We start from the raw sequence: 51,206 nt of genomic DNA on the forward strand, positions 1-51,206 counted from the left end.
CCCCGACGTGGACTGCACCGACCCCGAGGTCAAGTGCGTGGCCCTGACCTTCGACGACGGCCCGGTGGAGGCGACCGCGCACGTGCTGGACATCCTCGCCGAGCAGGAGGTGACGGCGTCGTTCTTCCTCAACGGCAACCCCCTGCTGACCCGGCCGTGGCTGGCGCGGCGGATCTACGCCGAGGGGCACGAGCTGGGCAACCACAACGACCTGCACGAGAGCATGTCGGAGGACTTCACGCCCGAGGAGCTGCCCGCGCAGGTGGCGATGGTGAGCGCGGGGATCCGCCGCCAGACCGGGTACACCGTGGAGCTGTTCCGCCCGCCGTTCGGGGCCACCGACGACGACGTCAAGGCGGAGCTGGCCCGGCAGGAGCTCGCCGAGGTGATGTGGACGGTCGACAGCGAGGACTGGACCGGGTCCGACCGGGACACGATCGCGGACCGGGTGGTGGAACTGGTGGAGCCCAACGGGGTGGTCCTGCTGCACGACCCGCAGCCCCCGACGGTCGCGGCCGTGCCGGAGATCATCGAGCGGCTGCGCAAGAAGGACTATGTCTTCGTGACCGTGACACAGGCCTTCGCCCCCGAGGTCGGCGGGACCTACCCGCCGGACTGGGACGGCAGCTGGTAGCACGCCGGACGGCCCGCACCCCCGGAGGTGCGGGCCGCGGTCCGTCGGAGTTGCACCACACGAGCACACCGGGCCCGTCCGGGGTGCGTACCGCTATCCACGCCTCGTCGAGTTCGCCGAGGGAGTCCTCGTCCACCGCCAGGGGGCAGGGGCGTTCATCGGTGCCGTCGCAGGCCCAGTAGACGACCTCCGCGAGGGCGGCGTCCACCCGGTCGCGGTGCGCCCGCCGCAGGGGACGGCCCCGCGTGCCCGCGCCGCGCAGGTCGCGCTCGAAGAGCGCCCTGAGCAGGCCGAGCGCGTCGGGGCCGTGCACCGGCACCAGGAAACCCTCCACGCTCCCCTGGCGGCAGGCGGTGCCGCCGTACTGCTGCCGGTAGCGGACGCCGGTCGGCGCCCGCACGACCACGTACGGCCGGTCCTGCCTCAGGAGCCCGTCGGGGTCGAGGAAGACGAAGCGCGGTGCGGTCATGGGCCGAGCGTAGCGGCGGACACGCCGACGGCCCGGTCCGGGGCGGTCCCCCGGGCCGGGCCGTCGGCGGTGCGTGCGGCGCGGGTCAGGCCGTGGCGGCCTCTGCGGCGCCCGCGGCGGGAGCCGTGTCCGGGACCTCGGAGCCGACGGCGTCGGCGATCGAGGTGTACCCGGCGGCGCGGACCAGGCGGGCCAGCCCGCGGTGGATGCGGCGGGGCCAGAGCGGTCCGCCGTAGATCATGCCGGTGTAGCCCTGGACGAGGGTCGCCCCGGCGCGGATGCGGGCCCAGGCGTCCTCGGGGGTGTCGATGCCGCCCACCGCGATGAGGGTGACCCGGTCGCCGACCCGGGCGCGCAGGCGGCGCAGCACCTCCAGCGAGCGGTCCTTCAGGGGCGTGCCGGACAGGCCGCCGCCCCCGGCCGCCTCGACCTCCGCGGGCGAGGAGGCCAGGCCCGCGCGGGAGACGGTGGTGTTGGTGGCGATGACGCCGTCCAGGCCCAGCTCCAGGGCCAGGTCGGCGACCGCGTCGACGTCCTCGTCGGCCAGGTCCGGGGCGATCTTGACCAGCAGCGGCAGCTCCGGGCGTCCGGCGTCGGCCAGCGCCCCGCGCACGGCGGACAGGATCGGCCGCAGCCGCCCCACGCTCTGGAGGTCGCGCAGGCCCGGGGTGTTGGGCGAGCTGACGTTGACCACCATGTAGTCGGCGTAGGGGGCCAGCCGCCGGGCGCTGAGCGCGTAGTCGCCCTCGGCCTCCTCCTCCGGGGTGACCTTGGTCTTGCCGATGTTGATCCCCAGGATCGGGCCGGGACCGCCCCGCCGGTGGTGCAGGCGCTCGGCGACCAGCGCCGACCCCTCGTTGTTGAAGCCCATCCGGTTGACGATCGCCCGGTCCTTCACCAGGCGGGCCAGGCGCGGGCGCGGGTTGCCCGACTGCGGCTGGGCGGTGACCGTGCCGATCTCGACGAACCCGAAGCCGAGCGCGCCCAGGGCCCGGGGGCCCTCGGCGTTCTTGTCGAACCCGGCGGCCAGGCCCAGCGGGCCGGGGAACTCGCGGCCGAACGCGTGCACGGTCAGCTCGGGCTCGCGCGGGCCCAGCACCCGCTCTGCCGCCGCGGCCACGCCGGGCACGGCGGCGGCGCAGCGCAGGGCGCCGAAGCTCACCTTGTGGATCGTCTCGGCATCCAGGTGGCGCAGGACCGAGCTGAAGAGGATCTGGTAGAACACGACTGTAATTTAACCGTTTCCATCGCTCTCGCGCTCGGCGAGAAAGCGTTCGAGTTCCGCGCCGAGCTCCTCGGCGGTGGGCAGAGCGGCCTCGTCGTCGGCCAGCGGGAGCACCCGGCGGTCCTCCGGGTCGGTCCGCGAGGACATGATGTCGTCGTACTGGCGCTCCAGGTTGACGACGATGCGCTGGACCTCCTCGGAGGCGCCCACCTGTTCGGCGATCTCCACGTCCGTGGCCTGGGCGACCTCCTCCAGGCCCGCGGCGGGCAGGGACAGGCCGGTGGCGTCGGCGAGGTACCGCAGGGCGGCCAGCGCCGCACGCGGGTAGGTGGACTGGGCCAGGTAGCTGGGCACGTGGACGGCGTAGCCGAGGAAGTCGTGCCCGGCCTCGCCCAGCCGGAACTCCAGCAGCGACACCGCGCTGCCGGGCACCTCGACCCGCCCGATCCAGGGGGTGTGGCCCTCGACCAGTTCGGGGCGGGTGGAGTGCGGGGTGACCGTGGCCGGCCGGGTGTGCGGCACGGCCATGGGGATGCCGTGGACGCTCAGGGACAGCGACACCGAGAAGCGCTCCACCAGGCCGATGACGGCGGCGGTGAAGGCCTCCCACTCGCGGTCCGGCTCCGGGCCGTGCAGGACCAGGAACGGGCTGCCCTCGGCGTCGCGCATGCGGTAGAGGGCCAGCTTGGGCGCCCGGTACTCCGTCCAGGTGTTCTCGACGAAGGTCATGGGCGGGCGCCGCGCCCGGTAGTCGACGAGGCGGTCGACGTCGAAGGCCGCGATCTCCTCGGCCTCGTAGCGGTCGAACAGCTCCTCGACCACCTGCTTGCCCGCGTTGCCTGCGTCGACGAAGCCGTCCAGGGCGACCAGCATCGCCAGGCCGGCGATGTCGTCGAAGCCGGGTCGGAGTTCGTACAGATCTGCTGGGTTGCGCACCGGGGTCTCGTCTCCAGAAAGCGTCGGGGTCTACGGGGGCCGCGTGGCAGTCCAACACCGACCGGCGCCGCCGTGTTCCCGGCCGTCTCTCGGACCGTTCACCCCGATATCCCACACTACCGACCCGTATTCACCGCCGTTGCCCGAGGACCCGCAGGGAGCGCAGCCGGTTGAGGACCGCCGCGACCTCCTGTCGGCGCGGCAGCGCGTAGTCGCCGCCGAAGTCCGCGCCCAGCCGGATGACCCCGTGCTCGGCCAGCTCGGCCTCCAGGGCGTCCAGGGCCTCGGCCAGTGTGCGGTCCTCCAGGTCGAGGGCGCGCAGGGCCAGCCCCGCGCCGATGATCTGCCCCGGGTCGACGAACTGTTCGATGGAGCGCACGTCGACGTCGTCGTCGCCGAACACGAGCACGTCCATGTCGCGGCGCTTGATCCGGGACCGGCCGCGCGCGTCGGAGGGGTCGACCGACCGCGGGTCGACGAGACGGGCGCGCGGTGCGGTGAACACCGCGTCCGCCCGCTCCCGGGCCAGCTCCAGGGCGCGTTCGCTCACATCGTGCGGGTGGTAGGCGTCCATCATGACCACGTGGTCGGCGACGTCGAAGTAGTCACCGCTGCCGCCCATGACCAGCACCGTGGAGACGCCGTGGTCGCGGTGCAGCGGCCGCACCAGGTCGACGAACGGGATGAGGGGCTCGCGGTCGCCGTGCACCAGGGCCTGCATGCGTCCGTCGCGGATCATCAGGTTGGTGGCGGTGGAGTCCTCGTCCACCAGCAGGGTGCGCGATCCGGCCTCCAGGGCCTCGCAGATGTTGGCGGCCTGCGAGGTGGAGCCCGAGGCGTTGTCGGTGCGAAAGTCCGCGGTGTCGGCGCCGGTGGGCAGGTTGCGCACGAACGAGCCCACGTCGACCCGCTCCACCCGGCGGCCCTCCTCGGCGCGGATCTTGACGGCGTCGGCGCGGGTGACCACCAGCTCGCGGCCGTCGCCCGGGACGTGGTCGTAGACGCCGCGCTCCAGGGCGTGCAGCAGGGTGGACTTGCCGTGGAAGCCGCCGCCCACGATGAGGACGACGCCCTCGGGCACGCCCATGCCGGTGACCGTGCCCCGGTGCGGCAGGTCCACCGACACGCGCAGGCTGCCGGGCGAGGAGAACGGCACCGCACCCCCGGTCATGGGCTCGTCGCTGATCCCGCTGCGCCGGGGCAGGACCGCGCCGTCGGCGACGAACGCGACCAGCCCCCGCTCGGCCAGCGCCGAGCGCAGGGCGACCGTGTCGGCCACGCTGTCGGCGAAGGCCCGCGCGGCGTCCCGGTCGACCGCCTCCCAGTACAGGTCGTCGACCAGCCCGGGCAGGGTGTCGCACAGCTCCCGTTCGGCGGCCCGGCCGTCGATGCGGCGGCCGCGGCCGGGCAGGTCGATGCCGATGCGCAGCTCCAGGCCGCCGCCGTCGGTGACCCGGCAGGAGGAGCGCTCCAGGACCTCCTGCCCGCCGGTGTCGATGCGCAGCAGCGAGCGCCGCAGCAGCCGCCCGGCCCGGCGGCCCAGGAAGTCGGCGGTGGCCCGGCGGCGCACGGGGTCGGCCCAGGCCTCCTTGGGGATGCCCGCGTCGGGGAACGCGACCAGGATCCGTGAGGGCGGTGCGAACGGGTCGGCCTGCACCCGCTGGACGGTCAGCGTGAAGTCGCCGAAGTCCCAGTCCCCCTTGAGGGACTTGTAGCGGCCGTAGGAGTCGCCGTCCATCCGCAGCAGCTCCCGCGAGAGCCGCTCGTCGTCGCGCACCCCCGTGATCGGCTCCGGCTCGCGTCCCCCGGCCCGGCCACCGCCCCGGCCCCCGGGGCCCCCGCGCCCGCCCCGGCCGCCCCCGTACCGTTCCGCCATCTCCCGCTCCCCCGAACTCCCGGTTCCGCCTTCCCCGCCAGGTTAGGCCGTCCCGCCGGTCCCCGCCGAAGCCCTGTGGACGAACACCACCGTCCCACCGATGACCAGCCCGCGCATCCCCCGAGTCTGCCCGTCCCCAAGGCCATCCGTCACCCGCCCCCGACCGACCTCGACCGGTCCGCCCCGCCCGTACACGGGGTGACAGGTCTTCGGCCTCCTCACCCGCGGCGCTGCCAACGGTGATCGCCCGCCGTTCAGCTTCGCGATCCCCGAGTAGGCGCACAAGCGATCCGGGACTGAATCCCGCCGTCCGGCAGACGGCTCGCCCCGCCATCTCGCGACCAACATTGAGGCCCCCAGCGCCACTGCGCTGGGGGCCTCAACCATCCCCGCATGCGCGGGGCTCGTACACACGACCCATGTAGGAAGGGGCCATCCCTCGCTGAACTGCGCAAAGGAACCAGAGACCAGTCTAATTCAGGAGTGTCCGCTGTCATGCAGCACGAGCAATTTAGGAACTTCCTGCATTGATCGTGTTGAATCCTGCTATACGATGCGTAGAGGTACCGTACGACACCCTGAGGAACCGACGTGCCGAAGAAGCACCCCCGCCCCTCCGTGCCTCGTAGGCGCGAGCCTCTTTCGACCATCGCCATCGCGCTTGTGGTGGCAGGAGTTGTCGCCGTGTTCTTGCTCCTGATCATCTTGGGCGTAGTGGCACTGACCGCCTTCGCTTCTGTCACAGGCACGAGATAAACCCGGGTACATGACCGACACCCCCTCCGCATCGGCTGTTCCTCCCCTTGTGCCCGTCCTGTGGGGCAAGACCGGCGAGGTCGACCACGGCCTGCCCGACGAGGCTTGGCATCCGCTGCTCTTCCACATGATCGACTCGGCCAACGTGGCCGGTCAGATCTGGGACCGCTACCTCTCCGCCGCGATGCGGGGGGCGCTGGGCCTCTCCCCCGAGTCCGGCAAGGCCCTGTACATGTGGCTGGCCGGGCTCCACGACCTGGGCAAAGCGTCCCCGGTCCACCAGAAGCTCAGCCCGCACCACTACCAGCGCGTCCACGCGGTGGTACCGCACACGGCCGACTGCCAGGAAGGCTTCGGGCACGCGCGGTTGAGCGCGCACATGGTCACGAGGATCCTCGAAGAAGAGGAGGGCTGGCCGTTCGAGGCCGCGCAGTGGGTCGCCGACGTCCTCGGCGGGCACCACGGCACCTTCCCCAGCGGTTCCGACACCCATGACCCGGAACGCCGGACGGTAGGCGGCGAAGCGTACCGACAGGCCCAGCGCTACCTGTTCGACGCGGTCACCGGGTACTGCGGTGTTGACCTCGACGACCTGCGGGACCGCATCCCCGGCATCGGCACCCAACTCTCCTTCGCCGGAGCCGTGGTGATGGCCGACTGGCTCGCCAGCAACAGCAGGTACTTCGGCTACGACGAGACCGAGCAGAAACCGACCGCTGAGAAGTACGCGAAGGCCTCGCAGCAGCTCGCGAAGGACAGGTTCCAGGAGATCACCGAGCTGAACCAGGTCTGGCAACCCCGGCCCGGAGGGGATACCCGGAAGCTGTACAAGGACCGTTTCGGAATCGACGACCCGCACAGCACCCAGATCGTGGTCGACGAGATGGCCAGGGCCGCCACCCGCCCCGGCCTGATGGTGGTCGAGGCCCCCACCGGTGAGGGCAAGACCGAGGCCGCACTGGCCGCCGCTGAAATCCTCGCCGAACGATTCGGCTTCAACGGCCTGTTCTTCGCACTGCCGACCCAGGCCACGAGCAACAGCATCTTCGGCCGGCTGTTGAAGAAGTGGTCGGAGTCCCAGCAGCACAAGCCGACCGTCTCCCTGGTCCACGGCAAGGCCAGGTTGAAGAAGGAGTTCGCCGAACTTCCCCCCGGCGCGGTCGCCGACGGCGGCCGCGACTCGCTGACCGTCTCCTCTTGGATGCGCGGGTCGAAGAAGGCCCTGCTCAACCCCATCGCGGTCGGCACCATCGATCAACTGCTGTTCGCCGGGGTGGCGGCACGCTATGTACAGCTCCGCCACCTGGGCCTGGCCAACAAAGTCGTGGTCATCGACGAGGTCCACGCCTACGACACCTACATGTCCGAGATCCTGCACCGCGTGCTGCACTGGCTCGGCTGGCACGGCGTCCCGGTCGTCCTGCTCTCCGCCACGCTGCCGCCCGAGCAGCGGCGGCAGCTCCTGACCGCCTATTCCGGGGCTCCGAAGCTTCCCGTCGAGGGTGCGGGCTACCCGCGCATCACCTGGGTCGAAGCACCCACCAAGGAACAGCGCCTGGCCTGGAAGGAGGGCGATGACACCGAACCCGTCCTGTTCTCACGGTCGGCCGCTACAGGACGCGGTTCGACCGTACGCCTGGAATTCGCTCCGGAGGCCGAGAAGGGGAACCTTCAGGGGGTCCTCGAACAGCGTCTGAAGGAGAGTCCGAAAGCCAACGTCCTGGTCCTGCGCAACACCGTGCAGCGAGCCCAGGACACCTACGATCAACTGCGCGAACAGTTCCCCGACTTCGAGGTCCGTCTCGCCCACGCGCGGTTCACCGCCCAGGACCGGGAACGCATCGACCGCGAACTCATGGACCTCTACGGCCCGCCCGCAGAGGACAGGAGGCGGCCCGACCGCAGCATCGTCGTAGCCACCCAGGTCGCCGAACAATCCCTGGATGTGGACTTCGACCTGGTCGTCTCCGACCTGGCCCCCATCGACCTGTTGTTGCAGCGCGCGGGCCGCTGTCACCGCCACCAGAAACGGCCGATGGCGGAGCGCGGAACCCTCACCACCCCGACGCTGGTCATCACCGGCTACCACCAGGACGGCGCCGAGCCGCCCCGGCTGCTCGGCCGCACCCGGCGCCCCTACGACCACCATCTGCTCTACCGCACCCTCGCGGTACTTACCCACCCGGAGCGGCGGACGGCCGTAACGGTCCCCGGTGACGTCCCCCTGCTGATCGAGTCGGTCTATGAGGACTCGGAGATCGGCCCGCAGAGCTGGCAGACCGTGATGGCCGCCGCACGCAAGGAGTGCGAGGAGCACCGGGCCCAGTTGAAGAGCCGCGCCCACGCCGTACTGATCGCGCAGGGCGACCCGGAGGAACTCACGCTCGCGGGCATCCACCCCTTCGGCAACGACCACCGGGTCCCCGAGGACGAGGAAGAGGCGGCACACATGCTGCCCGTCCGCGACGGCGCGGACAGCGTCGAGGTGATCCTGCTGCGCCGGACCAGCGACGGCCAGGCGGTCACGGTCTCCCGCACCGGAACGAGCCCCCTCACCGTGCCCCTGGACCGCACACCCCCCAAGAAGCTGATCCCCCACATCGGCAACCAGGCGATCCGGCTCCCCCTGTGGCTGTTGGACAAGACCCTGCCCTCCTGCCCGAAAGGCTGGGAGAAGGCACCCTGGGCCAAACGGCTCCGTGTCCTGCTGCTGGACTCCGCATCGTCCAGCCGCCAGGGCGGAAGAACGTACATCTACTCCTCTGACACAGGTTGGACGCCGCAGTAGTGAACACCCCGGCCGACTTCAATCTCATGGACGACCCCTGGCTGCCCTACATCACCACCCGGGGCACCGGCGGGACGGGCTCGATCAGGCACGTCCTGACGCACGCCCACGAGATCCGCGACCTGACGGTGGACGTTCCCACCCAGTACCCGCCGATCCTGCGCATGCTGGTGGCGATCCTGCACCGCGCGCTGGCCGACAAGGGCACTGCTCCCGGGACCTTCCCCTGGAGCGCAGGCCAATGGAAGGCCCTCCATCGGCAGGAGCGGCTTCCCGAGGACAGGGTGGCCCTCTACGCCGACACCTGGCGGAACGTCTTCGGCCTTTTCGACCAGGAGCAGCCCTTCCTTCAGGTCGCGAAGAAGAAGCTCACGACCGAGCAGGACAAGACGGTCGCGCTACTGGTCTCCGACGCCTCCTCGGGCAACAACGTCCCCCTGTTCTCCTCCCATCGAGACGAGTCACCCAGTCCACTGACCCCGGCCCAGGCCGCGCGCTGGCTGCTGCACGTCCACGCCTGGGACACGGCGGGGATCAAGACCGGCGCCAAGGAGGACCCGAAGGCCAAGGCGGGCAAGACGACCGGTAATCACACCGGCCCTCTCGGTGACCTGGGCGTGGTCGTCCCTGTGGGGAACACGTTGAAGGAGACCCTGCTGTTCAACCTCCTCGTGCTGGACGGGGACCTCACCTCCGACGGGGACCGGCCGGTGTGGGAGCGGGGTCCGCTCTCCGCCGAGTGGGACACACGTGTCCCGGTCGGACTGCTGGACCGCTACACCTGGGTCGGCCGCCGGGTCCGGTTGGTACCCGAGAACGACGGCGACGGCGGGGTGGTCGTGCGCAGGGCGGTCGTCTGTGCCGGGGACCGGGTCGAGCCCCTCGTCAAACCGCAGATCAGGGAACCGCACACCGCCTGGTTGAAGAACAGGCCGAAGACGGGGAAGGAAGCCTCGGACAGGCCGACCTCGCTGTACCGGCCCAACCGCCACACCCCTGGGCAGGAGCTGTGGCGCGGTCTCGGCGGTCTCCTGGGCTGGGACCGCTACCTGGACCAGGACGACTCGCTCAAACCCCAGGTACTGCACCGGCTGGCGAAGCACTTCGCCAAAGGCAGGAACCTCCCGGTCATCCAGCTCCGTGCGTACGGCATCAGCTATGGGCTCCAGAACGCTGTCATTGGCGACACCTACTTCGACACGCTTCCCCTTCCCGTGGTTCTCCTCCTCGAAGGAGGGACCCGCAATCTCGGGAAACTCGTGGTCAAGTGGGTCGCCGACACGGAGGAGGCCGCCCGCGCGCTGGGCCACCTCGCCGCCGATCTGGCCTTCGCCGAGGGCGGCGACCCGGACACCGAAAAGGATGCCCGGGACCGCGTCACCAGGCAGTACTTCACCGATCTCGACCACCACTTCCGCTCCTGGATCAGTAAGACCACCGACCCGGACCTCGAAGAGGAATACCGCGTGGAGTGGTACGGCATCGCCCGTAGAGAAGCGCGTGCCCTGGCGGACGACCTGGTCTCCAGGACCGGCCCCAGCGCACTGCGCACCCGTACCCGCAAGGAGAAGAACCGGAATGGAGAGCCGATCAAAGTGAACCTCGTCATCGCACAACAGTCCTTCAACCACAGACTGCGCCGACACCTGACCACCGGGGAGGTGTGATGACCGAAGGCACCACGGTCGCGGTCGGACCGCCCTTCAGCAGGGGGGCACCCGAGAACGGACGTCTGGCCCGACTTTTCTCGGGCCTGTGGGACGGCCGGGAGTTGGCCCATGAGGCTCCGGCCACGCTGTCCCGTTGGCGTAAGGGGTTGGGCCGCAGTCACGAGGAGAGCCCGTTCCTGAGTTTGGAGATCGCCGAGGTCCTCCAGGACCGTGCTGACGCCCCCCACGCGGTTCAGTCGGCCGTGTTCCACACATTGACGCTCTACTCCGCGCACCAGCAGTCTGTCTCCAGCCCCATGCACGTCAACAGCAGGAACCGGCACAGCGAAGGAACCTCGGTCGGGCACGCGATGCGTGACCTGTGTGCGCACAATGCCCCCGGGATGACCGACCCCTGGAACCACAAGGACAACAAGGGCATCGTCCGGCTCATGGAGGCGGTGGTGACCGCTCACTCCGTCCCCGAGCTGGTAGGCCACCTGCGCCACGTCGTCTCCCTGCTACGCAAGACGTCGATCGCGCTCGACTACGTACGCCTGGCGCGCGACGTCCACGCCTGGTCCACCCCCTGGCGCGGACGGGCCGCCAACCGCTGGGCCATGGACTTCTACGTTCCGGTCACCACGAAGAACGACGACAACGCCGACACCACCGACGAGGAGCACTGATGGCCTTCCTGGACATCCACGCGATCCAGGCCGTACCCCCCGCCAACATCAACCGGGACGAGAGCGGCAGCCCCAAGACCGCCGTGTACGGCGGCGCCCGGCGCCTTCGGGTCTCCTCCCAGGCCTGGAAGCGGGCCGCACGTAAGGCTCTGGAAGCGGACTCGGCCTCCATCTCCCCCTCCGAACGCACCAAGCGGCTGCCCGAGCAGATCGCCGCGGCGCTGACCGAACGCTCCCCGGCCTTGGCCGACAAGGCCTCGGAGATCGCTCAGGCCGCCGTCGCGGACGTGTTCGGGGTCAAGACCAAGTCCAAGAAGGAGAAGGGCACCGACAAGGAGCGGTTGGCCACCGAGTACCTGCTCTTCCTCGGCAACGAGCAGCGTGACCATCTCATCGACACCCTGGTCAAGAACGAGGCCGCGCTCACCGAGGCCGCGGACGGCTCCAAGGACTCCGCCAAGAAGCTCGCCTCCGTGTTCAAGAACCTCAAGCTCCGGGACACCGTCGCGACCGGCCATCCCCCCGCCGTGGCCCTGTTCGGCCGGATGGTGGCCACCGACCCCACCCTCAACGTGGACGCGGCCACCCAGGTCGCGCACGCGCTGTCCACGCACCGGGTGGACTCGGAGTTCGACTACTACACCGCCGTGGACGACGTGGACAACGAGTCCGACGAGACCGGCGCCGGCATGATCGGCACGGTCGAGTTCAACGCCGCCACCATGTACCGCTACGCCACCGTCGACCTGGACTCCCTGGTGCACAACCTGGGCGGAGACCTCGACGCGGCGGCCGACGTGGCGGTGGCGTTCGTGCGGGCCTTCCTGGTGAGCATGCCCACGGGCAAGCGCAACACCTTCGCCAACAACACCCGGCCGGACTTCTCCCTGCTCTCCCTGCGCGAGGACCAGCCGGTGAGCCTGGCCGCCGCTTTCGAGCGCCCCGTGTTCGGGGAGGAGGGCCACCTGGGCCGGTCGGTGCGCAGGCTGGTCGAGCACCACCGCGACCAGGACGAGTGCTATGGGACCTCGCCGCTACTGACCCGGGCGGTCTACCCGGCCTGGGTCGAGGAGGAGGTCGGGAACACCGCCCTGCCGGGCCCCACCCCCCTGAACGACGCTCTGGCCGAGTTCCGCGCGAAGGTCCGCGAGCTGATCAGCGGCGGCGGCGATGTCTGACGTCCTGGTCCTACGCCTGAGCGCCCCGCTCCAGTCGTGGGGCGGGCACTCCCGGCACACCACCCGCGGCACGCTCACCCACCCCACCAAGTCCGGTGTGGTGGGTCTGTGCGCCGCAGCGCTGGGCCGCCCCCGCGGCACCGACCTGTCCGACCTGGCCGCGCTACGCCTCGGGGTGCGGGTCGACCGCCCCGGAACCCTGCTGGTGGACTTCCACACCGTCTCCGCCGCCTCGCACGGCCCGCTCGACCCCAAGGCCCAGCGCCTGCCCACGTCCGGCGGCGGACGGCTGAAGCCCGGCGAGGGCAAGGTCTCCCGCCGGGCCTACCTCCAGGACGCGGTGTTCGTCGCGGCCCTGGAGGCCACCGGCACTGCACAGCGGGCCCTCCTGGAGGAGGTGGAGGCCGCGCTGCGCCGCCCCCGCTACCCGCTGTTCCTGGGCCGCCGCTCCTGCCCGCCGGACCGGCCGGTGCTGCTGGGACTCCACCGGGACACCGATCTGGCGTCGGTCTTGTCCGAGGTCCCCTGGCAGGGGTCCTCAACCTGGGAGCGCCACCGGAAGAAGCAGGCCGAGAAGGACGGCCGGGAGTACCTCTGGCAGGACGCCCCCGCCGACGGCCTGCCTGTCATCGTGGACGATGCGAACGGCGGCGAGCTCCTGCCCGACCTCCCCCTGCCCGGCCACCCGTTCCGGCGCTCGTTCGGCGACCGCCCGGTGAGCCACGACCGCGTTCCCGCCCCCGGAGCCGCCACGGCCGCCGATCCCCTCTTCTCCGGGGACGCCGCGATGGCCGAGCTCGACGACGAAGGAGGCCTCTGATGTACCTCAGCCGCGTCTTCCTCAACCCCCGCCGCCAGGGCACCGCCCTCTTCATCGGTAGCCCCCAGCGCCTCCACGCCGCCGTCCTGGCCGCCTTCCCGCAGGACCCGCCCACCGGCGAGACCGACGGTCCCCGGGTCCTGTGGCGGCTGGACACCGACGACCACCGGCGCCCCGTGCTGTGGGTCTCCTCCCCCGGCAAGCCCTCCTTCGAGCACATCACCGACGACTACGGCTGGCCCTCCTCGGACATGCCCTTCGAAACACGCTCCATGCAGGCCCTCCTGGACCGTCTCTCCCCCGGCCAGGAGTACGTGTTCCGGACGACCGTCAACCCCGTCAAGGCACAAGCCGGGAAACCCGATGCCGAGGGCAGGCGCGGCCGCGGCAAGATCGTGCCGCTCGTCGGGGCGGCCGCCCGGGTGGAGTGGTTCGTGGACCACGCCCCCAAGTGGGGCTTCGAGGTCCCACTGTCCACCGTGCAGCCGCCCGAGGGCGGCCCGGCCTGGGCGGCCGAGACCCGCGACTCGCTGCGGCTGCGTTTCCACAGAAAGGGCTCCTCGAAGGCCGTGGTGCTCCAGACCGTCACCCTCGAAGGAAAACTCCAGGTCACCGACGCCGACCTGTTCCGCCGTTCCCTCATCCGCGGTATCGGCCGGGCCCGCGGTTACGGCTGCGGCCTGCTCAGCCTGGCGTCCGCGACCGCGCCCGCCGCGGTGCCGTCGCGCACGTGAAAGGGCCGGGCCCGGTGCGACTTCCGGGTCCGGCCCTTCGGGGTGGGACACGACCCGCGGCGCCAAGGGGGTGCACCGGGGCCGTGCGGACACCTCCCCGGGAGGGGTGGGGAGGTGCCACACCTTCATTTTTACCGGAACTCGATCTCCCGCGCGGGGGAAACCTCGATTCCGTCGGCCAGCAGTTCCCGTTCGACGGCGGCCGCGCGTTCGGCCGCGCTCACCCCGTCCTCCGGGAAGGTGCCGTGGGCGCCCTGGGCGAGGACCACCCGGTACCCCTCGCCCAGGGCGCGGCGGCCCGTCGCGGAGATGCAGAACTCGCTCTGGAAGCCCGCCAGGACCAACCCGCGGGCGCCGGTGACGGCGAGCGCCTCGGCCAGTCCCGGGCAGGTGAAGGCGTCCGGGCCGGCCTTGCGGAGCACCGGCTCGTCCTCCCGCGCCGGGAAGGTCGGCTGCCACCCCTCGCTGAACGGCTCGTCGGGCTCCCCCTCGGCCCCGTCGTTGAGGACGTGCACGACCGGGGTCCCCGAGGAGCGGGCACGGTCGAGGAGGGCGGCGAGTTCGGCGCGCAGGGGCCCGGCGTCCGGGACCGCCTCCGCCCCTTCGAGGAAGTTGTCCTGTACGTCTACGAACACCAGTACGAACGACATGCCGCAATAGTGGCACAGGTCACCGGCGGCCTGCGGCCTTTTCGGCGGCGCGGCGGAAGGCGCGGTCGCGGTCGTCCACCGGCGGGTCGGCCGGGTCCTGTACGAACACCGCGAAGAGGAGGTCGGTGTCGCGCAGGTCGTCCAGCAGGTCGCGCCACGCGAACAGGTTGGGGTGGTCGAACACGGTGCACGCCTGGGCCGGGGCGAGCCCCTGCTCGGCCGCGCGCAGTTCCGCGGCGGTCAGGTCGTACACGGCGGTGCCGCGGGTGTGCCCCAGGACCCGGCCCAGGACGATCGCGGGCAGGCCGTGCATCGCGCCGGGGACGTTGACCACGGGGAAGGACCGCTCTCCGTCGCGCTCCCGCCCGACGGCGAAGGCGGACGGCCGCTCCCAGCCCGGGTGACCCTCCTCCAGCCGGGTCCGGGCGGCGTGGATGTCGTCTTCGGTGACCCATTGCTCCATGGGCACTCCTCATATCGGGGGTCGGGGGTACGGGAGCGGGAGGGGTGCGCGCCCACCGCGCACCCCTCCCGCTGCGTCCACGTTAAAGGTTCAGCTCCCCCCGGGCCACCGAGACCGCGTGACCGCCGATGATCACCCGGTCACCGCGCCACTCCAGCAGCAGGTCACCGCCGCGCACCGAGGCCTGGTGCGCCGACAATTCCTTCCGGCCCAGCCGCTCGGCCCAGAACGGCGCGAGCACGGTGTGGGCGCGCCCGGTGACCGGGTCCTCGGGCACGCCCACCCGCGGACCGAACACGCGGGACACGAAGTCGGCGCCCTCCCGGCCCTCCTGCGCACGGGCGGTGACGATGACCAGGTGGTAGGGCAGCCGGCCGAGGGCCGCGATGTCGGGGGCGAGGCCGCGGACCGTCGCCTCGTCGGCGACCTCGACGAGGAGGTCGTCGGCGCCGCCCAGGCCGACCCACAGGGGTTCGGCGCCCAGTGCCCCGGCCAGGCCGTCGGGGGCCGGGACGGGCACCGGGGGCTTGGCCGGGAAGTCCATCCACAGGCGCCCGTCGCGCTCGGCGACGGTGAGCACACCGCTGCGGGTGGTGAACCGGTACGGCCCCGGGACGCCGAGTTCGACCAGGGCGTGGGCGGTGGCCAGGGTGGCGTGCCCGCACAGGTCGATCTCGACCGTGGGGGTGAACCAGCGGAGCTCGTAGTCGGCTCCGGGGTCGTCGACCGGGCGGACGAAGGCGGTCTCGGAGAGGTTGAACTCGGCGGCGACCCCCTGGGCCCAGGCGTCGTCGTAGACGTCGTCGAGGACCAGGACGGCCGCGGGGTTCCCGGCCAGGGGCCGGTCGGTGAATGCGTCGATCACGCGGTATTCGGGCATGCGTCCATCCTGCTGAGGCCGCTGTTCCCGGGAAAGGGCCATTCGCGCGGGCAATGGCCCCTCACAGGGGCGGCTCGTCCAGGATGAACATGGTCTGGGTGCTCTTGACCTCGGGGATGCGCTGTAGGCGCTCCAGGACGAAGGTGCGCAGGGCGCCGGCGTCGGCGACGCGGACCAGCAGCAGCAGGTCGACGTCGCCGGAGACGAGGGCGGCGTGGTCGACCTCGGGGATGTCGCGCAGGTACTCGCGGAACCTCTCCCAGGAGTGCTGTTCGATGCGCACCGAGACGTAGGCCGACAGGCCGATGCCGTACTTCTCCGGGTCGACGACGGCGGTGAACCCGCGGATGACCCCTTCGTCGCGCAGGCGCTCCAGGCGGGAGTAGGCGTTGGCCCGGGAGATGTGGGCCTGTTCGGCCACGGCCCGGATGGACATGCGACCGTCGTCGCGGAGCAGGGAGATGATGCGGCGGTCGGTGTCGTCCAACGGCACGGCCATGTGTCTTACCTCTTACCGCTCAGACCGCGGTCCCGGAAGACCCAGGGGGTCGCTCGGCGGCACTACTGAGCAGTTCGTCCAGTATCGGCGTGGGGGAATCGACAATATGGGGTGATTCGCCTCATATTCAAGACACGGAGTACACCGATCCGGGAACGCCTCCGGAGACCGCCGACGGCAATGGCGCCGCCGGAGCCCACGGTCCCGGGTGCGTCCGGGGTCGGCGGTCGGGTCGGTCAACGGCGATCGGTGCGGCTCCGGACGTACCGAAGGGCCGTGGTCGTGAAGACCACGGCCCTTCGTCGGCCCGCCGGGTCGCGTGCCCCGGAGAGTCCCTTGTCCGTGAGGACACCTGGCGTCTCGGGCTCCCCGCGATCACGGGGACCCGGCAGGCCCGGGAGGGATCCCTACCCGCGGCCGCGCAGGCGGTCGAACAGGGAGCCCAGGCTGTGGCGGCCGCTGCTCTGGGCGGTCAGGCCGCGGCCCTCGCCCTCGGCACCGGCGTGGGCGCCGGCGGGACGGCGGTTCCAGGCGAAGAACAGGGCGATGAGGATGGCCGGGACGATGGCCAGGGCCAGCAGGCCGGTCCCGCCCAGGATGCCGTCGCCGGCACCGGTGAGCTGGACGCCGGAGAGGTCGTTGGCGGCCGTCTCGGCGGTCACGCCGGAGTCCTCGGAGTCGTCGGAGCCCTCGGAGTCGGCGGCGGCCTGTTCCTCGGCCTCCTCCTGCTCCGCCTTCTCCTGCTCCTTCTTCTCCTTTTCGGCCTTCTCCGCGGCCTCCTCTTCCTTCTTCTCCTCCTCGGCCTTCTTCGCCTCGTCGGTCTCGGCGAGAACCTCCTCGGGGATCGGCTCGACGGCGTTCTCGCACTTGTTGTCGGGCTGCTGGAAGGGGTGCGGGGCGCCCTCGGTGCCGTTGCCGTCGCCCCACTCGGTGATGAAGTACTCGACGTCGTAGAGGTGGCCGTTGCCGCCGCTGACGGTGTAGTTCGTGTCGTCCCAGCTCTCGCCGGTCAGTTCGGCGAAGGTCTGGCCGTCCATGTCCAGCAGGACGTCGCAGTCGTTGGAGGGGACGCCGGGGCCGCGGTCGCCGATGAAGAATTCGGCCTTCTTACCCTCGTAAACGACGTAGCCCTCGGTGCCCAGCGGCCAACTCGGGCTGGAGAAAAGGCCCTTCTGCATGGGCTCGCCGCCTGCGGGCGCACCCGTGTCACCGTTGATGCCGGAACCGTCGTCCCAGAAGTAGGTCGCGGTGACTTTGCCGTACTGGATGGGAGTGTCGTTGCTCATGAAGTATCTGCCAGGTAGACAACGGGGCCGAGAAGACCTTCGGGCACGTCGCAGCAGCTCACAGGGCGTGCGTGGGCACACCCCGGGAAGGGCGTCGTGACAGGGTTCTCCCGCTGTGAGAATCGGCGGGCGGGAATCGGAAAGCGCCGATGGACTTCGGCGGTCCACGGGGCCGGCTCATGGGTGCGGGCGGCCCGGATTCCCGGAAAGGGTCTCGATTCCCCTGCGGCCGACAGGCCGGTCAAGGGCTCGGCATCACTTCGCAGAAGACTCATAACGAAGCGATCACGAGGACACTAACCCAGGTTTAAGCAAAGTGCGCAAGGATTCCGGGTAAAATGACATTCCGTGTTCGGCCGTGCACCGCGCGGGCCAATGCCCGAAGGCCCCCGGAAACACCGGAACCCCCGCGGCGGCAGGGGTTCGGGGCCCGCCCGAGGACGGCGGGCGGGCCCCCTCCGTGGCCCTCGTCACGGATCCGGCGCGGACACCCGAAAGGGCCGCGGGACCCCTGCGGGGACCGGTGTACGCGCCGGTAGGTCACGGTGGACACGGCTCCGGCGACACGGGGGCGGAAGCGGGCGGGAATGGTCAAGTCAGGGCAATCCGGCCCCTCCGGCGGGGTCACCGGCGGGGCGGATGTTCCCCTCAGGACGCAAAGATCCCCGGGGGCCGCGACCCCCGGGGACGATGTGCCGGGTCAGGTCACCTGCCCGCGCCGGGCAAAGCGCTCGTCACGCCACTCCCCCGTGCGGACCACCTCGTGCAGGGCCTCGGTCGCGTCCCACACGTCCGTGTGACGCAGGTACAGCGGGGTGAACCCGAACCGCATCACGTCCGGGGCGCGGAAGTCGCCGACGACGCCGCGGGCGATGAGCGCCTGCACGATCGGGTACCCGGCACCCTCCTCGGGCTCCACCAGCGCGACCTGGCTGCCGCGCCGGGCGTGCTCGGCCGGGGTGACCGAGGAGATGCCCACCTCGGCCGCCCTGGCCAGGAACAGGTCCGTCATCGCCAGGCTCTTGGCGCGCACCTGCGCGAGGTCGGCCTTGGCCCACACGTCCAGGCTCGCCTCCAGGGCGGCGTCGGCCACCAGGGGCTGGGAGCCGCTGAGGAAGCGCGACACCCCCGGGGCGGGCTCGTAGTCGCCGGTGAAGTCGAAGGGGCGGGCGTGCCCGTGCCAGCCGCTGAGCGGCTGGTCGGCCCCGGCGTGGTGGCGGCGGGCCGCGTACAGGAACGCGGGGGCGCCCGGGCCCGCGTTGAGGTACTTGTAGGTGCAGCCGACCGCGAAGTCGGCGTCGGAGGCGGACAGCTCCACCGGCACCGCGCCGACGCTGTGGCACAGGTCCCAGATCACCAGGGCGCCGTGCTCGTGCGCCAGCCGGGTGATGCCGGGCATGTCGCGCAGGATGCCGGTGCGGTAGTCCACGTGGCTGAGCAGCAGCACAGCCACGTCCCCGGCGGCCAGCTCGCGCTCCAGGTCCGGGCCGTCGGGGTCCACCCGGCGCTGGACGGCCCCGGCCAGGGAGACCGCGCCCTCGGCGACGTACAGGTCCGTGGGGAAGTTGCCCGCCTCGCCCAGCACCACGGAGCGGTCCGACAGGCGCAGCGCGGTGATGACGCACTTGAACAGGTTGGCCGAGGCGCCGTCGCCGACGATCACCTCGTCGGCGTCCGCCCCGACCAGCGGGGCGACCTTGGCGCCCAGGGTGCGGGGCTTGTCCCACCATCCGGCGTCGTTCCAGCTCCGGATGAGGTCCTGGCCCCACTCCCGCTCGATCATGTCGGCGACCCGGCCCGGGGTGCTGCGCGGCAGCGCGCCCAGCGAGTTGCCGTCCAGGTAGATCACCCCCGCGGGGAGCACGAACTCGTCGCGCAGCGGGGCGAGGGGGTCGGCGGCGTCGAGCGCGGCGCACTCCTGCCGGGTGGTGGGCGTCATCGGGCGTCCTGCTTCCTGCTCAAGGCGGTTCGGTGCGGGGCCGGGCTCAGACGGTGCTGCGCAGCGACCACAGCTCGGGGAAGACGTCCTTCTCGACGTTGCGGGCCAGCCAGGCGAGGCCGTTGGAGCCGCCGCTGCCGGGCTTGCCGCCCATGGTGCGCTTGACCGCCATGAGGTGCAGGTGGCGCCATCGCGTCACCCGCTCGGCGACGTCCATCAGCGCCTCGGCCAGCAGGTACAGGTCGTTGCCGGGGCGGTCGTCGGCGTAGACCCGCGCCCAGGCCGCCTCGACCTGCTCGTCGGGCGCGTACTCCTGTGTCCAGTCGCGTTCGACGGCCCGGGCCGGCACCGGCAGGCCGCGCCGGTGCAGCAGGCGCAGCGCGGCGTCGTACAGGCTCGGCCGTTCCAGGAGCGCGCGCAGGTCGGCGGCGACGCCGCTCATGCCCTTGTGCGGGCGGATCATGGGTGCGGACTTGTTCCCGAGCACGAATTCGAGCTTGCGGTAGCCGAAGGACTGGAAGCCCGACGCCTCGCCGAAGGAGTCCCGGAACCGGTTGAACTCGGTGGGGCTCATGTCCCCGAGGAGCTTCCAGGAGTCGTTGAGGACGTCCTGGGCCGCGGTGGCGCGGCGCAGCCAGGCCAGCGCACCGGGGACGTCGTCGTTCTCCAGGGCGTCGCGGGCCCTCTCCCAGCGCTCCTGGATCAGGACGAACAGCAGCTCCATGATCTGGGTGCCGATGATGAACGCCGTCTCCGCGGGCTCGTCGGTGCGCGGGTTCTGTAGGCGCAGCAGCGTGTCGATCCCGGCGTAGTCGACGTAGGGGGTGTTGCGGTCGAAGGCCAGGGTGGGCTGCCCCGCGTTGTCCCGTGCCCGCCGGGCCCGGGCCTCGCCGTCGGTGCCCTCGACATCGGCGGGGATGTACGGGCACTGCTGTGCGGACGTCGTGGTGAGCATCGGGACAACCCCTCGTGGTACTGCGCGGAACCTGCCGGTCGCACACGGCGCCGTCGGCGGAGCCCCCGTCACGGCACTGTGTACGTCAGCACACATGATCGAGCAGAACAGGCGGAAAAGGAATGGACATCGAACCCCAAAGCAGGACTTCAACCTGGTATCCATAACATGTCAGGAAAATCTACTTTGGGATTGCAAAGCATGGCCTCACGAGCGCCAATGACGCTGGACGGCGTTGACCAGCGGATCCTCACCGAACTCCAGCGGGACGGTCGGCTGTCCTTCAACGAGCTGTCCCGGCGCGTCAACCTCTCGGCGCCCGCCGTGGCCGAGCGGGTGCGACGGCTCACCGACCACGGTGTGATCACCGGCTACCACGCCCACGTGGACCCGGCCGCCGCCGGGCTTCCGGTGACCGCTCTGGTGCGCATGCAGTGCTTCGGCGCGCACTGCCTGCTGCGCGAACCGGGGTCGCTGGAGCTGCCCGAGATCCTCCAGGTGCACCGGGTCACCGGCGACGACTGCTGCGTTCTGCTCATCGCGGTACGCTCCATGGAGCACTTCGAGGCGGTCATCGACAGCCTCGCCGCGCACGGCCGCCCCTCCAGCACGATGATCCTGTCCAGTCCGGTGCCCTGGCGCCCGGTCTCAGCCCCGAGGACCCCATGAGCGTGCTCATCGACACCCCCGTCTGGCCCGGCCCGGGGGGCCTGCTGTTCGCGCACCTGGTCAGCGACGGCTCCTACGCGGAACTGCACGACTTCGCGCGGGAGCTGGGCGTACCCGAACGGGCCTTCGACCGCGACCATTACGACGTCCCCGAGCACCTGCACGCCCGGGCCCTGGCGCTGGGCGCCGAGCACGTGACCGGTCGGGAGCTGGTGACCCGGCTGCGCGCCGCCGGCCTGCGCCGCCCCCGGCTCCGCCGCTAGGCCCCGGGTTCGGCGGATCGTTCCGCCCGCCCGTCGCCCACCACCGTCCCCACCGGAGAGCAGGCCTCAGAACGCGGCCTCGGCGGCCAGCCGGTCCAGTTCGGCGAGCATGTTGGACCGGGCCCTGGCCTCCCAGTGGAGGCGGCCGAACTCGGTGTGGAAGATCTGCGGGGCGTCCAGCATGCCGCGCAGCACCCGCGAGCGGCCGGCCCGGAACGCCTCGTCGGGCACCCGGCGGTACTCGGCGCGGACCGCCGCCGTGTAGGCCAGGTACTCGTCCGGGGCGCCGGCCAGGACGGACAGGTCGGCGTCGGAGAGCACCTGCCCGTCGGAGTCGTCCGGCCCGGGGGCGTGCTCCTTGGTCATCAGCACCAGGCGGGCCACCTCCCCGATCCGTTCGGGGGCCATGCCCAGCATGGGGAGCAGTTCGCGGGCCAGCGCGGCGCTCCGGTCCTCGTCCAGGCCGGGCTCGGTCTCGTAGACGGCGTCGTGGAACCAGACCGCGTAACGGACCAGGTCGGGCGAGATCGCCTCGTCGGCCAGGACGTCCACCGCCCGCAACGTCGCCCACAGGTGGGTGAGGGTGTGGTAGCGCCGGTGGGGTTCGCTCCAGCGCAGCAGGAGCTCGCGCCCCACGGCCCGGGCCTCGGGGGAACCCCCGGCCAGCCGTTCCCAGGAGGCCTTGAGCAGGACCCCCTCCTCCTCGTCGAGCATCCGCGCCCTCTCTCCGCCCTCGTCGCGGCCACCGTCTCCCGGTACGTCCGCACCAGTCTCCCCCATCCGGGCACCGGAGTCCGGGTCTCAGCCGTCGGCGGTGAGCCCGGCCTCGTAGGCGAGGATCGCCGCCTGCACCCGGTTGCGCAGCCCCAGCCGGTTGAGGATCGTGCTGACGTAGCTCTTGACGGTGCCCTCCACCAGGAACAGGCGGTCGGCGATGTCGGCGTTGGACAGACCCGCGCCGACCAGGGCCAGCACCTCGCGTTCCCGCTGGGTCAGCCGCTCGATCCGGGTCCTGGCCGCGGCCTCGCGGGCCGGGCGCCCGCCGCCGAAGCGGTCGATCACCTGCCGGGCCACCTGCGGGGACAGGTAGGCGCCGCCGTCGGCGACCGCGTGCACGCCGGTGATCAGCTCGCGCGGGTCGCCCGCCTTGAGCAGGAAGCCCGAGGCCCCGTCGCCCAGCGCCCGGGAGATGTAGGCGTCCTCGCCGAAGGTGGTGAGGACGACCACCGCGGTGGACGGGGCCAGCCGGCGCATCTCGGCCGCCGCGGCGAGTCCGTCCAGGCGGGGCATGCGGATGTCGACCAGGGCCACGTCGGGGCGGTGGGAGACCGCCAGATCCACCGCCTCCCGGCCGTCGGCCGCCTCGGCCACCACCTCGATGTCCGGGTCGCTCTGCACGATGGCCCGTACCCCGGCGCGGATCATCGCCTCGTCGTCGGCGATCAGCACCCTGATCACGTGTTCGCTCTCCTCGTGGTCGTCGCGGACCCTGCGGGCGCGCTCACCGTATCGGGGCCTCGCCCTTGTCGGACAGCCGCCCGTCGGCGAAGCAGACCTGGTAGAACACCTGCTCGTCGTCGAACGGGTCCGCACTGCTGCGGTAGTAGCTGCACACCGCCCCCTCGGGCACCGCGCCCTCGGCCAGCTCCCGGGCGTCGAACGGCACCGAGAAGGGCGGCAGCACCTCCTCGACCTCGCTCTGCGGTGTGCCCGGGCGCAGCCCCGCGAACTCCTCCGGGGTGAGTGTGGTCTCCCGCAGGCCGGTGGCCATCACCCAGAAGACCAGCGCCGCCAGCCCCGCGATCGCCGTCAGGGGGACCGCCACCAGGGCCACCGACCAGCCGCGGAAACGGCGCCGGGCGGCCCGCTGGAGCCGGTCGATGGTGGTGTCCTCGTCCTCGTCGGCCGCCTCGTCGGGCGGCGCGGAGCCGCCCCGCAGGGGGATGACCGCGCACACCTCCCAGGAGCCGTCGCCGGTGGGGCCCGCGGCGAAGGCCCCGCCCGCGAGCCGGACGCGTTCGCGCAGCCCGATCAGGCCGCGCCCGCCGCCGACCCCGTGCGGCCCGGTCTCCGCCTCCGCGGGGACGGGGTTGACCGCCCGCACCTCCAGGCGCTCCCCGTCCCCGGCGATGGAGAGGGCCACCTCCGCGCCCGGTGCGTGCCGGGTGGCGTTGGTCAGGGACTCCTGGACGACCCGGTGCACCGCCCGGCCCACCATGGGCGCCAGGACGGCGGTGTCGACGTCGCGGACCAGGGTGATCCGCATACCGGAGTCGCGGGCGCGCTCGACGAGGTCGGCGACGCCCTCCCCGGTCGGGGTGACGGGGTCGGGCTCGGCCTCGGTGCGCAGCACTCCGATGATCTCCCGTAGGTGCTCGGTGGCGGTGACCGCGGTGGCGCGCAGTTCGGCGGCGGCCTCGCGGTGCCGCTCCCCCAGTCCGGGGTCGACCTCCAAAGCCCCGGCGCGCAGGGCGATCAGGCTGAGTTCGTGCCCCAGGGAGTCGTGCATGTCCTGGGCGATGCGCGAACGCTCCCGGCTGCGCGCCTGCTCGGCGACGAGCCGGTGCTCGCGGCGGAGCTGGCGGGCGTGCTCCCAGCCCGCGGTGGCCAGCGCGGCGTGCTGGCGGCGGTGGGCCCCGAGCAGCCACGCGGGCCCGGTGTTGACCAGCAGGGTGACGACCGCCACCGCCCACGTGCTCAGCGGGTAGGCGCCCCACAGCAGCGGCAGGGTGCCGAGCAGCAGGGCCGCGGCGGCCAGGGCCAGTGCGGGGCGCGTGTCGGGCGAGCGGCGGCCCGCGAGGTAGGAGACGCACGCCAGCAGCAGTCCGCCGCAGAAGAACCAGAACGACGACGCCGCGGCCACGACCAGGGCGGCCGGGGGGTGGCGGCGCGCGAGCACGATGGCGACGGCGGCCGCCGCCACCCCGATCGCGCCCCGGGCCACGGCCTCTCCGGCGCCGAACCCGCCGGTCGCGGAGATCAACGTCACCTCGCCGGCGAACGGCAGCGCGGCGACCGCGCCCAGGGCCGCGTCGCCCAGCGCGGCGGCCCGGGTGGGCGGCCCGGGCAGCGGCCGCAGCGCGCGCCGCAGGGCGCGGCGGGCGCGGATCTCTCGGGTCGGGGCGGGTTCTTCCATACCGCCGAAGCTACCGATCGGCGCACCGCGGCCGGTACCCACGAAAGTCAGCCCCGAAGCGACCGATCAGGCCTATCATGGGATGAATTGCGGTCCCCTTCCGTGGTCCCCCTCGTCGCGTCGTGCTGGAACCCGGAAAGCGCCCAGGACGAGCGCGCGGGACGGGAACCACGAAAGGGGCGGACGCATGTCGCCGCTGGAGACCCTGCGCCGAATGCACCACCTGGCCGGATGGCCTCTTCTCACGGCGAGCTTCATGGCCCGCCTGCCGATCTCGATGTCCCTCATCGGCCTGCTCACCCTCGTCACCGGGGCCACCGGCAGCGTGGCCGCCGGCGGGGCGGTGAGCGGGGCCTTCGCCCTCGGCGGGACCGTCGGCGGGCCCGTCATCGCCCGGTTCGCCGACCGCCACGGCCAGCGCCCGCCCCTGCTGGTGATGTCGCTGGTCGACGCCGTCCTCATCGCGCTGCTCGTGGCAGCCGTCCTGGCCGGGTACGGCCTGCCCGTCCTGGCCGGGCTCGCCGCCCTGGCTGGCCTGTGCCTGCCCCAGGTCGCGCCCATGGCGCGCACCCGCTGGGTGGTGCTCATCCGCGAACGCGGCGACCGGGGCGCGGAGCGGGAGCGCTCGCTGGCCGCCGCCATGTCGGTGGAGGGCGTGCTCGACGAGGCCGCCTTCGTCCTGGGTCCGGCCCTGGTCGGCGTCCTGACCGTGCTGGTCTCGCCCACCGCCAGCGTGCTGGGCGCCGCCGCGCTCATCGGTGTGTTCGGAACGGTGTTCGCGCTGCACCCCACGGCCCCGCCCGGGTCCGCGCCGGTGCGCGGCCGGGGCGGCCGGATCGCCGTGCCCGCCCTGCTGGTGCTGGCCGTGCCCATGTTCTGCCAGGGCCTGTTCTTCGGCGGCATGTCCACCGGGGTCACCGCGTTCGCCGCCGAGTCGGGGTACGGCGACCTGTCAGGGCTGATGTACGCGGTGATGGGCGCCAGCAGCGCCGTGGCGGGGCTGCTGACGGCCTCCCTGCCGGCGGGTTTCACCCTCACCGCCCGCGCACGGGCGGCGGCCGGGGCGCTGTTCCTGCTCTCCCTGCCGCTGTACCTGCCGCACGGCGCGCTCACCCTGGCCCTGGCCGTGTTCGTGCTGGGCGCCGCGATCGGGCCGCACCTGGTGAGCCTGTTCGCGCTGGTGGAGCGGGCCGCCCCGGCCAGCCGCCTGTCGCAGTCGATGGCGATCGTGCTGAGCAGCCTCATCCTGGGCCAGGCCCTGGGCTCGGCGGCGGCCGGGTCGCTGGCCGACGCGCACGGCTACCAGGGGGCGTTCGCCCTGGCCACGCTGGGCGGACTGGTGTCCCTGCTGGTGACCGTGACGATCATGCGAACCCGCTGGTACGGGCGTTCTCCGGAGGTCGGGGCGGCTCCCGGTTCCGAGGACGTACCGGGCGTACCGGCCCACGAGAGTGATGCCGGGAACATCCGGCGTTAAACGCGCGTTAAAAGACGACCCGCGGAACTCATCGACCCTTAGGCTCGGACCTTGTGCTCGGACTCATGACCATCCTCGACTCCCGCCGTTCGAAAGAGGACGACGTGCCCCAGCTCACCGGACTGGCCCGCATCACCCTCTCGGTGCGCGACCGCGACGAAAGCGTGGACTTCTACCGCGACGTGCTCGGCTTCAAGGTCAAGTGCCGCCGCGACCACGACGGCACCCTGCGGACCGAGTGCCTGCATCCCGCCTCGGGGCTGCTCCTGGCCCTGATCCAGCACCGGAACAACTTCAAGAACCGGTTCGACCGCAGGCACTGCGGCCTGGACCGGCTCACCCTCGGCGTCGCCAACCTCGGCGAGCTGGAGGCGTGGGAGGAGCGGTTCGTCGACAAGGACGTGGACCACCTGCCGATCGTGCACGGCGAGGAGGGGTCCACCCTGCTCTTCTACGACCCCGACGGCACGGAGCTGGCCCTGTTCACCCGCGCCGACCTGGAGGACGACGAGGGCTGACAGGGCCTGCCCGCCCGCTCAGCGCTCGCACTCCACCAGCTTCAGGCGCACGTCACGCTCGGCCAGCTCGTCGACGGCCGAGCGCGGCAGCCGGTCGTCGGTGATGATGAGGTCGAACTGCTCCAGGCTCGCCACCCGGAAGGTGCCGAACTTCCCGTACTTGGTGCTGTCCACGGTGAGCACGCTCTTGGAGGCGATGCGCAGCAGCTGCTGCTTGGCGATCACCTTGGCCTCGGACGGGGTGGTCGAGCCGCGCTCGGCGTCCCAGGAACTGCTGGCGATGAACGCCAGGTCCACGTTGACCTGCTTGAGGAACTCGGCGGTGAAGCGGCCCACCGAGGAGTGGTCGGAGTGCGACACCACGCCGCCGGTGTGGATGAGCTCGATGCCCGGGTACTCCATCAGGTGGCCGACGACGTTGAAGTCGCTGGTGATGACGGTGAGCCCCACCTTGTCGGTGAGCATCGGGACCATCTGGAGGGTGGTCGTGCCCGCGTCGAGGTAGATCGTGAAGTTCTCGCGCACCAGGTCGGCCGCGGCCCGTGCGATGGCCCGCTTGGCGGGCACCTCCAGCTGGGCCTTGGCCAGGTAGGACGGCTCGCTCTTGAGCCGCGCGGCGAGCCGCACCCCTCCGGTGACCGACAGGACCTTGCCGTCGTTCTCCAGCGCCTGGATGTCGCGACGGACGGTCATGTGGGACACGGACAGCATCGAGGTGAGCTCGTTGATACTCAGCACATGGCGCTCTTGGAGGAGCTTGAGGATGTGCTCTCGTCGCTGGTCCGGAATCATCGTTCGCCTCACAGTCGGGGGCCTGGCCGCTGCGCCGTGCGGTCACGACGCCGTGTAACAAAGTTTCCCATTTCGCGGCACCGGGGACGGCGGTCCCACGACGTGAGTCCGCTCGCAATCGCACGGGAACACCCCGGACACGCCTCACGTTCGTGCCCCGACGGCGCCCGCCGCCGCCGGTTTCGGCGTTTTTCCTGTTTGCCCCACGTGCGCCGGTGGTTTTTGCCACTCTTGACAGCATGACGTTGTCCATCGCACTACGCGGAGACACCGCACGTTTCCCCGGGAACACGCTCCCGGCCCTGCGCTCAGCCTGGCGCGCCGGGGCCGACCTGGTCAAGATCGACGTCCACCTGACCTCGGACGGGTACCCCGTCCTGGTCGACGAACGCACCGTGGCGACCCCGGGGTCCCCGCCGCGGCCGGTGGCCGAACTGACCCTCGCCGAACTCGCCGGAGCCCGCGACGACGTGGAACGGCGCATCCCGACACTGATGGAGGTCGCCGCGGAGTTCACCGGTGACGAGGGGCCGCCCCTGCTGGTGGACTCCGCCTCTCCGGAGGCCGCGCTGGCCGCCGACTCCCTGTTACGCGACCGGGTCACCGCCCGGGTCCTGCACACCGGCTCCACCGAGACCCTGGCCGCCCTGCGCGCCCAGAACCCCGACGCCCGCCTCATGATCGCATGGGACCAGCCGACCCCGCCGTCGGAGTCGGCCCTGCGCGGACTGCGGCCGACGTACCTGGGAACGCACCACACCCTGATCACGCGGGATTCGATCGGGGAAATGCACAGATTCGGATATTCGGTCGCCGCGTGGACGGTGAACGACTTCACGGAGATGACCCGATTGGTGGGAATGGGAGTGGACGCCATCGCCACCGAACGAGTGGACGATCTCGTCCCCCTCACGACCGGCCGCGTCCAGGGAGGAGTACAGACGACGGGGCAGCTCTGAGCCGCTGACACGGCCTCATGCGCACCGTGGCGTCCCTGGGGAGGAGGCGCCACGGAGGGCATTTCCCGCGACATTTTTCGCACGGCTCACATGTGCCACGAAACCTCGCCGTTAACCACCGAGTTCCGTGGTTCCGCCCGTTTCGCCGCACGATCGCGGATACCCTCGAAAACGATTCACGCAAGGAACCCTGATGCGCCCCGACGTCCCCTCGGCGGTGCGCACCCGAGCGATGAGACACCGACACATGACGGCCGACATCTCCCCTCACGCGCTCCGCGCAACGGCCCCCGTCCTGGACTGTGCCGCCAGGCTGTTCGCCGAGCACGGTTCCCGAGGCCTGCCCATGTCCGACCTGACCCGCCGCATCTCGGCGGCGACCGGAACGGACCCCGCCTCGCTGCGGCGCGTCTTCCCCACCCGCTTCGACCTGGCCTACGCGGTGGTCCTGCGCTCGGCCCGGGAGCAGGTGGAGTGCCAACTGGCCGCCGACGACCCCGGGACCGGTGCCGTCGAGCGCATGTCCGCTCTGGTCGTCCGGCACGTGGAGACGGGCTGGCGGCACCGGACCGCCACCGCGCTGGCACACGAGATCCTGCCGACCCTGCGCGCCATCCACCAGGAACGGCACCGTGAGATCGGCGCGCTCAACCGCACCTACCGCGAGCACATCCGCCGGATCATCGTCGACGGCGTCCTGTCCGGCGCCTTCCACGTGGACGACCCGGGCCGGGCCGCCGACGAGGTGCTGGACACCTTCGACTCCCTGCTGCACTGGTACCGCCCCGAGGGCGGGCTCAGCCTGGACGACCTGGGGTCGGTCTACGTGGACCTGGTCATCCACCACCACCTGGGGTGTCCGCGCTGACCTCGCCCTGGACGCCGCCGTCGGCGCGGGACCGGCCCAGCAGCGCGTCCAGGTCCACCGACTCGGCCAGCGCGCGCAGGCCCGCGTCCCCGGGGTGGATGTGGTCGCCCGAGTCGTAGGCGGGCAGCAGCCGGGTCGGGTCCTGCGGGTCGCGCAGCACCGCGTCGAAGTCCCACACCCCGTCGAACGGCGACGAGGGGTCCGGGGCCCGCGACCGCAGGTGCGCGTTGACCGTCCGGCGGGCGGTCTCCACCTGCGCGGTGCAGCGCGCCTCGCCCGCGCACGGGCCCAGGGTGGCCACGAACACCCGCATCCCCCGGTCCCGGGCCGCGGCCGCCAGCTCCTCCAGCCCCGCGATGACCTGCTCGGGCGGGGTGCCCCAGCGCAGGTCGTTGATCCCGGCGAAGAGGACGAGCGTGTCCGCCCCGTACTGGCCGAACACGTCGCGTGGGGCACGGTGGAGCTGGGAGACCCCGGAGGCGTTCACCGACGCCCCCTCCCCCGGGTAGGCGTCGCTCACCACGTGGTTGCCCGAGATGCCCAGGTTGAGGACTCCCGGGTGGGGCAGGTCCGCGCGGGCGTGCAGGCGCGCGCTGAGCACGTCCGGCCAGCGCGCGTGCCCGTCACGGGTGGAGCGGACGCCGTCGGTGATGGAGTCGCCGAACGCGACGACCGCTCCGGGCCCGTCCGCGACCTCGATTCCGGTGAGGAAGGGCCACTGGTAGAGGCGACCGGTGAACGGGGCGCCGGTGGTGTCGAGGGTGAGGTCGCCGCCGCCGGGCTCCCCGAGGTAGCTCGTGTCCCCGGCCGCGTAGTGCAGCGGCGCGGCGTACACGGGGTCGGGCAGGTAGAGGCTGACCAGGGCGTCGGTCTGCGGCGGCAGCAGCAGGTCGACGGGGTCGCTGTAGACCTGCCCCCCGGCCGGGATGGACACGTCGGAGCGGCCGCCGAAGGTGAGCGGGACGGCCGAGCCGTGCGTGGCGGCGCCGGTCCCGCGCAGGGCCACCGAGGCGGCGCCGATGGTGACCGGCTCGGCGGCGAAGGTGTTGTCCAGCCGGATCCGGACCCGGTGGCCGCCCGCGGTGCTGCGCACCGCCAGGCGGACCGTCTGGTCCTGCCAGGGGCCCACCTCCATGTAGGCCGAGGTGGCGCGGGCCCAGGTCCCGGTCCACCCGTGGTCGGCCGCGCGGGCGCCGATGGAGAAGACGTGCAGGTTCCCGGTGTCGGCGCCGGTTCCGGGCAGCACCAGGTGGGAGACCTCCCGCCCGGGGTCGGCGGGCACCGAGCGCGCGTACAGGCGCACCGCCCCCGGCACGGTGCCGGCACCGTCCTCGGCGTCCGTGTTGGCGTAGGGCAGGACCAGGGCGGCGTCGCCCGCCGGGCCGGCGGCCCAGTCCGGCGCGGTGAGGGTGAAGGGCTGCCCGGTGCCGTCGGTGTAGACGATCCGGCCGCTGCCGCCGACCGGGGCACCGCCCGCGCCGGTGGCCGTGACCAGGAACGTCAGTGACTCGTAGCGGCCGTGCAGGCGCACCTGCTGCCCGTCGGCGACCAGGTGGTCCGGGCGTCCGGGCGCGTAGTCGGGGACCTCCAGGGTGGTGCCCAGCAGGGTGACCTCCCGCCCGGGCGTCCAGCCGGCCCGGGCCAGGGCCCGGGCGGAGAGGCTGTTGCCAGCGCCGTCGAGGTCGGCACCGGCCGCCGAACCGTCCCGGGAGACGCCGACCCGGTCGAGGAGGCTGTCGAAGGGGCGGCCCGGGGGTGCGACCGGGGCCTGCGGGACGGGATCGGTGGGCCGGGCGTCCACGTCCCGGGAGACGGTGGCGTGCAGGACGGTCACCAGGGCGGCGCCCGCCAGGACGGCGGCGAACGCGCGCAGCGGACCCCTGCTCCGGGGGGCGCTTCCGCGCCGCCGGGTCCTGCGGTGCGCCCCGCGCCCTGCTCTCCGCTCCTCCACCACACGCCTCTCCGGTCCGTCGGACACTCCGGTACTGACGATCCGTCCGACGGTGCCGGGTTCAGGGTGGTTGTGAGACGTGGGACACCACGGGGGGGAGAGACCGGTGCCGGGTCCGGACCGGAGGCCGAGTCTAGACGAGGCGGGGCCGCGGACCGGACGACTCGGCCGGATTCGAGGGCCCGTGGAACTTCAACGCGTATTCAACGCGGCCCCCTGGACGGGACCGTGGGAACCCGTGGCCGACCGTGGCGACAGTGAAAGCGCCCCCTGCCTGTTGGTCCAGGTGGGAGGCGCTTTTATCGCTGTAGGGGGAGTAGGCCGGGCAGGACTCGAACCCGCGACCCAGGGATTATGAGTCCCCTGCTCTAACCAGCTGAGCTACCGGCCCGCCGTCGTCGACGCACGTCATCCTAACAGGGTGTGTCCGACGTTTCCGAGTCGTGAATGTACTGCCGCGCAAGGGATGGCGGGTCCCCGCGGTACCGGCCGGAGGCGTTGGACGCACCTGGGTCGCGGGGCGCGGCACGGCGCGGTCTAGTGTGGTGTGGTGCGGCGCGCGCCAGGCGACCCCGGCGCCCGGTACCGGCGCCGCTTCGTACCCGTTGGTAACATCGCGGGTCGCACATCGTCGTCAGGAGAGTTCACGCCATGTCCAAAGCACCCGTCAACGTCACCGTCACCGGCGCCGCCGGTCAGATCGGCTACGCCCTGCTGTTCCGGATCGCCTCCGGCCAGCTGCTCGGCGCCGACACGCCGGTGAAGCTGCGTCTGCTGGAGATCCCCCAGGCCGTCAAGGCCGCCGAGGGCACCGCGATGGAGCTGGACGACTGCGCCTTCCCGCTGCTCCAGGGCATCGACATCTTCGACGACCCGCGCCAGGCCTTCGCCGGCGCCAACATCGCCCTGCTCGTCGGTGCGCGCCCCCGCGGCCCGGGCATGGAGCGCGGTGACCTCCTGGAGGCCAACGGCGGCATCTTCAAGCCCCAGGGCGAGGCCATCAACGCCGGCGCCGCCGACGACATCCGCGTCCTGGTGGTCGGCAACCCCGCCAACACCAACGCCCTCATCGCCCAGAGCCACGCCCCGGACGTCCCGGCCGAGCGCTTCACCGCGATGACCCGCCTGGACCACAACCGCGCGCTCACCCAGCTCGCGAAGAAGCTCGACGTGTCGATCAACGACATCAAGAAGCTCACGATCTGGGGCAACCACTCCGCGACCCAGTACCCGGACCTGTTCCACGCCGAGGTCAACGGCACCAACGCCGCCGCAGCCGTCGACGACCAGAAGTGGCTGGAGGACGAGTTCATCCCGACCGTCGCCAAGCGCGGCGCCGCGATCATCGACGCCCGGGGCGCCTCCTCGGCCGCCTCGGCCGCCAACGCCGCCATCGACCACGTCCACGACTGGGTCAACGGCACCCCCGAGGGCGACTGGACCTCCGCCGCCATCCCGTCCGACGGCTCCTACGGCGTGCCCGAGGGCCTCATCTCCTCCTTCCCCGTCGTGTCGCGCGAGGGCAGGTGGGAGATCGTGCAGGGCCTGGAGATCGACGAGTTCTCCCGCGGCCGCATCGACGCCTCCGTCCAGGAGCTGGTCGAGGAGCGCGACACCGTCAAGAAGCTCGGCCTGGTCTGAGGGACCGGCCGGTCCGAAGGACCGCGGACCGCCGCACGGCGGGCGCGCCACCGGCGCGCCCGCCGTCACCGTGTCCGGGCCCTTCCCGGAGCGGGCAGTATAGAGACCGTGAGTCTCATTGATGCGCTTCCGGCCGAACCCGAACCCGATTCCCTCTACGAGGCGTTCGCCGCCTGGGCCCAGGAGCGGGGCCTCACCCTCTACCCGCACCAGGAGGAGGCGCTCATCGAGGTCGTCTCCGGCTCGAACGTCATCCTCAACACCCCGACCGGCTCCGGCAAGAGCCTGGTCGCCACCGGCGCGCTGTTCGCCGCGCTGGCCCGGGACGAGTGCGCGTTCTACACCGCGCCCATCAAGGCCCTGGTGTCGGAGAAGTTCTTCGACCTGTGCAAGATCTTCGGCACCGAGAACGTCGGGATGATGACCGGCGACGCCAGTGTCAACGCCGACGCCCCCATCGTGTGCTGCACCGCCGAGGTGCTCGCCCAGATCGCCCTGGCCGAGGGCGCGGATGCCGACATCAACACGGTCGTCATGGACGAGTTCCACTTCTACGCCGAGCCCGACCGCGGCTGGGCCTGGCAGGTGCCGCTGCTGGAGATGCCGCAGGCGCAGTTCCTGCTGATGTCGGCGACCCTGGGCGACGTCACCCGGTTCGAGGAGGACCTGGAGAAGCGCACCGGGAGGTCCACCGCGGTGGTCACCTCCGCCGAGCGCCCCGTCCCCCTCTACTACGACTACCGGGTCACCCCGCTGCACGAGACCCTGGAGGAACTGCTCCAGGGCGGCGACGCCCCCGTCTACATCGTCCACTTCACCCAGGCGCAGGCGATCGAGCGGGCGCAGTCGCTCACCAGCATCAACATGTGCACCAAGGAGGAGAAGGCGGAGATCGCCGCGGAGATCGGCGCCTTCCGCTTCACCACCCGGTTCGGCCGCAACCTGTCCCGGTACGTGCGCCACGGCATCGGCGTCCACCACGCCGGGATGCTGCCCAAGTACCGGCGGCTGGTCGAGCGGCTGGCCCAGCGCGGGCTGCTCAAGGTCATCTGCGGCACCGACACCCTGGGGGTGGGCGTCAACGTGCCCATCCGCACCGTGATGTTCACCGCGCTGAGCAAGTACGACGGGGTGCGGGTGCGCCGGCTGCGGGCCAGGGAGTTCCACCAGATCGCCGGACGGGCGGGCCGCGCCGGGTTCGACACCGTGGGCAACGTGGTGGCGCTGGCGCCCGAGCACGTCATCGAGAACGAGAAGGCCCTGGCCAAGGCCGGGGAGGACCCCAAGAAACGGCGCAAGGTGGTGCGCAAGAAGGCGCCCGAGGGCTTCGTGTCGTGGGACAAGGCCACGTTCGAGAAGCTGATCGAGGCCGATCCCGAGCCGCTGACCTCCCGCTTCCGGGTGAGCAACGCGATGCTGCTGAGCGTCATCGCCCGCCCCGGGAACTGCTTCACCGCCATGAAGCACCTGCTGACCGAGAACCACGACGACCGCAGGACCCAGCGCAGGCACATCCACGAGGCGATCGCCATCTACCGGTCGCTGCTGGACGGCGGCATCGTGGAGGCCCTGCCCGAGCCCGACGAGCAGGGCCGCACCGCCCGGCTCACCGTGGACCTCCAGTCCGACTTCGCGCTCAACCAGCCGCTGTCCACGTTCGCGCTGGCGGCCCTGGAGCTGCTGGACCGCGAGTCGCCGTCCTACGCCCTGGACGTGCTGAGCGTGGTCGAGTCCACCCTGGACGACCCCCGGCAGATCCTGGGCGCCCAGCTCAACAAGGCGCGCGGCGAGGCCGTGCAGCGGATGAAGGAGGACGGCGTCGAGTACGAGGAGCGCATGGAGCTCCTGGAGGACGTCGACTACCCCAGGCCGCTGGAGGAGCTGCTCTCCCACGCCTACGACACCTACCGGCGCGGCCACCCGTGGGTGGGCGACCACCCGCTGCGGCCCAAGAGCGTGGCCCGTGACATGTACGAGCGGGCGATGACCTTCACCGAGTACGTGGGCCACTACGAGCTCGCGCGTTCGGAGGGACTGGTGCTGCGGTACCTGGCGGGCGCCTACAAGGCCCTGGACCAGACGGTGCCCGACGACGCCAAGACCGAGGAGCTGCACGACATCATCGCGTGGCTGGGCGAGCTGGTCCGCCAGGTGGACTCCAGCCTCCTGGACGAGTGGGAGCAGCTGACCAACCCGCAGCAGGACGTGCCGCAGGAGCAGGTGGCCGAGGAGCGGGTGCGCCCGGTCACCGCCAACCCGCGCGCCTTCCGGGTGCTGGTCCGCAACGAGCTGTTCCGCCGGGTGGAGCTGGCCGCCCGCCGTCGCCACCAGGAGCTGGGCGCCCTGGAGGACGCGGGCGAGTGGGACGCCGAGGCCTGGCAGGAGGCCCTGGACGAGTACTACGCCGAGCACGACTCCATCGGCACCGGTCCCGACGCCCGCGGCCCCAAGATGCTCCTCATCGAGGAGGAGGACGGGCTGTGGCGGGTGCGGCAGATCCTCGCCGACCCGGCCGGGGACCACGACTGGGGCATCTCCGCCGAAGTGGACCTGGCGACCTCCGACGCCGAGGGGCGCGCCGTCGTCCACATCGTGGACGTGAACCGGCTCTGATCCGCGGGAGGAGGACGGGCTGTGGCGGGTGCGGCAGATCCTCGCCGACCCGGCCGGCGACCACGACTGGGGCATCTCCGCCGAAGTGGACCTGGCGACCTCCGACGCCGAGGGGCGCGCCGTCGTCCACATCGTGGACGTGAACCGGCTCTGATCCGCGTGCGGTCCCGCCCGGGGCGGCCGGCTCAGCCGAGCAGGTGGGCGTTGACCTCGCGGACCCCGTCCGCGAGGTCGGCGCGCTCCAGTACGGTGCGCCCGGCGGCGCGCAGCCGCTCGGCGCCCACGCAGTCGACGAACACCGCCGGCTCGCGCCAGGCGAAGACCACCCGCGGGACCGGTGTGGTGAGGATGAGCGACGCGCACGGCAGCGGGCGCGAGGAGCGGGAGCTGCACGGCTCCAGCGACGAGTACAGGGTGGCCCCGGCCAGGCGGGGGTCGGCGGGGTCGACCTCGCGCAGGGCGACCTCCTCGGCGTGGTCGTGGGGGTCGTCGCGGCGGGAGTAGCCCTCGCCGAGCACCGTGCCGTCGGCGGCCACGACCGCGCAGCCGACGGAGAACGCGGTGTCCGAGGGCGGGCACAGCCGGGACAGGTCGACGGTACGGCGCAGCCAGTGGGCGTCCGCGCCGCCCGCGGCGGGCGCGGGCCCGGCGCTCACGCGGCGCCGTCCGCGTCGAGGCGGTAGCGCAGGACCGCGATGTCGCCGATCGCCCGGGTCTCCACCAGGCGCATCGGCGCGGCCGGGGTGGCCGGGAAGGCGCCCGGGTGGACGAAGGACGGGGCGTCGGCCTCGCCCACGAAGAACGGGGCGATGGCCAGCCTCAGTTCGTCGACCAGCCCGGCGGTGAGGAACAGGGTGTGGATGTGGCCGCCGCCCTCCACCAGCAGCCGCCGCACGCCGCGGGCCGCCAGGTCGGCCTGGATCGCCTTGACGGTGGGCGGGTCCCCGGCGTCCACGACGTCGACCGGCGGCAGGTCCGGGGAGTGGCCCGCGAACCGGGCCCGGGCGCGGTCCGCGCCGTCGCCGCCGGTGTAGACGACCGCGCCGGCGTCCCCCGTGGTGAAGAACCGCGCACCGGGGTCGAGGTCCCCGGTGCGGGTGACGACGGCCTTGAGCAGGTTCTCGGTCCGCCCCTGCGCCCGGCGGCGGGCGCGCAGCCGCTCGGAGCGGACCAGCAGCCGGGGGTCGTCGTTGCGCAGGGTGCCGGCGCCGACGAGGATCGCGTCGCACTGCGCGCGCAGCTCGTCGATCTCGGCGAAGTCGGCCTCGTTGGACAGGCGCAGCCGTTCGGGACCGGTGTCGTCGATGCGCCCGTCGACGGACACGGCGCAGCTGAGGATGGTGTGGGGACGGTCCATGGACCCAGGCTAGCGGCGTCCGCGCGGGGTGCGTGCGCAGCGGGCCCGGGGTATTCTCCGGCACTCGGAACTTTGTGCCATTCCGGTGACCGAAACCGATTGTCGCAGGCCGTGGACGTGCTCTCGAATTTCTCTCCGCATCGGACGGGATATGGGACAGCGACCTATATTCGTGTTCGGTGGGGCTGCGGTGGCCCACGGGGGCACCCGCCCCGGAGGCACCGCACCGGTCACTCCAGCCCCATCGGACTCGCCCGGGAGCCGGAAGAGGCTTCGTGGCAAGGCTTCCCGCCCCGAGCCCGGAACCCGATTCCTCGCATAATTGGACATCAGTTATATAAGTACTACTAACCCCAAGGGGGTCCTAACCCACCTCGGAGACCACGGCAAGGGCGCACGTACCCACGATTTTTACGACCGGTGTCCCGGACTCGGTTAACAACCGAGCCAACGATGAATAGAATCCTCCTGTCGGCCACACTTCCCCACCTCAGACAAGAGGACGGCGATGTCGCGATTCACCTCCCCCGATTTCCTGAGGCAGGCGGGGACACGTCAGGAGCACGCCAACCCCCCGCCCGCCGTCGACCTGACCCGGCCGAGCCTGGCCCGGCTGCACTCCTTCCACCTCAAGGGCAAGGACCACTTCGAGGTGGACCGCGACCTCGCGCTCGCCGCCGAGCAGGTCGCACCGGGCTTCCAGGACCTGGTCCTGGGCGAGCGGGCCTTCCTCCAGCGCGCGGCGCGCCACCTCCACGACGAGGCGGGGATCGACCAGTTCGTGCAGTTCGGCGCCGGGCTGCCCGCCCCCGGGGACCCGCACGAGATCCTCCCGCGGGCCCGGATCGTGTACGTCACCGACGACCTCATGGTGCTGGCCCACCACCGGGCGCTGGTCCGCGAGGACCGCGCCGTGGCCGTGGCGGGGAGCCCGACCCGCCCGGCCGACCTGCTCGCCGACCCCGTCCTGCGCGGTCTCATCGACCTGGACCGACCGGTGGGCGTGCTGATGGCGGGCGCCCTCTCGCACGTGGCCGACGTGGACACCCCGGCCGCGCACATGGCCACCCTGCGCGGTCTGCTGCCCGCCGGCAGCCACCTGGTGGTCAGCCACTACCACCGCCCGGACCCGGCGGTCTTCCCCAAGGACGCCAACCGGGCCGAGCAGCTCCAGAACGTCTTCCGCCGCCACCTCAACTCCGGGTACTGGCGTACCCGGGAGGAGATCCTCGGCCTGCTCGACGGCTGGGAGATCCTCAGCCCGGGCCTGCTGGAGGTGCAGCGCTGGCGGACACTGCCGGTGGCCCCGCCCGTCCCGGGCAGCTACCAGATGCCCCAGCGCAACCGCCGCCTGCTGTACGGCGCCGCCGCCCGCGTCTGAGCCGCCGCCGGGCCGCATTCCGCTGCGGCTCGGCCGCCCGCCGACCACCCGACCGCACCGTCACGCCGTCCGACACACGCGAAAGGGCCCCTCTCCGCGGAGAGGGGCCCTTCGTCGTGGCTCCCGCGATTGGACTCGAACCAATAACCTGCCGGTTAACAGCCGGCTGCTCTGCCGATTGAGCTACGCGGGATCGCGTTCCGGGAACAGCGTAGCGCCCCCACCGAGCGGTGCGCCAACGGTTTTCCCCTGCTCCCGCGATTGGACTCGAACCAATAACCTGCCGGTTAACAGCCGGCTGCTCTGCCAATTGAGCTACGCGGGATCGCGTTCACCAGGGGCCCTGCGGCCCGTGGCGACACCAATAGACTAGCGCTCTTCCGGAGTGCTCGTGACCGGTGTCGGCCCGTGTGGCCGCAACCACGACAGGGTAACGTGCCAGACACGGAACACCACGACCGTCTCCGAGGCCTGAAGAGGGTACCCATGCGCTACCGGATCACGTTCGCCGCCGGACTCGCCATCGGCTACGTCCTGGGCGCCAAGGCCGGCCGGGCCCGCTACGAACAGATCGTACGCAGCGCCCGCAAGGTGGCCGACAGCCCCGTCGTACAGGAGGTCGCCGGACTGGTCGGCGCCCAGGTGAGCAACGCGGGCCGCACCGTGTACGACAAGACCGTCGCCAAGATGCCGATCACCTCGGTGCGCGACTTCCTCGCCCGGCCCACCGAGGAGGAGATCGACCTCGTCGAGTGGGAGACCGTCAACGGGGAGCCCCCGCGGCGCAACGGCGCCAACGGGCACAACGGCTCCGCGGAGCGCTAGATGGGCCTGCTGGGCCGGAGCGCGCCGGCCTCCGTGCGCTCCCGGCTGGGCCGGGGCGAGCGCGTACTCGCGCACGCGCCCGTCTCCGCCGGGGGCGAGGCGGTGCTGGCGGCCACCACCCGCGCCCTGCACCTGCCCGACGGCCGCACCGTGCCGTGGCAGGACATCGACCGGGCCCGCTGGTCACGCGAGGAGTTCGCCTTCGTCGAAGAGGGCCGCGGCGAGCACACCGTCGCCCTGCGCGAGGCGGTGGACTACCGGTCGCTGGCCGAGGCGGTCGCCGAACGGGTCACCGCCACCATCCTGGTGAACCGGTTCGTCCCCTTCCCCCACCCCGACTCCACCACGGGCTTTCGCCTGGTGGCCCGGCGCAGCCCGGGCGGCAGCGAGGCCTCCTGGCGCATCCACCTGGGCGAGGGCCTGGACGAGAAGGACCCCCGCCTGCCGGACGCGGTCGCCCGCGCCCTGGACCTCCTGCACGACCAGATGGGCGTCTGAACGCACCCTTCACCCCCCACCCCGGCCCGCCCGCCCATCGCGTGACGGGAGGCCCACAACGGACCCCCGCCTGCCGGACGCGGTCGCCCGCGCCCTGGACCTCCTGCACGACCAGATGGGCGTCTGAACGCACCCTTCACCCCCCACCCCGGCCCGCCCGCCCATCGCGTGACGGGAGGCCCACAACGGACGGCCTGCGGCCGCACCCCGCCCTCGAAGACGTCTCCCCCGGGCCTTCCGGAACGCGGCGGTGCCCCGCGCCCCGGTCCCGTCACCCGTCCAGGCCGCGGGCGAGGAGCTCGGCCAGGTGCAGCGGGCGGCGGCCGGTGCCCTGGCGGATCTGGGTGCGGCAGCTGTAGCCGTCGGCCAGTACGAGGGTGTCGGCGTCCGCCGCACGCACCCGGGGCAGCAGCTCTCGCTCGCCGATGGCGGCCGACACCTCGTAGTGGCCCTCGGTGAACCCGAAGTCCCCCGCCAGCCCGCAGCAGCCCGCGTCCAGCACCTCCCCGTCCACACCCGCCCGGGCGATCAGCTCACGGTCGGCGTCGAAGCCCAGCACCGCGTGCTGGTGGCAGTGGACCTGGGCCAGGGCGGCCGCCGGGACCCGCGGCGGCCGCCAGTCCGGGGCGTGCTCGGCCAGGAACCCGGCCAGGGTGTGCACCGCCGCGGCCACCCGCTCGCTCTCCTCGCCGGGCACCAGCTCCACCAGGTCGTGGCGCAGCGCCGCGGTGCAGCTGGGTTCGAGCCCCACCACCGGCAGCCCCTCCTCCACCAGCGGCCCCAGCGCGCGCAGGGCGCGGCGCATCACGGTGCGGGCCGTGTCGAGCTGGCCGGTGGACACCCAGGTCAGCCCGCAGCACACCGGCCCCCGCGGCAGGACCACGGTGAACCCGGCGTCCTCCAGCACCCGGACCGCCGCCGCCGGGATGTGCGGGTCCATGTGCTCGCCGAAGGTGTCGGGCCACAGCACCACCCTCGGCCCGTCGGTGCGCGCCCGCCCGCGGGCGGCGCGGCGCCGGAACGCCCGGGTGAACGTGGTGCGCGCGAACCCCGGCAGATCGCGTTCGGCGGCCACCCCCGCCAGCCGCTTGGCCAGTCGGGAGACCCCCGGCAGCCGGAGCGCCCGGTCCAGCTCGGCCGGGGCCAGCGCAGCCAGCCGGGCCCAGACCGGCAGCCAGCCCATCGAGTAGTGCGCCGCCGGGCGCACCCGTCCCCGGTAGTGGTGGTGCAGGAACTCGGCCTTGTAGGCGGCCATGTCCACGTTGACCGGGCAGTCGCTCAGGCAGCCCTTGCAGGACAGGCACAGGTCCAGGCTCTCGCGCACCTCCTCGGAGGCCCAGCCGTCGGTGACCACCTCCCCCGCCGCCATCTCGAACAGCAGGTGGGCCCGGCCCCGGGTGGAGTGCCGCTCCTCCCGGGTGACCTGGTAGCTGGGGCACATGACCCCCGGCCCGTCGTGCCTGCGGCACTTGCCCACCCCCGAACAGCGCCGCAGCGCCCGTGCCGGGTCGCCGCGGTCGCCGGAGTAGGCCAGCGTCGCCTCGTCGAGCAACGGCAGGGGGCGCGCCGCCAGCCGGACGTCGGCGTCCACCGGGGCCGGGTCGACGATCACCCCGGGGTTCATCACCCCCGCGGGGTCGAACAGCCCCTTGAAGTCGGCGAAGGCCCGCAGCAGCCCCGGCGGGTACATGCGGGCGAGCAGGCCCGAGCGGGCCCGGCCGTCACCGTGCTCCCCCGACAGCGAGCCGCCGTGCGCCACGACCAGGTCGGCGGCCTCCTCCAGGAACGCCCGGTACGCGGTGCGGCCCGCCTCCGTGGTGAGCTCGAAGTCGATGCGCACGTGCAGGCAGCCGTCGCCGAAGTGCCCGTAGACCACCCCGAACCGGCCGTGCCGCTCCATGAGTGCGTCGAAGTCGCGCAGGTACCCGCCCAGGTTCTCCGGGGGCACGGCGGCGTCCTCCCAGCCCGACCAGGCGTCCTCCCCGGCGGGCGTGCGCTGGGTGAGCCCGGCGCCCTCCTCCCGGATCCGCCACAGGGCGCGTTGGTGGGCCGGGTCGGACACCACGAGGGAGTCGACCGGGCGGGCGCCGGCGGGCAGCGCGCCGAGCATGTCCCGCGCGGCCCGCTCGGCGCCGTCGGGGTCGGCCCCGGCGATCTCCACCAGCAGCCAGGCACCGCCCCCGGGCAGGGGCACCCGGGTGGTGCCGGGCCGCCCGTCCAGGGCGTCGACCATCCGGAGGTTGATGCCCTCGACGGTGAGCGGGGCGTGCCCGAGCAGGTCGGGGACGGCGTCGGCGGCGGCCGGGGCGTCGGGGTAGCCCAGCACGGCCAGCGCCCGGGCCCGCGGCGCCTCCACCAGCCGGACGGTGGCGCGCAGCACGAAGACACAGGTGCCCTCGGTGCCGACCAGTGCGGCGGCGACGTTGCGCCCCTTCTCCGGCAGCAGCCGGTCCAGGGAGTAGCCCGAGACCCGGCGGCGGAACTCGGGCATGGCGGTGCGCAGTCCGGCCCGGTGCTCCTCGACGATGCGGGTCAGCCCCCGGTACACCTCGCCCTCCCGGCCGGGGCGGCGGGCCAGCTCCGCGAACTCCTCCGCGCCGTGCCGGGAGCCGACGGTCATCCGGGTGCCGTCGGGGAGCAGTACCTCCAGGGAGACGATGTTGTCCGCGGTGGTGCCCCAGGCCACCGAGTGGGAGCCGCAGGCGTTGTTGCCGACCATCCCGCCGATGGTGCAGCGGCTGTGCGTGGAGGGGTCGGGGGCGAAGGTCAGGCCGTGCTCGGCGGCGGCCGCCCGCAGCTCGTCCAGGACCACCCCGGGCTGGACGGTGGCGGTGCGGGCGGCCGGGTCGATGTCCTCGATGGCGGTGAGGTGGCGGGAGGTGTCGATGACCACGCCCGGGCCGATGGCGTTGCCCGCGATGGAGGTGCCGCCGCCGCGCGGGGTGACGGGGACGCCGTGGGCGGCGCAGACCCGGACGGCCGCCGCGCAGTCCTCGACGGTGGCGGGCAGCACCACCCCCAGCGGGACCACCCGGTAGTTGGAGGCGTCGGAGGTGTACAGGGCGCGGGTGCCCGGGTCGAACGCGACGGTCCCCCGGACGGCGTCCTCCAGGTCCCGGCGCAGGGCCTCGGCGGACGGGTCGGGGTGTGACGGGTCGGGGTGTCGGGCGGGCTGCGGGGTCTGCTGCGGGTCGGCCATGGCGCCCAGGGTGGCCCCCGGCCGCGCGGCGCGCAACCGCGCCGCGCGGTCAGCCCAGGGCCTCGTCCATGGCTCTCACGAGGTCTCCGGTCGGGTCCATGTCCAGGTTCCACACCATCAGGCCGCCCAGTCCGCGGCCCTGCACGTAGTCGCCCTTGAGGGCGATGACGGCGGGGTCGTCGTAGGTCCACCACTGGTCGCCGACCCGCACCGAGAAGGCGCCAGCCTCCTCGTCCAGGTACCGTTCCCCGTCCAGTTCCTCCAGGTCGGAGAAGGCCATGGTCGGACCGTCGTAGGCGTCGTCGGCGGGCCGGGCCGGGCGGCCCAGCCCGTGGTCGACGCCGTCCACGCCCTGCCAGCCGCGGCCGAAGGCGGGGATGCCCAGCACCAGCTTCTCCGGCGGTGCGCCCAGGTCGACGAACCGGGTCACCGCGGCGTCGGCGCTGTTGGCGTCGGGGTCCGCCGCGGGCGGGTAGAGGTTGGAGTGGTAGGCGGTGGTCTCGTTCCAGGGGCCGGAGAAGTCGTAGCCCTGCACGGTGGCGAAGTCCAGGTGGTCGAAGATCGCCGGGTCGTAGGCGTCGGCCTGGCCCGGGGCGCCCGACAGCGACGCCGACAGGGTGTACTCCCGTCCGGTCTCCTCCGACAGCGCGTCGAGCTGGCGGCGGAACTCGGCGACCAGCAGGGTGAAGTTGGCCGCGTCGCCGGGGTCCTCGACGTTGCGCGGGTTGCCGGAACCGCCCGGCCACTCCCAGTCCAGGTCGATGCCGTCGAAGATCCCGGCGGCCGCCCCCTCCCCGCCCTGGGGCTCGTCCTCGCGCACCGGCAGGTCCCCGCGCAGCCACAGGTCCACGCAGGAGGACACGAACGCCCGGCGGGACTCCTCGGTGCGGGCGGCGGTGGAGAAGTACCGCGACCAGTTCCAGCCGCCCAGGGACAGGCTGGCCCGCAGGTCGGGGTACTCGCGCTGGAGCAGGCGGAGCTGGTGCAGGCTCCCGGCCAGTTCCTGCTCGTACTCGTCGGCCTCGCCGTTCACGCTCTCCTGGGCGGAGTAGCGGCGCTGGTACAGCTCCCAGGACTGTTCGTGGCCGTCGGGGATGTGGCACAGGCCGTCCTCGGAGACGTCGCCGAAGGCCCACATGAGGCGGTCCAGGTGGGCGGGGGCTCCGCTGTCGGCCAGGTTCCCGACGGTGAAGTCGCGGTTGGCCACGTTCCAGTCCGCGAAGTAGCCGATGCGCAGGGGCCGGTTGCCGTTGGCGATGACGAAGACCCCCGTGATCAGGAGCGCGGCCGTCACGACCGCGCCCAGGGCGAGCAGGCGCCGCCGTCCCGGACGGGCGTTCCGGCGCCGGTGGCTCCGTGGCGGTGTGGCTTTCACCCTTCCGACCGTAGAGGAACCGGGTCACGAAACCCGCTCGTTCGGCTCTCATCGGCCACATCAGGCCGTCCGGCCACCGCCGGGAGCCCCTCCGCACCCCGGCCCGTGGAAAGCGAGGTGGAGGCCCGAAGGGGCACGCTACAGGAAGTCCCGCAGGGTGCCGGCCCGGGAGGGGTGGCGGAGCTTGGCCAGGGTCTTGGCCTCGATCTGGCGGATGCGCTCGCGGGTCACCCCGAACTCGCGGCCGACCTCCTCCAGTGTGCGCGGGTGGCCGTCGGCCATGCCGAAGCGCAGGCGCAGGATGCGCTGCTCGCGGTCGGACAGCCCGCCCAGGATCTCGGTCAGGTGCTGCTGGAGGAGGGTGAAGGAGGCGGCCTCCACCGGGACGACCGCGTCGGAGTCCTCGATGAAGTCGCCGAAGTCGGCCTCCTCCTCACCGATCGGCGCCTGGAGGGAGACGGGTTCGCGGGCGATCCGCTGGATCTCCAGGACCCGCTCGCCGCCGAACCCGGCGGCGTGGGAGATCTCCTCGATGTTGGGCTCGCGGCCCAGTTGCTGGTGCAGCTGGTGCTGCACCCGGACGAGTTTGTTGATGGTCTCGACCATGTGCACCGGAATGCGGATCGTGCGCGCCTGGTCGGCGATCGCGCGGGTGATCGCCTGGCGAATCCACCAGGTGGCGTAGGTGGAGAATTTGAAGCCTTTGGCGTAATCGAACTTCTCCACCGCGCGAATCAGCCCGAGGTTGCCCTCCTGGATGAGGTCGAGGAAAAGCAGACCCCGCCCCATATAGCGTTTGGCGATCGATACCACCAGCCGGAGATTTGCCTCTATGAGTGCTCGCTTGGCCTTTTTGCCCGCTTCTATGAGCGCGTCGAGTTCCTCCCTCGTGCACACTCCTTCGACCGGTTCGCACCGTTGCGCGTACAGGCCGGCCTCGACCGCCTTGGCCAGGTCCACCTCCTCCTCGGCGGACAGCAGCGGGACCCGGCCGATCTCGCGCAGGTAGAGCCGCACCAGGTCCGATCCGGAGCGCCGCCCCGGGTCCGGGGCGAGGGGGGCCTCCTCGGGGTCGGACACCTCCACCCCGACCCGGGCCAGCAGGGCGACCGCTTCGTCCAGGGCGTCGGGGGGCGCGTCCAGGCGTTCCAGGGCCGACGCGACCTCGCCGCGGCTGACCGTTCCCCGACCCGCGTCGGGGAGCAGCCGCACCACCTGACGAATGGGCGGAATTTCATTGGTCACAACCGTGGGAGCCACCACACCATTGTGCATGCCCGCCCGCCGCCGACGGGAGGAGCATTATTGTCACCTTCGTGCTACATACCCCCGGCGAGCTCCTCTTGAAGGGCTCGTTTGCGCTGTTGAAGGGCCATGAGCTCGGTCAGCAACCGCTGCTGTTCCGCGACCTGATCGGTACCGCTCAGACGCGAGAGCTCCGATTGCAGGTTTGACTCGCGGCGATTGATGGAATGAGTCCTGACTGTGCCCATAATTTGCCGGGCGGAATACTCGTCGAGTTCTCCGTACAACTCCAGTTGTTCCACCGCCAAACGGGTCAGGAAATCGCGCTGCGCCTCGGTGGGGGCGGCCTCGCGCAGCCGCGCCGCCCAGGACGCGGGGTCGCCGGCCGCGGCCACCCCGCCCTGTCCGGCGATGAGCGCCAGCATCGCCCGGTGCTGGGGGACGGTGAAGTCGTCGGCGGTGAAGGCGTCGAACCCGACGGCCAGGCCGGGGGCCTGCACGGCGACCTTCAGCGCCAGGCGCTCCCGTTGCAGGGACGGGTCGCTCAGGTCGTAGGGCGCCTCCCGGGCGTCGGGGGTGGGCGCGGGACCCGCCGCGGCCGGGGCTGCCTCGGCCCGGCCGCCCCGGGCGGTGGCCCGGCGGATGTGCCGGTTGACCCGGTTGAGCACGAAGGACTCGTCCAGAGTGCCCAGCCAGCGGTCCAGGTTCTTGCCGTAGAACCGGCGCACCCCGTGGTCGCGGATGCTCGCCACCACGGGGGCGGCGGCGTCCAGGGCGGCGATGCGCCCCTCGGGGCTGGACAGGTCGTACTCCTCGATGACCTTGCGGACCATGAACTCGTACAGGTTGACGGCGTGGTCGACCAGGTCGACCACCGCCTGGTCGCCGTGGTGCAGGCGCAGGTCGCAGGGGTCCAGGCCGTCGGGCTGGACCGCCACGAACGTGTCCGCGACGAACCCGTGCTCCTCGGCGAAGGCGCGCACCGCGGCCTTCTGCCCGGCGGCGTCGCCGTCGAAGGTGAACACGACCTTTCCGCCCTGGTTGCTGCGGCCCAGCAGCATCCGGCGCAGGATCTTGAGGTGGTCCTCGCCGAACGCGGTGCCGCAGGTGGCCACGGCGGTGGTCACCCCGGACAGGTGGCAGGCCATGACGTCGGTGTAGCCCTCGACGATGACGGCCTGGCTCCGGGAGGCGATGTCCCGCTTGGCCAGGTCCAGGCCGTACAGCAGGCGGCTCTTGTGGAAGATGGGGCTTTCAGGGGAGTTGAGGTACTTGGGCCCGTCCTCGGCGGGGTCGAGCTTGCGGGCGCCGAACCCGACCACCTCACCGGTCACCTCCCGCACCGGCCACAGCAGCCGGTTGCGGAACCGGTCGTAGGCGCCGCGCCGCCCCTGCGCGGCCAGGCCCCCGGAGATCAGCTCGGCGTCGGTGAACCCCTTGCGGCGCAGGTGAGAGGTGAGGTTCTCCCACCCGGCGGGCGCGTACCCGAGCCCGAAGTGCTCGGCGTGCGCCCGGTTGAACCCGCGCTCGCTCAGGAAGCGCCGCGCCTGGACCGCCCCGGGCGAGAGCAACTGCTCGGCGTAGAACTCCGCCGCGGCCCGGTGGGCGTCCAGCAGCCGCTGCCGCTTGCCCTCGTCCCGCCGCGTCGAGCGCCCCCCGCTCTCCTCGTACCGCAGCGTCACCCCGATCTGGCGGGCCAGCGACTCGACCGCCTCCGCGAAGGCCAGCCCCTCGATCTTCTGCACGAACGAGATCGCGTCCCCGCCCTCCCCGCAGCCGAAGCAGTTCCCGGTGAGGATGTCGTCCTCCAGGACGAAGGCGTGCCCTTCCTCGACGACGGCGCAGAACACCTCCTCGAACCGGTCGGTCTCCTCGACCGAGCGCACGGTCCAGCCGCGCCGGGCGTACTTCTCGGATGCCGAGGAGAAGCGGAGCCGGTGCCCGTCGAGGAGGAACGCCTCCTCGGTGAGGTCGTCGCCGACGAGGTGAACGCGGTGGATCGGGGACGGTTCCCGGCCCGGGAGGCCCTCACGGGCCTGCTCGGTGATGCCGTAGGTGCCGATGCCCAGCCGGGTGCAGACCATCCGGACGTGCTCCAGGACGTCGCGGTCGGCGCAGTGGAGCGTCACCGTGCCGTCCTCGGCGACGTGCCCGGCGGCGGCCAGGTGGCCCGCCAGCCACCCGTACAGGTAGGAGTCCGACTCGTCCAGCGGCGGGAGGTCCTTGAAGTACCCGGGCAGGTGGTGCACCAGGATCCGGCGGCCGTGCCGGGTGGTCTCGCTGTGCGGGAACCACTTGAGCAGCGGGGCCTTATCCGCGTCGAGCCGCGCCACCGCGTCCCGGCCGTGCCGGGTGCCGTCGCCGAAGGTGATGCCGCGGGCGATCCCGAAGGGCGACGGCGTCGTGGCGGTGGTCTTCTTCGGCGGGAGCACGTACGCGAGCCGGTGCCCTGGCTCCAGCTCGGAGGTGACCACCTCGCGCGTCTCGCCGCGGTCCTCGCCCGCCTGCACGAACCAGCGGTGCTCGGGTGTCGCGTGGATCACCTTGGTCCGGCCGCTGCGGCTCAGGGTGATCCGCATGAGCGGCTGCTCGCCGAAGGAGTGGAAGGGCGCCTCCACCCAGGTGGCGTCCTTGGTGAGGATGGTGTGCCTGCCCCCGGCCAGCTCCTTGATGGGCCGCACCCCGTCGCGGGTGAGCACCCGGGTCTCCCCCGCCAGGCAGTAGTACAGGTTCTTGGAGGGGGTGACGTTGAAGGAGGGGGACTTCTCGTCGTGGAAGGGGCACAGGCCCTTCAGCGAGCCGCCGCCCGCGTTGCGGAGCTGGAGGTACTCGCCGATCACGTCCGCTATGGGGGTGCGCTCGCGCACCAGGGCGATGTCTTCGTCTTTGATCCGGCCTGCCACGGTTCCCAGGGTAGTTCTCGCCGGGGACGGTCCGGTCGGCCGCCCACGGGCCGGGTTTCCCGTGGAAGCCACCCGGTGTCCACTTCGTGGTGGGGCGGGGGACCACCGCGGCGGGCAGAGTGGAGTACCCCTCTTTTCTCCACATACCAGGAGGAACCACACGGTGAGCCCCATCCCCCTCCCCTCCGGCTGGCGCGCACGCATGCTGCTCGGGGCGGCGACAGCGGTCGTGGTGGCCCTGATCGTCGCCATCGGCGCGGTGCTGGTCGACCGGTTCGTCGGCGGCGCCACCGTGGTCGAGGGCGTCGTCGGGTCCGAGAAGGTCGACTTCTTCCGCGACGAGGAGGTCATGGCCCGGCTGGCCGAGCTGGGCTACGAGGTCCGGGTGCGTCCGCGCGGCTCGCGGCTGCTGGCCCAGGACGCCGGGGACGCCGACTTCGTCTCCCCCGGATCGGACGCCGGCACCGACCACGTCCAGCGGCAGCACGGGGTCTCCACCGAGCACCGGCTGTTCAGCACCCCGATGGTGGTGCTCTCCTACGAGCCGCTCGCGGAGTCGCTGCGCGAGGCCGGGGTCGCCCACCGGTCGGAGGAGGACGGCACCTGGTCGTTCGACCTGGCGGCCTACCTGGAGCTGACCGCCGAGCAGACCCGTTGGCGGGACCTGCCCGGGGACTCGGTGGGTTCGGAGAACCGCAACGAGGTGCTGGTGCGCACCACCGACCCGCGCACCTCGAACTCGGGGGGCCTGTACGCCGCCGTGATCTCCTACCTGCTCAACGGCGAGGAGGTGGTCCCGCCCGGCGGCCCGGACCCGGAGATCACCGATCGGCTGTCCGACCTGTTCCTGGCCCAGGGCCAGCCCCCGGAGTCCTCCCAGCAGCCCTTCGAGCAGTTCCGGGACCTGGGTCCGGGGCACACCCCGCTGCTGTGGGCCTACGAGGCTCAGTACGTGCACGCCATGGTGAACGGTCCCGCGCTGCCCGATGACGTGGTGCTGATGTACCCCGCGCCGACCGTGTACTCGGCGCACACCCTGGTCCCGCTGACCGAGGCGGGCGACGCGGTGGGTGCGCTGCTGGCGGTGGACCCCGAGTTGCGGTCGCTGGCGACCCGGCACGGGTTCCGCGCCGAGGGCGGCGACGCCTTCGCGGAGCTGGTCGCCGAACACGACCTGCCGGTGCGCGACCGGGTCGACGACATCGTGAACATCCCCACCTACGAGGCTTTGGAGGCCCTCCTGAACGGGATCGAGGACGCCTACGACGACAGCGGGATGGGGCCGCCCGCCCCCGAGGAGCAGCGCCCGGCCGCAGGCCCGTCCCGCGAGGAGGACGAATGAGGCGTGCGGTGTGCGCCGCCGCCCTGGCGGTGGCGGTGGCGGCCTCGGGCTGCACCCCGGGCGGCCCCGGCGGCGGGCAGGGGACCACCCTGCGCGTCCTGGCGGGCAGCGAGCTGGCCGACATGGAGCCGCTGCTGGAGGAGGCCGCCGAGCGGACCGGGGTGACGGTGGAGATGGAGTACACCGGGACCCTGGACGGGTTGGCGCGGGTCGCCGCCGGCGAGGCACAGGAGTACGACGCGGTCTGGTTCGGCTCCAACCGCTACCTGCACCTGTACGAGGAGGGGCGCGGCCGGGTCCGCGAGGAAACGCCCGTCATGCTCTCCCCCGTGGTGTTGGGGGTGCGCGAGTCGCGCGCCGACGACCTGGGGTGGTCCGAGGGCGCCGGGGTCACCTGGTCGGACGTGAACGAGGCGGTGCGCGACGCGGAGTTCACCTACGGGATGACCAACCCGGGTGCCTCGAACTCGGGCTTCTCGGCGCTGATCGGGGTGGCCTCGGCGCTGGCCGACAGCGGCAGCGCACTGACCGGCGAGGACGTGGAGCGGGTGGGCCCGGAGCTGGCCGGGTTCTTCAAGGGCCAGGAGCTGACGGCGGGTTCGTCGGGCTGGCTGGCGCAGGCGTTCACCGAACGGTCCGACGACGAGCGGCCGGTGGACGCGCTCATCAACTACGAGTCGGTGCTGCTGTCACTGAACCGGGACGGCGCGGACCTGCGGTTGGTCTACCCGGCCGACGGTGTGATCACCGCCGACTATCCGCTGACCCTGCTGTCCGGCCCCGACGAGGAGGCCGAACAGGGTTACGCGCGGCTGGTGGAGGACCTGCTGTCGGAGGAGGTGCAGGCCGACATCGCGGAGCGGACGCTGCGCCGCCCGGTGGCGTCCGGGGTGTCCGGCGCGGACCTGCCGTCTCTGGTGGAGCTGCCGTTCCCCGCCCACCGCGAGGTGGTGGACGGGCTGGTCGCGGACTACTTCAGCGATCTGCGCCGGCCGGCGCGCACGGTGTACGTGCTGGACGTGTCGGGGTCGATGAAGGGCGACCGGCTGGACGAGCTGAAGGAGGCGCTGGGCTCGCTGACCGGGGCCACCGGGGGTTCGCTGGAACAGCGGATACAGGCGTTCCAGGAGCGGGAGGAGATCACGCTGCTGCCCTTCTCCACCGAGCCGCACGAGCCGCGGACGTTCGTGGTGGAGCCCGGGAGGATCGACGAGTCGCTGGGCGAGGTGACGGACGCGATCGGGGAGCTGGAGGCGCTGGGCGACACCGCGACCTACGACGCGGTACTGGAGGCCTACGGACTCGTCGAGCAGGCCCCCGAGGACGACTACCTGACGTCGATCGTGCTGATGACCGACGGTGAGGTCAACTGGGGCATGGGGCCGACGCCGTTCGCCCAGGGGCTGGGGGAGCTGTCGCCGGAGGCGGCGCGGGTGCCGGTGTTCACCGTGCTGTTCGGCGAGGCGGGCGAGGAGGAGATGGCGGACCTGGCCGAGCGGACCGGTGGCCGGCTGTTCGACGCCCGCGAACAGAGCCTGGAGGAGGTGTTCCGGGAGATCCGCGGCTACCAGTGACCGGTGCTGGCCCGTGGGCGCAGGGCCGCGGCGGGGACGTCCGCGGAGGCGCCGCCGCGGCCCTCCACCCGCTCCAGCAGCAGCCGCGCGGCCCGCTCCCCCACCGTCCGGGCCGCGGTGTCGGCGGTGGTGAGGGCGGGGACGAGGTGCGCGGCCTCGGGGCGGTCGCCGATCCCGGCGACGTGGACGCGGCC

Annotated in this window: 43 protein-coding genes, 3 tRNA genes and 1 pseudogene (1 of these 47 cut by a window edge); 21 read left to right on the top strand and 26 right to left on the bottom strand. The window is 72.3% G+C overall.

All coding sequences use genetic code 11. The features are described 5' to 3' along the window. Nucleotides 1-634, top strand: partial view of a polysaccharide deacetylase family protein gene (locus QJS33_RS07140; protein ID WP_306367062.1) — the 3' portion only. 860 nt of this gene lie to the left of the window's left edge; only the last 634 of its 1,494 coding nucleotides appear in the window; its start codon lies off the left edge, out of view; the stop codon is at nucleotides 632-634. Here QJS33_RS07140 and QJS33_RS07145 read toward each other — a convergent pair. The 4 genes from QJS33_RS07145 to QJS33_RS07160 all read right to left on the bottom strand — a co-directional run bounded on the left by QJS33_RS07145 (nucleotide 528) and on the right by QJS33_RS07160 (nucleotide 5,140). Further along, nucleotides 528-1,103 carry a DUF6210 family protein gene (locus tag QJS33_RS07145; protein ID WP_306367063.1) on the bottom strand — a complete coding sequence of 192 codons (576 nt, stop codon included), beginning with the start codon at nucleotides 1,101-1,103 and terminating at the stop codon, nucleotides 528-530. The two genes, QJS33_RS07140 and QJS33_RS07145, sit on opposite strands and share 107 nt — an antisense overlap. Before the next feature lie 85 nt (nucleotides 1,104-1,188). Continuing rightward, nucleotides 1,189-2,328 carry a quinone-dependent dihydroorotate dehydrogenase gene (locus QJS33_RS07150; protein ID WP_306367064.1) on the bottom strand — a complete coding sequence of 380 codons (1,140 nt, stop codon included), beginning with the start codon at nucleotides 2,326-2,328 and terminating at the stop codon, nucleotides 1,189-1,191. Nucleotides 2,329-2,337: 9 nt separating this feature from the next. Then, nucleotides 2,338-3,264, bottom strand: coding sequence for a proteasome assembly chaperone family protein (locus QJS33_RS07155; protein ID WP_306367065.1), 927 nt, complete (start codon nucleotides 3,262-3,264; stop codon nucleotides 2,338-2,340). A 130-nt stretch (nucleotides 3,265-3,394) separates the two neighbouring features. Next, nucleotides 3,395-5,140, bottom strand: coding sequence for an ABC-ATPase domain-containing protein (locus QJS33_RS07160; RefSeq protein ID WP_306367066.1), 1,746 nt, complete (start codon nucleotides 5,138-5,140; stop codon nucleotides 3,395-3,397). Between the two features lie 766 nt (nucleotides 5,141-5,906). Here QJS33_RS07160 and cas3 point away from each other — a divergent pair. Genes cas3 through cas6e form a run of 6 tightly spaced genes read left to right on the top strand, consistent with a single transcriptional unit; the run spans nucleotide 5,907 to nucleotide 13,754 of the window. Further along, the gene (cas3, locus tag QJS33_RS07165) at nucleotides 5,907-8,684 is read left to right on the top strand and encodes a CRISPR-associated helicase Cas3' (protein ID WP_306367067.1); all 2,778 of its coding nucleotides are present in this window, start codon (nucleotides 5,907-5,909) and stop codon (nucleotides 8,682-8,684) included. Then, nucleotides 8,669-10,351: a type I-E CRISPR-associated protein Cse1/CasA gene (gene casA, locus QJS33_RS07170; protein WP_306367068.1), complete on the top strand. Its 1,683-nt coding sequence runs from the start codon at nucleotides 8,669-8,671 to the stop codon at nucleotides 10,349-10,351. Before cas3 ends, casA begins: the two co-directional genes overlap by 16 nt. Further along, nucleotides 10,351-11,022, top strand: coding sequence for a type I-E CRISPR-associated protein Cse2/CasB (casB, locus tag QJS33_RS07175; protein WP_306367069.1), 672 nt, complete (start codon nucleotides 10,351-10,353; stop codon nucleotides 11,020-11,022). The genes casA and casB overlap by 1 nt, the downstream gene beginning before the upstream one ends. Then, nucleotides 11,022-12,200 carry a type I-E CRISPR-associated protein Cas7/Cse4/CasC gene (cas7e, locus tag QJS33_RS07180; RefSeq protein ID WP_306367070.1) on the top strand — a complete coding sequence of 393 codons (1,179 nt, stop codon included), beginning with the start codon at nucleotides 11,022-11,024 and terminating at the stop codon, nucleotides 12,198-12,200. The genes casB and cas7e overlap by 1 nt, the downstream gene beginning before the upstream one ends. Beyond that, nucleotides 12,193-13,020 (top strand): type I-E CRISPR-associated protein Cas5/CasD, encoded by an 828-nt coding sequence (gene cas5e / locus QJS33_RS07185; protein ID WP_306367071.1) that lies wholly within the window; start codon nucleotides 12,193-12,195, stop codon nucleotides 13,018-13,020. The genes cas7e and cas5e overlap by 8 nt, the downstream gene beginning before the upstream one ends. After that, complete coding sequence (gene cas6e, locus QJS33_RS07190) at nucleotides 13,020-13,754, top strand: type I-E CRISPR-associated protein Cas6/Cse3/CasE (RefSeq protein WP_306367072.1); 735 nt, start codon at nucleotides 13,020-13,022, stop codon at nucleotides 13,752-13,754. Before cas5e ends, cas6e begins: the two co-directional genes overlap by 1 nt. Nucleotides 13,755-13,885: 131 nt before the next feature. On the opposite strand, the gene QJS33_RS07195 is transcribed toward cas6e, so the two are convergent. The 7 genes from QJS33_RS07195 to QJS33_RS07225 form a co-directional block, all read right to left on the bottom strand. Then, nucleotides 13,886-14,404, bottom strand: coding sequence for an isochorismatase family protein (locus QJS33_RS07195; protein WP_306367073.1), 519 nt, complete (start codon nucleotides 14,402-14,404; stop codon nucleotides 13,886-13,888). Nucleotides 14,405-14,423: 19 nt separating this feature from the next. Continuing rightward, nucleotides 14,424-14,867 (bottom strand): hypothetical protein, encoded by a 444-nt coding sequence (locus QJS33_RS07200; RefSeq protein WP_306367074.1) that lies wholly within the window; start codon nucleotides 14,865-14,867, stop codon nucleotides 14,424-14,426. Nucleotides 14,868-14,949: 82 nt separating this feature from the next. Continuing rightward, nucleotides 14,950-15,747 carry a PhzF family phenazine biosynthesis protein gene (locus QJS33_RS07205; RefSeq protein WP_306367075.1) on the bottom strand — a complete coding sequence of 266 codons (798 nt, stop codon included), beginning with the start codon at nucleotides 15,745-15,747 and terminating at the stop codon, nucleotides 14,950-14,952. A gap of 61 nt (nucleotides 15,748-15,808) precedes the next feature. Then, complete coding sequence (locus tag QJS33_RS07210; protein WP_306367076.1) at nucleotides 15,809-16,246, bottom strand: Lrp/AsnC family transcriptional regulator; 438 nt, start codon at nucleotides 16,244-16,246, stop codon at nucleotides 15,809-15,811. Between the two features lie 407 nt (nucleotides 16,247-16,653). Next, nucleotides 16,654-17,532, bottom strand: a complete 879-nt coding sequence (locus QJS33_RS07215) for a hypothetical protein (protein ID WP_306367077.1) — start codon at nucleotides 17,530-17,532, stop codon at nucleotides 16,654-16,656. 700 nt (nucleotides 17,533-18,232) lie between these two features. Beyond that, nucleotides 18,233-19,471: a kynureninase gene (kynU, locus tag QJS33_RS07220; RefSeq protein ID WP_306367078.1), complete on the bottom strand. Its 1,239-nt coding sequence runs from the start codon at nucleotides 19,469-19,471 to the stop codon at nucleotides 18,233-18,235. 46 nt (nucleotides 19,472-19,517) lie between these two features. Further along, on the bottom strand, nucleotides 19,518-20,426 hold the full coding sequence (locus QJS33_RS07225) for a tryptophan 2,3-dioxygenase (RefSeq protein WP_306367079.1): 909 nt from the start codon (nucleotides 20,424-20,426) through the stop codon (nucleotides 19,518-19,520). Between the two features lie 201 nt (nucleotides 20,427-20,627). On the opposite strand from QJS33_RS07225, the gene QJS33_RS07230 reads away from it, so the two are divergent. Together QJS33_RS07230 and QJS33_RS07235 are read left to right on the top strand one after the other, a co-directional pair. Further along, nucleotides 20,628-21,095, top strand: coding sequence for an Lrp/AsnC family transcriptional regulator (locus tag QJS33_RS07230; protein ID WP_306367080.1), 468 nt, complete (start codon nucleotides 20,628-20,630; stop codon nucleotides 21,093-21,095). Next, entirely contained in the window at nucleotides 21,092-21,358 is a 267-nt protein-coding gene (locus QJS33_RS07235) for a DUF4031 domain-containing protein (protein ID WP_306367081.1), read from the top strand. The genes QJS33_RS07230 and QJS33_RS07235 overlap by 4 nt, the downstream gene beginning before the upstream one ends. 66 nt (nucleotides 21,359-21,424) lie before the next feature. Here QJS33_RS07235 and QJS33_RS07240 read toward each other — a convergent pair whose 3' ends face one another. The 3 genes from QJS33_RS07240 to QJS33_RS07250 all read right to left on the bottom strand — a co-directional run bounded on the left by QJS33_RS07240 (nucleotide 21,425) and on the right by QJS33_RS07250 (nucleotide 24,494). Continuing rightward, nucleotides 21,425-22,072 (bottom strand): metal-dependent phosphohydrolase, encoded by a 648-nt coding sequence (locus tag QJS33_RS07240; protein WP_306367082.1) that lies wholly within the window; start codon nucleotides 22,070-22,072, stop codon nucleotides 21,425-21,427. Nucleotides 22,073-22,159: 87 nt separating this feature from the next. Continuing rightward, nucleotides 22,160-22,816 carry a response regulator transcription factor gene (locus tag QJS33_RS07245; RefSeq protein WP_306367083.1) on the bottom strand — a complete coding sequence of 219 codons (657 nt, stop codon included), beginning with the start codon at nucleotides 22,814-22,816 and terminating at the stop codon, nucleotides 22,160-22,162. A gap of 43 nt (nucleotides 22,817-22,859) precedes the next feature. Next, complete coding sequence (locus QJS33_RS07250; RefSeq protein ID WP_306367084.1) at nucleotides 22,860-24,494, bottom strand: sensor histidine kinase; 1,635 nt, start codon at nucleotides 24,492-24,494, stop codon at nucleotides 22,860-22,862. Nucleotides 24,495-24,681: 187 nt separating this feature from the next. Here QJS33_RS07250 and QJS33_RS07255 point away from each other — a divergent pair, with 187 nt between their 5' ends. Together QJS33_RS07255 and QJS33_RS07260 are read left to right on the top strand one after the other, a co-directional pair. Next, nucleotides 24,682-25,971 (top strand): MFS transporter, encoded by a 1,290-nt coding sequence (locus QJS33_RS07255; protein WP_306367085.1) that lies wholly within the window; start codon nucleotides 24,682-24,684, stop codon nucleotides 25,969-25,971. Between the two features lie 65 nt (nucleotides 25,972-26,036). After that, a complete protein-coding gene (locus QJS33_RS07260) occupies nucleotides 26,037-26,489 on the top strand; it encodes a VOC family protein (protein ID WP_306367086.1) in 453 nt (150 codons plus the stop codon). 18 nt (nucleotides 26,490-26,507) lie between these two features. Here QJS33_RS07260 and QJS33_RS07265 read toward each other — a convergent pair whose 3' ends face one another. Beyond that, the gene (locus QJS33_RS07265; protein ID WP_306367087.1) at nucleotides 26,508-27,281 is read right to left on the bottom strand and encodes a DeoR/GlpR family DNA-binding transcription regulator; all 774 of its coding nucleotides are present in this window, start codon (nucleotides 27,279-27,281) and stop codon (nucleotides 26,508-26,510) included. 239 nt (nucleotides 27,282-27,520) lie between these two features. Between QJS33_RS07265 and QJS33_RS07270 the strand changes: the two genes are divergently transcribed. Both QJS33_RS07270 and QJS33_RS07275 read left to right on the top strand, forming a co-directional pair. Then, on the top strand, nucleotides 27,521-28,240 hold the full coding sequence (locus tag QJS33_RS07270; protein WP_306367088.1) for a glycerophosphodiester phosphodiesterase: 720 nt from the start codon (nucleotides 27,521-27,523) through the stop codon (nucleotides 28,238-28,240). 247 nt (nucleotides 28,241-28,487) lie between these two features. Then, nucleotides 28,488-29,108, top strand: coding sequence for a TetR/AcrR family transcriptional regulator (locus QJS33_RS07275; RefSeq protein ID WP_306367089.1), 621 nt, complete (start codon nucleotides 28,488-28,490; stop codon nucleotides 29,106-29,108). Here QJS33_RS07275 and QJS33_RS07280 read toward each other — a convergent pair. Both QJS33_RS07280 and QJS33_RS07285 read right to left on the bottom strand, forming a co-directional pair. Further along, a complete protein-coding gene (locus QJS33_RS07280; protein WP_372339608.1) occupies nucleotides 29,077-31,086 on the bottom strand; it encodes a GDSL-type esterase/lipase family protein in 2,010 nt (669 codons plus the stop codon). The two genes, QJS33_RS07275 and QJS33_RS07280, sit on opposite strands and share 32 nt — an antisense overlap. Before the next feature lie 290 nt (nucleotides 31,087-31,376). Further along, nucleotides 31,377-31,450, bottom strand: a tRNA-Ile gene (locus QJS33_RS07285). Between the two features lie 260 nt (nucleotides 31,451-31,710). Here QJS33_RS07285 and QJS33_RS07290 point away from each other — a divergent pair. From QJS33_RS07290 to QJS33_RS07300, 3 genes and pseudogenes are all read left to right on the top strand, one after another. Further along, nucleotides 31,711-32,700 carry a malate dehydrogenase gene (locus QJS33_RS07290; RefSeq protein ID WP_306367090.1) on the top strand — a complete coding sequence of 330 codons (990 nt, stop codon included), beginning with the start codon at nucleotides 31,711-31,713 and terminating at the stop codon, nucleotides 32,698-32,700. A 108-nt stretch (nucleotides 32,701-32,808) separates the two neighbouring features. Next, complete coding sequence (locus QJS33_RS07295) at nucleotides 32,809-35,313, top strand: RNA helicase (RefSeq protein ID WP_306367091.1); 2,505 nt, start codon at nucleotides 32,809-32,811, stop codon at nucleotides 35,311-35,313. Nucleotides 35,314-35,329: 16 nt separating this feature from the next. After that, nucleotides 35,330-35,467: pseudogene (locus QJS33_RS07300) on the top strand (DUF3516 domain-containing protein); the annotation flags it as partial. Nucleotides 35,468-35,498: 31 nt separating this feature from the next. On the opposite strand, the gene QJS33_RS07305 reads toward QJS33_RS07300, so the two are convergent. Both QJS33_RS07305 and QJS33_RS07310 read right to left on the bottom strand, forming a co-directional pair. Then, on the bottom strand, nucleotides 35,499-35,969 hold the full coding sequence (locus tag QJS33_RS07305) for a dCMP deaminase (RefSeq protein WP_306367092.1): 471 nt from the start codon (nucleotides 35,967-35,969) through the stop codon (nucleotides 35,499-35,501). Beyond that, nucleotides 35,966-36,670 carry a dihydrofolate reductase family protein gene (locus QJS33_RS07310; protein ID WP_306367093.1) on the bottom strand — a complete coding sequence of 235 codons (705 nt, stop codon included), beginning with the start codon at nucleotides 36,668-36,670 and terminating at the stop codon, nucleotides 35,966-35,968. Before QJS33_RS07310 ends, QJS33_RS07305 begins: the two co-directional genes overlap by 4 nt. 508 nt (nucleotides 36,671-37,178) lie before the next feature. Between QJS33_RS07310 and QJS33_RS07315 the strand changes: the two genes are divergently transcribed. Then, nucleotides 37,179-38,051 carry an SAM-dependent methyltransferase gene (locus QJS33_RS07315; RefSeq protein ID WP_306367094.1) on the top strand — a complete coding sequence of 291 codons (873 nt, stop codon included), beginning with the start codon at nucleotides 37,179-37,181 and terminating at the stop codon, nucleotides 38,049-38,051. 117 nt (nucleotides 38,052-38,168) lie between these two features. On the opposite strand, the gene QJS33_RS07320 is transcribed toward QJS33_RS07315, so the two are convergent. After that, nucleotides 38,169-38,244: transfer RNA gene (locus QJS33_RS07320), tRNA-Asn, on the bottom strand. Between the two features lie 59 nt (nucleotides 38,245-38,303). Further along, a tRNA-Asn gene (locus QJS33_RS07325) sits at nucleotides 38,304-38,376 on the bottom strand. Nucleotides 38,377-38,537: 161 nt separating this feature from the next. On the opposite strand from QJS33_RS07325, the gene QJS33_RS07330 reads away from it, so the two are divergent. Both QJS33_RS07330 and QJS33_RS07335 read left to right on the top strand, forming a co-directional pair. After that, nucleotides 38,538-38,876: a hypothetical protein gene (locus tag QJS33_RS07330; protein ID WP_306367095.1), complete on the top strand. Its 339-nt coding sequence runs from the start codon at nucleotides 38,538-38,540 to the stop codon at nucleotides 38,874-38,876. Then, complete coding sequence (locus QJS33_RS07335) at nucleotides 38,877-39,374, top strand: hypothetical protein (protein ID WP_306367096.1); 498 nt, start codon at nucleotides 38,877-38,879, stop codon at nucleotides 39,372-39,374. It begins immediately after the preceding gene. A gap of 271 nt (nucleotides 39,375-39,645) precedes the next feature. On the opposite strand, the gene QJS33_RS07340 is transcribed toward QJS33_RS07335, so the two are convergent. From QJS33_RS07340 to dnaG, 4 genes are all read right to left on the bottom strand, one after another. Next, the gene (locus tag QJS33_RS07340; protein WP_306367097.1) at nucleotides 39,646-42,573 is read right to left on the bottom strand and encodes an FAD-binding and (Fe-S)-binding domain-containing protein; all 2,928 of its coding nucleotides are present in this window, start codon (nucleotides 42,571-42,573) and stop codon (nucleotides 39,646-39,648) included. Nucleotides 42,574-42,622: 49 nt separating this feature from the next. Further along, nucleotides 42,623-43,948, bottom strand: a complete 1,326-nt coding sequence (locus tag QJS33_RS07345; RefSeq protein WP_372339609.1) for a glycoside hydrolase family 18 protein — start codon at nucleotides 43,946-43,948, stop codon at nucleotides 42,623-42,625. A gap of 138 nt (nucleotides 43,949-44,086) precedes the next feature. Then, on the bottom strand, nucleotides 44,087-45,163 hold the full coding sequence (gene rpoD, locus QJS33_RS07350) for an RNA polymerase sigma factor RpoD (RefSeq protein WP_306367110.1): 1,077 nt from the start codon (nucleotides 45,161-45,163) through the stop codon (nucleotides 44,087-44,089). A gap of 104 nt (nucleotides 45,164-45,267) precedes the next feature. Next, a complete protein-coding gene (gene dnaG / locus QJS33_RS07355; protein ID WP_306367098.1) occupies nucleotides 45,268-48,096 on the bottom strand; it encodes a DNA primase in 2,829 nt (942 codons plus the stop codon). Between the two features lie 163 nt (nucleotides 48,097-48,259). On the opposite strand from dnaG, the gene QJS33_RS07360 reads away from it, so the two are divergent. Together QJS33_RS07360 and QJS33_RS07365 are read left to right on the top strand one after the other, a co-directional pair. Further along, nucleotides 48,260-49,438 (top strand): hypothetical protein, encoded by a 1,179-nt coding sequence (locus QJS33_RS07360; RefSeq protein WP_372339610.1) that lies wholly within the window; start codon nucleotides 48,260-48,262, stop codon nucleotides 49,436-49,438. Continuing rightward, nucleotides 49,435-51,012 (top strand): VWA domain-containing protein, encoded by a 1,578-nt coding sequence (locus QJS33_RS07365; protein ID WP_306367099.1) that lies wholly within the window; start codon nucleotides 49,435-49,437, stop codon nucleotides 51,010-51,012. Before QJS33_RS07360 ends, QJS33_RS07365 begins: the two co-directional genes overlap by 4 nt. On the opposite strand, the gene QJS33_RS07370 is transcribed toward QJS33_RS07365, so the two are convergent. Further along, the coding region (locus QJS33_RS07370; protein ID WP_306367100.1) for a substrate-binding domain-containing protein at nucleotides 51,003-51,206 on the bottom strand (204 nt) is incomplete at its 5' end. The two genes, QJS33_RS07365 and QJS33_RS07370, sit on opposite strands and share 10 nt — an antisense overlap.

The sequence above is a fragment of the Nocardiopsis sp. CC223A genome (genome assembly GCF_030766825.1).
GTDB lineage: Bacteria > Actinomycetota > Actinomycetes > Streptosporangiales > Streptosporangiaceae > Nocardiopsis.

Bases quoted from the DNA above. Each gene is read 5' to 3' on its own strand.
- QJS33_RS07230 (WP_306367080.1), top strand. From the start codon at position 20,628: ATGGCCTCACGAGCGCCAATGACGCTGGACGGCGTTGACCAGCGGATC.
- QJS33_RS07225 (WP_306367079.1), bottom strand. From the start codon at position 20,426: ATGCTCACCACGACGTCCGCACAGCAGTGCCCGTACATCCCCGCCGAT.
- QJS33_RS07240 (WP_306367082.1), bottom strand. From the start codon at position 22,072: ATGCTCGACGAGGAGGAGGGGGTCCTGCTCAAGGCCTCCTGGGAACGG.
- QJS33_RS07205 (WP_306367075.1), bottom strand. From the start codon at position 15,747: ATGCCCGAATACCGCGTGATCGACGCATTCACCGACCGGCCCCTGGCC.
- QJS33_RS07160 (WP_306367066.1), bottom strand. From the start codon at position 5,140: ATGGCGGAACGGTACGGGGGCGGCCGGGGCGGGCGCGGGGGCCCCGGG.
- QJS33_RS07270 (WP_306367088.1), top strand. From the start codon at position 27,521: ATGACGTTGTCCATCGCACTACGCGGAGACACCGCACGTTTCCCCGGG.
- QJS33_RS07275 (WP_306367089.1), top strand. From the start codon at position 28,488: ATGACGGCCGACATCTCCCCTCACGCGCTCCGCGCAACGGCCCCCGTC.
- QJS33_RS07365 (WP_306367099.1), top strand. From the start codon at position 49,435: ATGAGGCGTGCGGTGTGCGCCGCCGCCCTGGCGGTGGCGGTGGCGGCC.
- cas3 (WP_306367067.1), top strand. From the start codon at position 5,907: ATGACCGACACCCCCTCCGCATCGGCTGTTCCTCCCCTTGTGCCCGTC.
- QJS33_RS07335 (WP_306367096.1), top strand. From the start codon at position 38,877: ATGGGCCTGCTGGGCCGGAGCGCGCCGGCCTCCGTGCGCTCCCGGCTG.
- cas6e (WP_306367072.1), top strand. From the start codon at position 13,020: ATGTACCTCAGCCGCGTCTTCCTCAACCCCCGCCGCCAGGGCACCGCC.
- QJS33_RS07250 (WP_306367084.1), bottom strand. From the start codon at position 24,494: ATGGAAGAACCCGCCCCGACCCGAGAGATCCGCGCCCGCCGCGCCCTG.
- cas5e (WP_306367071.1), top strand. From the start codon at position 12,193: ATGTCTGACGTCCTGGTCCTACGCCTGAGCGCCCCGCTCCAGTCGTGG.
- QJS33_RS07265 (WP_306367087.1), bottom strand. From the start codon at position 27,281: ATGATTCCGGACCAGCGACGAGAGCACATCCTCAAGCTCCTCCAAGAG.
- kynU (WP_306367078.1), bottom strand. From the start codon at position 19,471: ATGACGCCCACCACCCGGCAGGAGTGCGCCGCGCTCGACGCCGCCGAC.
- QJS33_RS07260 (WP_306367086.1), top strand. From the start codon at position 26,037: ATGACCATCCTCGACTCCCGCCGTTCGAAAGAGGACGACGTGCCCCAG.
- QJS33_RS07315 (WP_306367094.1), top strand. From the start codon at position 37,179: ATGTCGCGATTCACCTCCCCCGATTTCCTGAGGCAGGCGGGGACACGT.
- QJS33_RS07340 (WP_306367097.1), bottom strand. From the start codon at position 42,573: ATGGCCGACCCGCAGCAGACCCCGCAGCCCGCCCGACACCCCGACCCG.
- QJS33_RS07195 (WP_306367073.1), bottom strand. From the start codon at position 14,404: ATGTCGTTCGTACTGGTGTTCGTAGACGTACAGGACAACTTCCTCGAA.
- QJS33_RS07310 (WP_306367093.1), bottom strand. From the start codon at position 36,670: ATGGACCGTCCCCACACCATCCTCAGCTGCGCCGTGTCCGTCGACGGG.
- QJS33_RS07200 (WP_306367074.1), bottom strand. From the start codon at position 14,867: ATGGAGCAATGGGTCACCGAAGACGACATCCACGCCGCCCGGACCCGG.
- QJS33_RS07330 (WP_306367095.1), top strand. From the start codon at position 38,538: ATGCGCTACCGGATCACGTTCGCCGCCGGACTCGCCATCGGCTACGTC.
- QJS33_RS07290 (WP_306367090.1), top strand. From the start codon at position 31,711: ATGTCCAAAGCACCCGTCAACGTCACCGTCACCGGCGCCGCCGGTCAG.
- QJS33_RS07215 (WP_306367077.1), bottom strand. From the start codon at position 17,532: ATGAGCAACGACACTCCCATCCAGTACGGCAAAGTCACCGCGACCTAC.
- QJS33_RS07255 (WP_306367085.1), top strand. From the start codon at position 24,682: ATGTCGCCGCTGGAGACCCTGCGCCGAATGCACCACCTGGCCGGATGG.
- QJS33_RS07235 (WP_306367081.1), top strand. From the start codon at position 21,092: ATGAGCGTGCTCATCGACACCCCCGTCTGGCCCGGCCCGGGGGGCCTG.
- casB (WP_306367069.1), top strand. From the start codon at position 10,351: ATGACCGAAGGCACCACGGTCGCGGTCGGACCGCCCTTCAGCAGGGGG.
- QJS33_RS07210 (WP_306367076.1), bottom strand. From the start codon at position 16,246: ATGGCCGTGCCGTTGGACGACACCGACCGCCGCATCATCTCCCTGCTC.
- QJS33_RS07145 (WP_306367063.1), bottom strand. From the start codon at position 1,103: ATGACCGCACCGCGCTTCGTCTTCCTCGACCCCGACGGGCTCCTGAGG.
- cas7e (WP_306367070.1), top strand. From the start codon at position 11,022: ATGGCCTTCCTGGACATCCACGCGATCCAGGCCGTACCCCCCGCCAAC.